The sequence below is a fragment of the Streptomyces sp. NPDC055013 genome, from assembly GCF_053608645.1.
In genome coordinates, this window is record NZ_JBSGVW010000021.1 from 54,903 (window position 1) to 110,550 (window position 55,648).

Here is a 55,648-nt window from a genome sequence, read left to right on the forward strand (position 1 = left end):
ATCCGTTCGAGTCGAACCCCTCGAAAGAGTTACGCGCAGTCAATTCTGCGCTGCGTGATCAAGAACCTCAGGCGAGCCGTCCTCGCGGCCGCCCTCTTCGTCGTGCCCCTCGCGGCCCCCACGCCCGCCCACGCACAGCACCGCCCCGCCGAGACGTACACGCTCCCGATGGCGGCCTCGGTCGACCTCGTCCCGCTCGCCGCAGAGGTGCGGGACGGCTATCAGCGCACGAGCTTCAAGCACTGGAACGCCGGCCAGAACCCCACCGACGGCTGCAACACCCGAGCGGAAGTGCTGCTCGCCGAAGCGGTCGACCAGCCTCAGATCCTCCCCGGCTGCAAGCTCTCCGGCGGTCGCTGGTGGTCGTACTACGACGCGAGGTGGCTCACCTCGGCCTCCGCCCTGGACGTCGACCACATGGTGCCGCTCGCCGAGGCCTGGGACTCCGGGGCGTCCCAATGGAGCGCCGAGCGGCGTGAGGCGTACGCCAACGACCTGGCCGTCAGCCCTTCCCTCGTCGCCGTCTCCGCGGCCTCGAACCGCAGCAAGTCCGACCAGGACCCGGCCGAATGGCTGCCGCCGGCCGTCGAGGTCACATGCCGCTACACCTCGGAGTGGATCGCGACCAAGCTCCGCTGGGGCCTGACCGCCGACGCCGCCGAACTCGAAGCACTCACCCAACACGCAGAAGCGTGCCCCGGCACGACGGTGACCTACGAGCCCGTGCCGTAGAACTGCGGCCCCGCCCCGACAACGGGGCGGGGCCGGCCATCGCACTCATCGCGGCGCTCAACGCACCGGAAACCCGCAGGAGTAGCCCTGCTCCTCGAGCCACGGGAGGATCCGGCGCAGGGCCTCGACGGTCTGGGAACGGTCGCCGCCCGCGTCGTGGAAGAGGATCGTCGGCCCGTTGGGCAGCTCTCGCTCGACGGTGGCGACCATGGCGTCCGTGCCCGGCCGTTCGAAGTCCTTGCTGTCCACGTTCCAGCCCAGCGGGCGCATGCCCTTGGAGGCGGCGAGCTTGCGGCTGTAGGGGGTGAAGGCACCGCCGGGCGCCCGGTAGTACGCCGGCCGTACGCCCCCGGACGCCTTGGTGATCATGCGTTCGGCATCGAGGATCTGCTGCGACTGGTAGGTCTCGGACTGCCTGTCCATGGTGGTGTCGTGCGACACCGAGTGGTTGCACAGCAGGTGCCCGGCCGCGACCACCTTCTTCACGAGGTCCGGGTGTGCCTGCGCCTGCGTCCCCACCATGCAGAACGTGGCCTTCACCCCGTACTCCCGCAGCACGTCCAGCACTTGGGGGGTCCACACGGGGTCGGGGCCGTCGTCGATGGTGATGTTGACGCCGCGCGCCCCCTTGTCCGAGGCGTGCACGATGGTCTCCGCGACCGCCTTGACGTCACTGCCCGGCTTGGCGGACGCGGACGCCTTCGGTGACGCGGCCCCCACGGCATCGGCCTGCGCGGTCCACAGCGAGGCACCGGTGGCGAGCACCGTCACCCCGAGCGCCGCCCCGACCAGCTTGCCGTACCAGCCCCGCCCGCCGCTGTGCCGTGCCATGTCCGCCCCGCTTTCGCGCAATTCCTCGCCGATGCCCGGTCACCTTGTGACCACATGGCAGGACGAGAGGCGGCGGCCGGGGGATGCGTCCGTTACCGATCACGGACAATCTCGGGGGAGTTCGCGGACAACCCGCCGAGCTGGGGCCGCGGCGACGGCGAGTCGGACAGGCCCTGCGGCTCAGCCTTCACTTCGCGGGCGCGCCGACCAGGTCGTCCAGTTCGGCGGCGAAGAGCAGCCCGGGGTCGAATCCCATACCGGAGAACTGGCCGGCGAGTTCCAGGGACAGGACGCCGTGCAGCCGGCTCCAGAAGGTCAGGGCCCGGTGGAGGACCGCGGGCGGGGCGGGATGGCCGCCCGCCCAGTCCCGGTGGCCTTCCAGATGCGCGTCGAACGGCGTCGCCGGAGCGTCCGAGGGCACATCCGAGGGCGCCTCCGAAGGCAGCGCGGCACAGGCGTCCAGGAGGGTCGCCATGATCTCGGAGGAGATCGCGGTGGTGTCGTCGGGAGCGTGGTAGCCCGGGACGGGCGTGCCGTAGATGAGGAAGTAACGCTGGGGGTCCTCCAGGGCCCATCCCCGCAAGGCGTGCGCCAGCCCGGTCAGGTCGGCGCCGGCCTCCGAGGCCGCGCGGAAGGTGTCGGCGAGGCTTCGGTAGGCGTCTCGCACGAGCTCGGTGATCAGCTCGTCACGGCCGCTGAAGTACCGGTACAGCGCGGGTCCGCTCATCCCCATCTGCTTGGCGATCGCGTTGAGGGAGAGCGCGGTCGCGCCGGCCGTGGCGATCTGTTCCCACGCGCGCTGCTTGATCTCGGTACGCACCTGGGCGCGGTAGCGCTCGCGCGGGGTCGTCGTGCCCTGTTCCGCCACTGACCTGCCACCTTTCCGCACCGCTGCGCTGTACTCGCAACGTCTAGTTAGAGGTTATCACTGAAGCTATTGACTCTCCGCGGCGCGATGAGTTAGAACTTATAACGAACACGAAAGCACGTAACCGGATCGGGAAAGCAGTGGAGGTCACCATGGACGCCGAAGGTCTCGTCGAGGTCGTTCTGCCGGGCAAGGTCGAGCCCGAGGGGCTGCGGATCCGGCACGGAGCCGTCCCCTCGGCGGGCCCGGGCCAGGTCGTGATCCGGATGGAGGCGACCGGCGTCTCCTTCGCCGAGCAGCAGATGCGGCGTGGCCGCTACTACGACCAGCCGGCCTTCCCGTTCGTGCCCGGCTACGACCTCGTGGGCACGGTGCTGACGACCGGCGAGGGGGTCGGGCCGGACCTGGCCGGCACCCGGGTCGCCGCGCTGGTCAAGGTCGGCGGCTGGGCCAGCCATGTGGTCGTCGACGCCGCGGACGTGGTGCCCGTGCCGGACGGGATCGCCGCGGCGGAGGCGGAGACCCTCGTCGTCAACGGCATCACCGCCTGGCAGATGCTGCACCGCAAGGCCCGAGTCCGTGCGGGACACACCGTCGTGGTGCACGGCGCCAACGGTGGCGTCGGATCGGTCCTGGTCCAGCTCGCCCAGGCCGCCGGCGCCCGGGTGATCGGCACGGCGTCCGCCCGCCACCACGACGCCCTGCGGGAGCGGGGAGTCGCCCCCGTCGACTACCGCGCCGACGACTTCGCCGCACAGATCCGCGCACTCGCACCGCACGGGGTGGACGCCGTCTTCGACCACGTGGGCGGCAGCGGCATCGTCGACTCCTGGCGCCTCCTCGCCCCCGGCGGCACGCTCGTTTCGTACGGCAGCGCCTCCACCCGGGACGACGAGGGCTCCAAGCAGCTGCCCGTCCTCAAGCTGCTCGGCCGGGTGTGGCTGTGGAACGCCCTGCCCAACCGCCGCCGCGCGTACTTCTTCAACGTCTGGGCCGGCCGGGCCCTGGCCAAGAACCGGTTCCGGTCCCGCCTGCGCGCCGACCTCACCCAGGTCTTCGCCGCACTCCAGCGCGGCGAGGTCAGCGCCCAGATCGCCGCGCAGCTGCCCCTGGCCCGCGTCGCCGACGCCCTTCGGCTGGCCGAGTCCGGCACCGTCGCCGGGAAGGTCGTCCTGAACCCGTAGCAGGCCTCCGAGTGCCCGGCCCCTTCACACCGACCGACCGAACCAGCGAGAGGAACCCCATGTTCAGCAACAGCCCGTCCAACGCCCCCGTTCAGCAGCCGCGTCGGCACCGGGGCGTCATGGCCGCGGTCACCGTCGCACTCGCCGTCACCGGCGTCCTCGCCGGCACCGTCCCGGCCGCCCAGGCGACCCCGCACAGCCCCACGTCCCAGTGCGGCGGTCGCGGCGTCGACAAGGACGCCGTCATCCGCTACGAGTCCGACGTCTTCATCAAGGCGTCCCTGAGCACCATCTGGAAGCTCCAGACCGACGTCGAACGCTGGCCGTCCTGGCAGGCCCCCGTCCTCACCGCCGAACGTCTCGACCACGGCCGCCTGAAGGCCGGTTCGCAGTTCCGCTGGACGACTCCCGCGCCCGCAACCCCCACGACCCCCGCCACCACACTCGACATCACCTCCACCGTCCAGGAACTCCAGCGCGACAAGTGCATCCTGTGGAGCGGGCCCGCGATCGGCGAGGGACTGCGCATCGACGAGGGCGTCCACCTGTGGACCTTCAAGAAGGTCAAGGGCGGCGTACGCGTCCACACCGAGGAGACCTGGACCGGCGACCAGGTCGAGGCGGATGTGCCCACCGCCACCGAGGCCCTCGGCTGGGGCCTCGAAGCGTGGCTGCGCGACCTCAAGGCCGCCGCCGAAGGGTGACGTGCGTGACGCACGGCAAACAGGCCCAGGTCTCCGACCCGGGCCTCAAGCCGTGTCTCGGCGCAGGGCGCTCTTGCCCTGCCACTCGGACCACGAGAGGTTCCACGCGCCGAAGCCGTTCCCGGGCGCGACCTCACCCTTGGTGTCTTCGCCGGTGATCTCGAACGGGTCGCCCGGCCGCACCTGCCCGTAGAACCAGGCCGCGTTCGCGTCGCTCATTCCTATGCACCCGGAACTCCGGTTGGAGTTGCCGAAGTGGCGGGCGTTCCACGGGGCGGCGTGCGCGTACATGCCCGACCAGGTCAGCCGCATCGAGTGGTCGACCATCTTGTCGTAGGCGTCGCCGAGGCCCACCGTCTCGGAGTTCATGTTGATCGTGCCCTCCTTGGCCATGAGCACGGCGGTTCCGCGCCAGGAGCGCTTGTCTCCGCCGGGCGTGCCGCCGGAGACCGGTATGCGGCGGACCGTCTCGCCGTCGCGTACGAGGGTGAGTTGATGGCGGTCGAGGTCGACCTCGACGATCTGCCGGGCGCCGATGGTGAAGGTGGTCGTGTAGTCGCGTACGAACCAGCCGCCGTCCGCGCCCGAGTCGGTGCCGTTCAGCTCGGCGTTCAGCGTGACCTTGGTTCCGGGCCTCCAGTACGTCCTGGGCCGCCAGTCCACCCGGTCCCCGCCCGACCAGTCGCGTATCCAGCCCCAGGAGCCCTCGGTGCCGTTCGAGGTGGTGACCTTGAGCTGCTTCTCGACCGCGGCCTTGTTCCTGACCGGACGGTCGAAGACCAGGGCGATCGGCTGGGCGATGCCGACGGTGGCACCGGCGCCCGGTCGCCAGTCGACCTTGTTGACCTTGTCCGCCTCAGCCGTGGTGAAGGCGGCCTTGGTGCTCCTGGCGGTTCCGCCCTCGGTCCGGGTCGCCGCCGTCACCTCGTACGACGCGCCGGGCACGGCTTTGCGGTCGGAGACCCACGACCGGCCGTCGGCGGCGACCTTGCCGGCGAGCCGGTGGCCCTCGGCGTCGGTGACGGTCACCGAGGTGAGTCTGCCGCCCGAGGCCGTGACCCGCACGGGCTCGCCCGCCGGGACCCGTTCTCCAGCGGGCGTGACGGTGACCGTGGCAGGGCGGTCGTCGGCGCTCGGCTTCACCTTGCCGTCCGGGGCGGTGGGGGAGCCGCTCGACGAGCAGGCGGCGAGCGGCGTCAGCAGGGCGGCCATGGCGGCGGCCACGACGGCGGCCCGGACGCGGACATGGGCGAGTACACGGGTGCGCGACAACGGGACCTCCGGGAAGGACGGGAAAAGGGTGGGTGAGTCGGCGATGTCGTGACTGTAGAGCCGGAAAACCCGAGGTCAGCCGCTATGGAGCTATGTGACGGCGGCTGGTGAGGAACCGTCATGGTCCGGTCACATTCGCCGGACGGAGCGGTCATGGGCCGCTGTGAACCTCCTGAGTGTCCCCGCGACAGGCCCGGGGAGAAGGAGAGGTTCAGACTGTGTCAGCGCTGCTCGTGCCGCCCAGCCGCGTGCCCCGGGCACGGAACCGGGACGTGGCCCTGCGAACCATCACCGCGGAGACCTACCGCGCCTTCCTCGCCTCCCCCGACGGCACGGCCCTCGGCGCCGGTTTCCTGCAATGCCCGTCCTGGGCCGACGTCAAGGAGGGCTGGCGCTCCCAACTGCTCGGCTGGGGGCCCGATCCGGAGGCAGGCCAACTGACGGGTGTGGCCCTGGTGTTGCTGCGGCAGTTCCCCGGCACCCGCAAGTACTTCGCCTACCTCCCGGAAGGGCCCGTCGCCGACTGGAGCGACCCCGACGTCGACCGCTGGCTCGGTCCGCTGCTGGAACACCTGCGCCGCGCGGGCGCCTTCGCCGTACGCATCGGCCCGTCGCCCGCCTACCGGCGCTGGGACGCCGCCCTGCTCAAGCCGCTCACCGGCCCCGGACGGCGCCTCGGCGACGTCCTCGCCAGCGAGGTCGACCCGCTCGGCACCGCCGTGGCCGAGCGGCTGCGGGCCCGGGGCTGGCGCCGCTGCGGCGGTGACGGAACCGGAGGGGAGGGGACCGGAGGGGACGGGGACGCCCAGCCCCGCCACGTCTTCCACGTGCCGCTCGCCGGACGAACCCCCGAGGACCTGTGGTCCGGGCTCAACCAGGAGTGGCGGCGCAATGTCCGCCGATCCCAGAAGGAGGGCGTGGAGGTGGTGGTGGGCGGCGCGGCGGAACTCCCCGAGTTCTACCGCCTGCTCGGCATCACCGAGCGACGCGACGGGTTCCGGCTCGGCCGCTCGCTCGCCTACTACGAGCGTCAGTACGCGGCGCTCAACGCCGAGGAACCGGGCCGGATGAAGCTGTACCTCGCCCGTCACCGCGGCGAGATCCTCGCCGCCCACACGATGATCACGGTGGGCCGCCGTGCCTGGTACCAGACCGGCGCCTCGGCCGACCACCGCCGCGAGGTCCGCCCCTCCAACGCCCTGCAGTGGCGGATGCTGCAGGACGCCCACGCGCTCGGCGCCGACGTGTACGACATGCGCGGGGTACCCTCCACACTCGATCCAGACGAACGTGCGTACGGACTGCTGCGGTGGAAGCTCGGCACCGGGGGACAGGTCGTCGAGACGTTGGGGGAATGGGAGAGACCCTTGGGCGGCAGCGCCAACCACACGCTCTACCGCGCCTTCCAGGCGTACCTGAACCGCCGATGAAGCAGACGACGCCGGTCGGCACGGGGAGTGCGGAGGCGACGAAGGCGGCGGCCTCTCCGGCTTCCTCCGCGGCCCGCGGCAGCGCCGTCATGGCCGCCGGATCCATCGTCTCCCGGGCCACCGGTTTCGCCCGCTCCGCCGTGGTCGCGGCGGCGCTCGGCACCATCGGGCCGGTCGCCGACGGCTACGCGGTCGGCAACGCCCTGCCCACCATCGTCTACATGCTGCTCCTCGGCGGCGCCCTGAACGCCGTCTTCGTGCCCGAGCTGGTCAAGGCCGCCAAGGAGCACGCCGACGGGGGCGCCGCGTACACCGACCGGCTCGTCACCGTCTGCGTGATCGCCCTGCTGGCGATCACCGCGACCGCGGTATGGGCGGCCCCCGCGATCATCGACGCGTACACCGACTACACCGGCGAACAGGCGGCCATGACCACCGCGTTCGCCCGCTACTGCCTGCCCCAGATCTTCTTCCTCGGACTGTTCACCCTGCTCGGACAGGTGCTCAACGCGCGCGGCCGGTTCGGCGCGATGATGTGGGCGCCGGTCCTCAACAACCTCGTCGTCATGACCGTGTTCGGCCTGTATCTGGCGCTGTCCCTGGGCGGCGGGGACACCCTCACCGCGACCGAGACCGCCGTCCTCGGCTGGGGCACGACCGCCGGCATAGCCGTCCAGGCACTCGCTCTCCTCCCGGCACTGCGCGCCGCCCGCTTCCGCTGGCGGCCCCGCTTCGACTGGCGCGGCAGCGGACTGACCCGCCCCCTGCGCGCGGCCGGCTGGCTGGTGCTGCTGGTCCTGGCCAACCAGGCCGCCTACTGGGTCACCACCCGGCTGGCCACCACCGCGGGCCTCGACGGCGGTCCCGGGTACGGCGCGTACAACAACGGCTATGCCCTGTGGGTCGTACCGCACGGCATCATCACGGTGTCCGTGGTGACCGCGCTGATGCCCCGGATGAGCGCGGCCGCCGCCGACGGGGACACCGCCGCCCTGCGGCGCGACGTCTCGCACGCCCTGCGCGTCAGCGCCTCGGCCGTCGTACCCGCCGCCTGCGCGCTGTTCGCCCTCGCCCAGCCGGTCATGGCCCTCGTCTTCGGGTACGGCAGGACCAGCGCCGCCGACACGGCCGCCATGGCCGGGATCCTGATGGCCTTCGCGCCGGGACTCGTCGCCCTGTCCGGCCAGTACGTCCTGTCCCGCACTTTCTACGCGCTCTCCGACACCCGTACGCCCTTCCTGCTCAACCTCGTGATCGTCGCCCTCAACGCGGGACTGTCCATGGCCGCCGCACACCTGCTGCCGGCCCGCTGGGCCGTGACGGGCATGGCGGCGGCGTACTCGCTGGCGCTGTGCGCGGGCTGGGCGGTGACCGCCCGGGTGCTGAGCCGTCGGCTCGCCGTGGCCCGTCCTCTGCGCTCGTCCGCAGCCGGCGCTCACGTAAGGCTGCTGCTCGCCGCCGTGCCCGCCACCGCGCTGGGCCACTTCGCGGCCCTGGGAACCGCACCGGCGGGGCCGGTGGTCTCCACGGGTGCCGGCGCGACCGCCGTCGTCCTCACCTTCGCCCTGCTCGCCCGTCCGCTGCGGCTCGCCGAACTGGAAGCGCTGCTCTCCGGTGCACGCCGCAGAGTCACCCGAACCCGACACCGTCCCTGACCATCATCGAGGGAGAACCGCCGATGCCCCGCGTGCTCCTCATCGAGGACGACCCCTCCGTACGCGAAGGAGTCGAACTCGGTCTGCGCCGCCGCGGCCACGAGGTACGGGCGGCCGCGACCGGCGAGGCAGGCCTGGCCGCGATGGCCGAGTTCCGCCCCGATCTGCTGCTGCTGGACCTGATGCTGCCCGGCATGAACGGCGTACAGGTCTGCCGCCGGGTCCGTGACCGCAGCCAGCTGCCGATCATCATGCTCACCGCGCGCGGTGACGACTTCGACGTGGTCATCGGCCTGGAAGCCGGCGCCGACGACTACATCGTCAAGCCGGCCCGCACCGAGGTGATCGAGGCCCGGATCCGTGCGGTACTGCGTCGCCTGGACGACGCCGGCGCGGGCCGCCCGGCCATCGAGTTCTACGGCGAACTCGCCATCGACCGGGTCGGACTGACGGTCACCAAAGCCGGCCGGCCGCTCGCGCTCGCCCCCTCGGAGCTCAAGCTCCTGCTGCACCTCGCCGCCGCCCCCGAGCAGGTGTTCAGCAGGCAGCAACTGCTGGAGCACGTCTGGGATCACAGCTACCACGCCGACGCCCGGCTGGTCGACGCGTGCGTCGCACGGCTGCGCGGCAAGATCGAGGACGAGGTCGGCAGCCCCCGCTACGTCCAGACACTGCGGGGCTTCGGCTACCGCTTCGGGCCGCTGTGACCGCCCGCCCTCACCGGTCCCGGTTCAGGGCGTTCGGGCTGCGTACGCGGCTCATGCTCGCCTTCCTGCTGGTCGCCGCCGTCAGCGCCGGCACCACGGCCGCGCTGACCTACCGTGAGGCGCGCACCGCGCTGCTGAAGACCGCCCAGGACACGGCGGTCTCGTCCTTCCGTGACCAGGTGCAGCTGACCGGCTTCGCGCTGCCCGTGCGGGAGGAGGACGGCGGCCTGCAGGAAGTCCTGCGTGACATCGCCCGCAAGGGCAAGCCGCACCCCTGGGTGGTGTTCGCCGAATACGGTTCGGTCCGCGCCTCCTCGGGCGAGAACCCCGTCTCCACCGTCATCACACCCGAACTGCGCCGTGCCGCGCGGGCCAACCCCCACGGCAGCTTCGAGCGGGTCGTCAAGGACGGCGTCCCGTACCTGACCATCGCCATGCCCATGGTCTTCAAGACCAGCCCCGACAGCGTGCTGCCCAGCGGACTCGTCCTCTACGCCGTCATGCGGATGACCGACGAACAGGTCAACGTCGACGCCCTCCTCATGGCCGGCCGGGACGGTGCCCTGCCCGGCCTCGCCATCGCGCTGATACCCGGCCTGATCGCCGCCCGCAGCGTGCTGCGCCCGGTGCGGGAACTGAGCCAGGCGGCCCGGAGCATGGGCAGCGGCAGACTCGACACCCGGATCGCCGTGCGCGGCAGCGACGAACTGGCCGACCTGGCACGCACCTTCAACGAGTCGGCCGCCCAACTGGAGCGATCGGTGCGGGAACTGCGTGAGGCCGAGGCCCGCGCCCGCCGCTTCGCCTCCGACGTCTCGCACGAACTGCGCACCCCCCTCGCCGGAATGCTCGCCGTCACCGAGGTCCTCGACGAGGACGCGGACCACCTGGACGCCGACACCGCCCGTGCTGTCCGGCTGGTCAGCGCGGAGACCGGAAAGCTGGCCGTGCTCGTCGAGGACCTGATGGAGATCTCCCGCTTCGACGCCCGCGCGGCCGAGCTGAACGCCGACGAGGTCGACGTGGCCGAGGCCATCCGGAAAACCCTCCACAACCGGCACTGGACCGAGACCGACGGCCGGGTCCGCACCGAACTCCCGGACGGCATCCGCGCCCGCCTCGACCCGCGCCGCTTCGACCTCGTGATCGCCAACCTCGTGGGCAACGCTTTGCGGCACGGCAGCGCGCCGGTCACGGTACGCCTGCGCACCGAGACCCGCTCCCCGGCCACCCCCGTCCTGCTGATCACGGAGGTCGCGGACAACGGCCCCGGCATCCGGCCCGCCGTGCTCCCGCACATCTTCGACCGCTTCTACAAGGCCGACGCCGCCCGCACCCGCTCGGCGGGCAGCGGCCTGGGACTGGCGATCACCTCGGAGAACGTGAAGCTGCACGGCGGAACGATCCGCGCGGGGAACCGGCCCGGGGGCGGTGCCGTCTTCACCGTCGAGATACCGCTCCACGCGGAGGAGGCCGGCGGATGAGGCGTGCGCGGACGCGCCGGCACGCGGCAGCCGTCGCCCTCGCCTTCGCGGCGACCGCACCGCTGCTCGGCGGCTGCGGGATCAAGGAGACCGACGTCATCGAGGCGGGCGGCCCCGCCAGCTTCCAGGCCTTCCTCAACCGCGACTACGACATGCTGCTCTTCTTCCGGTCCCCCGACGGAGCGCTGACCCCCGTCATCCGGACGACCGGGCCTTCGGCCGAGGACCAGAACCTCAGCGAAGCGGCAGGCCCGGTGCCCACGGAGAAGGTCGTCCTGGCGTTGCTCGGCGGCCCGCGGGACGAGGACCGCGCCGCAGGCCTGAGCACCTCCCTCCCGGCCACCCGCCCCGGCGCGACCGTCGAGGTCGAAGCCTCCCCGGGCGGCAGGGTCACGACCCGCCTGCCCATCGCCCTGAAGGACCTGTCCGGCCCTGCGCTACGTCAGCTGATCTGCACGATCGCCTACAGCCAGGACGCCGACGGCAAGGTCGCCGTGCAGCTCACCGGGCAGGACGGGGTGTCGAGGTCCGGCACGTGCGGACTCGCCCCCGGCGGCACGAGTGCTCGTGAGGCCCGCCGCTGACGGAGGGCCCCACGTCGTCGTCACCTTGTCCCGGGTTCAGAAACGGCTGACCATCCCCGGGAGACCCCGAGGCGTCGGCAGCGGGAGCGGGTTGTCGCCCGCGCGCTCGCGTGCTTCCGGAGCGGCCTTGCAGGTCACGTCCTTCGCCGGCAGCTTTCCGGTGGTCAGGTAGGCCGTGGCCGGCTTGTCGGCACACGACTTGGAGCCGTAGATGCCGTGTCCGACACCTCCGAGGACCGTGACCATCTTCGAGCCCTTCATGACCCGTCGCAGGCCCTGCCCACTGGCCAACGGGGTCTGGGAATCCCACTCGTTCTGGAGGATCAGCGCGCCGACCTTGTTGTCGATCGTGGTGGCGGGCTCGGAGCCGTTCTTCTCCCAGAAGGCGCACGGCTTGATGTTGGAGACGAAGTCGCCGTACAGCGGGTACTTGGCCTTGTCCCGGATCGCGTCGGCGCGGTACTGCTCGGGATCGCGCGGCCAGTTGCGGGTGTCGGCGCAGACGACGGACCAGAAGCCGGCGTCGCCGTTGTCCTCGGGCACGGCGCGGGCGAAGGAAGGCGGCTGCGGCGAGAGCCTCTTGCCCGCCTCGCCACCGGAGGTGGGCCGGCCCTCGGCGGCCTTCTTCAGCTCGACGACCGACTCGGCGGCGTCACGGACACTGAAGAACGTGGCCCGGCTGCCGGAGCGGATGTCGTCACCGGTCAGCTTGGTGCCGTCGAGGTCGATCGGCTTCCGGTCGGCCTGGGCGACGAGGTCGTAGAAGGTCTTGCGGACCGCCTCGGGCGTCTTCCCCAGCTTGTACGTGGAGTTCCGCTCGGCGGTCCACTCGGTCCACCGGGTGAAGGCGGGCTCGGTGCCCTCCGCCCAGATCTGGATCATGCCGCGCCAAACCCTGGCCGGGTCGACGGCGCTGTCCAGCACGAAACGGTCGGAGCGCTTGGGGAACATCTGCGTGTAGACCGCGCCGAGGTAGGTCCCGTACGAGTACCCCAGGTAGGAGATCTTCTTCTCGCGGAGCACGGCCCGGATCACGTCCATGTCCCGCGCGGTGTTGCGGGTGGTGATGTGCCGCAGCTTGTCGCCCTGCTTGGCGTCGCACTTCTCGGCGACGGTCCGGGCCCACTTCACGTCCTTGGCGAACGTCGCGGCCCTGTACGGCCGTTCCGAGTTCGCCTGCTCGGGCGTCAGGCCGCAGCTGACGGGGGAGCTCTGGCCGATTCCTCGCGGGTCGAATCCCACGAGGTCGTACTTGGCCTTCACACTCTTCGGCAGCTCACTCGCCATGTACTGCGGCATGTCGACGCCCGGACCGCCGGGTCCGCCCGGGTTGAGCAGGAGCACACCCCGGCGCTCCTGCTTGGTGCTCGTCTTCAGCCTCGATATCGCGAGGTCGAGCTTCTTGCCGCTGGGGCGGTTGTAGTCGAGCGGCACCTTGATGGTGGCGCACTGGAAGGCCGCCGGCATCTCTCTGTCACAGCGGTGCCAGGCGGGCTTCTGCTGAAGGTACTGGCTCATGGGGTTCGCCGCGGTGGAGGGGGCGGACGCGGCGGATGCCGTGGCCGGCGCGAGCGCGGGAACCAGGGCGGCGACGGTACTGGCCGCCAGAAAGCAGGCTATTCGGCTGTTTCGCACGTGGGGGAGGTCCTTGCCGTTGGGGTGTACGGGTCGGACCAACCCTTTCGGCTGAGGGAGTTGGGGCGAATCCATCAAGGAGACAAGGTTCCTCAGACCGTGGATGGACAAAGAGCACGACGGATGGTCCCCGAGTCGGACAACCAAGAATCGCTCCGCGGCATCCAGCTCAATCGCCCTTGTGCCGCCCTACGGTCATCCCGGGATGCCCTGTTCGCATACACGGCGGGCGAACTCGCGAAGCTTGATGTTGCCCTCCTGCGAGGAGCGGCGCAGCACGTCGAAGGCTTCCTCTTCGGTGATTTCGTGGGCACCCATGAGGATGCGGCAGCAAACCGGTCGTCTCGCTGTCCTCGGTGAAGGCGCCGGGCTTGCGGGAGCAGAAGTTCAGCGCGCCGAATTCCTCGTCGTCGGTGAACAACAGAAAACCCATCATGCTGCCCACGCCGAGCGCACGGGCCTGAGGCGCGACGACAGGCCGGCGCCGGTGCAGCGCGGTGAGATCGGAGTTGCGGAAGACCCGCTCGCCCTGAGAGCCGTAAGCGGCGGCGCCGAAGCACGGCCCCTCACCGAGTCGCTGCTGCAGCAGATCGCCGTCGGTGACCGCTGCTCCTCAGGCCTGGACCACCCTCACGCCCAGCTTTCCACAAGAACCTGGGCTCGACTGTGCCGTGCGTGCGTCCCTGTCCGGCACCGGGTCTCGCGCCTCTCGCGCCTTCTGTGTGGCGTCGATCTCGGCGATCAGGGCCTCGATTCGCCTGTGGATCTCGTCGCGGATGGGGCGGACGGCCTCGACGCCCTTGCCATCGTCGCGACCGCCGTTGATCCTGCTGATCTTCGGCCTGGCCCGCACCGACCGCCTCCGCCACACCCCCGTCGCGGTCGCCTCCTACATCGGCGCCGCGTACTGGTTCACCTCGTCCACGTGCTCCGCCAACCCGGCCGTGACCAACGGCCGCGCCTTCACCGACACCTTCGACGGCATGCAACTCATCGGCGCCGTGGCCGGCTTGGCGCTGGCCGCCCTCATCTTCATGCCCGCACGGAAAAGCCGCGGAGTGACGCGCGCGTCGTAGGCCATGGTGATCGGTCGTGGTCGTGGTCGGGGAGGCCCGCCGCGAACGGCGGGTCGCTAGCCCGCCGAGTCGATGGAGGGCCGCTGTGCCCTGCGTCGTCCGGATCGACCGGTGGCGCGCCCCTGGGCGGCGCGGTCGCGGCGGCCTCGGGACGAGGGAGTCGCGGAAGACGCGGCGCGCCGGGGGCGTTCCGCGACGGGCGCGGTGATGACGACGGGAACACCGGACGGCGCCTGGGCGCCGGTGATGCGGCTCAGTTCCGCCTCACCCGAACGTACCGCGGTGATGTGAGGGGTGATGGCGGCTGCAGCCATCAGCCGGTTCATGCTGCGGCGCTGGTCGGGGGTCACCAGGGTGACGACGCTGCCGGACTCTCCGGCGCGGGCGGTACGGCCGCCGCGATGCAGGTAGTCCTTGTGGTCGGTGGGGGGATCGACGTTGACGACCAGGTCGAGATTGTCGACGTGGATCCCGCGCGCCGCGACGTTGGTCGCCACCAGTACCGACACGTGCCCGGTCTTGAACTGGGCGAGGGTCCGTGTGCGCTGCGGCTGGGACTTGCCGCCGTGCAGGGCCGCGGCGCGGACGCCGCTCTTCAGCAGGTGCTTGGTGAGCCGGTCGACGGCGTGCTTGGTGTCCAGGAACATGATCACCCGGCCGTCCCGTGCCGCGATCTCGGTGGTCGTCCGGTGCTTGTCCGCTTCGTGCACGTGGAGTATGTGGTGTTCCATCGTGGTGACCGCACCCGCGGACGGGTCGACGGAGTGGACCACCGGGTCGGTCAGGTAGCGGCGGACGAGCAGGTCGACGTTGCGGTCCAGGGTGGCCGAGAAGAGCATGCGCTGCCCTTCGGGGCGCACCTGGTCGAGCAGGGCGGTGACCTGCGGCATGAAGCCCATGTCGGCCATCTGGTCGGCCTCGTCGAGGACGGTGATGGCGACGTCGTCCAGCCGGCAGTCGCCACGGCCGATGAGGTCCTTGAGCCGCCCCGGCGTCGCGACGACGACCTCCGCGCCGGCGCGCAGCGCACTGGCCTGCCTGCCGATGGACACTCCGCCGACCACAGTGGCCAGCCGCAGCCGCAGAGAGCGGGCGTACGGCGTGAGCGCGTCGGTGACCTGCTGGGCCAGCTCGCGGGTGGGCACGAGGACCAGGGCCAGCGGCTGCCGCGGCTCGGCGCGCCGACCCGCTGTCCGAGCCAGCATGGCCAGGCCGAAGGCGAGGGTCTTGCCCGACCCGGTACGGCCGCGGCCGAGCACGTCCCGCCCGGCGAGAGAGTTCGGAAGGGTCGCCCCCTGGATGGGGAACGGTACGGTCACACCCTCGTGACCGAGCGCGGCCAGCAAAGGCGCCGGCAGGGCGAGGTCGGCGAACGACTCGACGGCGGGCAGCGCGGGCGTGACCGTCACCGGCAGCGCGAACTCGCCCTGGGGTGAGGTCTGCCGGCGATCGTTGCCCTTGGAACGCCGGGGAGCCCCCGAGCGCCTGGCGGCGGTACCCCGGGAGCGGTCATTGGTACGGGTCGTGCGGGCGGTGCGTGCGCGGTTCAAGCGGAACCTTTCCTCGATGTGAGCACGTAGGCACGTAGCAAGGAATTTCCGCAGCAAAATGAACTGCGCAGGGAATCGCGAGAACGAGCCGGAGGCGATGGGCGCCGAGTCGTATCGACGGGGAATACGTCACCCTTCGGTGATGTGGTGGGGCCTTCCCGTCGCGCGCCCTGAAATGCAGCGAGCTGGGGCCCGCACCCCAAGGTGCGGGCCCCAGCTGCGAAGTATGCGTTGCTGCCGGTGTCAGGCGGGAACGATGTTCTCCGCCGTCGGGCCCTTCTGGCCCTGAGCGATGTCGAAGGACACCTTCTGGCCTTCCTGCAGCTCGCGGAAGCCCTGGGTGGCGATGTTCGAGTAGTGGGCGAAGACGTCGGGGCCGCCGCCGTCCTGCTCGATGAAGCCGAAGCCCTTTTCCGAGTTGAACCACTTCACGGTGCCAGTAGCCATGTCATATCTCCTTCGGGGACGATGTTCGGAATTCGCCTTGTGCGGATCCCGCGTCGCCGTGCTGATCAACCCGTCGGAAAATGAACCCTCTGGCAACCACACCTGCAACTTGGATCGACGTTAGCATGACGCGATCGGACCCGAGCGACCACTGGTTCCGCCCGGGTCGGCGGCCGGGGAATACTCGCGGTGCGCCGCAGCTATTTCTCACATCGCGGGTACAGATATTGGTCCGCGCGGATGTGGTGCTCCTGCCGAACGCTTCCGGCCACAGCGCCGTGACCTCCGTCGATGAGCCATGCGCCACTGCCGTCGTCGTCAACGGGTGGGACAGCGGAGAACGCGCCGTGACCCGACGATGGCGATGAAGGTCACATCGGCCCGGAGCCGCTCCTAGTCGGCGCGTGCGGCGGTCCAGGTGATGTGAGGGGGCTCGACGCGTGCGCACAAGGGCCCGCCCTGCGCGTCGGTCAGGCCGAGGCGTCCGACGAGCAGCCCGTCGCGTGCGGCGGCGGCGAGTACGTCGGCGGGGATGACGTCGAGCATGAGCTTGGCCCGGCGGAACATAGTGAAGGTGCCCGATTCGTCGACCGTGCCCCACGACAGGTAGATGAACCTTCGGCCCAGACGGTCCTGCACGTAGGGGCCTTTGATCTCGATGCCGGTCGGCGAGGCGCTCGTGGCGCACTCCAGGGTCCACGTCGCGGACGGCGCATCGCCGGGCTGGGGATCGAGGAGTTCGGCCGGACGGTCGCGGCGTTGCACGGCGACGTGGATGTTGACGTAGGCGGGGACCGCGCCGTCAACACTCGGGGGGCGGGTGAGGCCGGGCAGGTCGACGGCGTCGATGCGGATGCGCATGGCCGCCATCATCTCGCCCTCGTCCGCGCGGGGGGCCACCGAGCTCGCATGGAGGTGGACCCGGGCAGCTGTTACCTCGTCACCTTGTCGGCGTCACCTTGTCGGCGTCGCCTCTGGCGGCGGAGCGCGGGCCCGGAGCCGCCCTCGACGTCGAGGAAGACCGCGGATGCCCTGGCAGGGCAAGACTGCTGTGCCCCAACCGCCGCACGCGCGCCCGCCCCGTCCAACGACGACGGAACACGTCCGGCTGCCGGACCGGCTGCGACTCCTGCTCATGAACATCTCGTTGCGGGCCGCCCTCACCACCGTCCGACGTGCTGATACTGACCGGGCGATCGACAAGCGGGGGCAAGGGTGGACTGGACATGGGCGGGTGGGCCGGCCGCCGGTCTGCTGATCGCCTGCGTGACGGCCCCGGTCGGCGTGTCCGGGGCCGTGTTCCTCCTACCGGTGCAACTGAGCGTCTTCGGCGTGCCCAACCCGGCCATCACGCCGACCAACCTGCTGTTCAACGTCGTCGCCGGCCCGGGCGCCCTGTGGCGCTACCGCCGCGACGGCGCCCTGCGCGGCGACCTCGCCCGGCGCCTCGTGCTGGGCACGCTGCCCGGCGTGGTCCTCGGCGCCGTCCTCCGCGTCTTCGCTCTCCCCGGCCCCGAGGTCTTCCGGCTCCTGATCGCCGCCCTGCTGCTGCCCCTCGGCCTGTGGCTGAGCCTGCGCGCCCTGACGCAGACACACCACCGTCCGTCGCCCGCACGCGAGTTGACCCCCCGCACACTCACCGGCCTCGCCCTGGCAGTCGGCGTGGTCGGCGGTATCTACGGCATCGGCGGCGGCTCCCTGCTCGGCCCGATCCTCGTCGGACGCGGTCTGCCCGTCGCACGCGTCGCCCCCGCCGCGCTCGCCGCCACCTTCGCCACCTCCCTCGTCGGCGCCGCCACCTTCGCACTGCTGTCGCTCGTCAGCTCCGGAGACATCGCCCCCGACTGGTGGCTCGGCCTCGCCTGCGGCGCCGGCGGACTGATCGGCGGTTACCTCGGCGCCCGCCTCCAACCCCACCTGCCCGAACGGGCCCTGCGCCTCCTGCTCGGCGCCCTCGCCGCGGCCCTCGGCGCCCTGTACGCCGCCCAGACCCTGAGCTGAGCAGGTTCGCCCCCGCAGAGCTGTCACAAAACGGGGAGGCTGTCTTGTCCTCACTGCGGACACTCCCTGTTTGGAGGAACGCATGAGCGCTCAGCACGCACACCTGCCCCCGGGCGTCGAGGTGATCACGACCCTGTCGGAGGCGGCGGACCGGATACCGGCCGGCGCCGAGGCAAGGACGATCCGGGTCACTCTGGCCCCCGGTGACCCGGGCGCCCCGCCGCACCGGCACCCCGGACCGCTCTTCGGCTACGTGACCGAGGGCGAGATCCTCTTCGAACTGGAGGGACAGGCGCCCCGGGTACTGAAGGCCGGTGACGCCCTCTTCGAGCCCGGAGGCGACGTGATCCACTACCAGGGCGCCAACAACCTCCCCGACGCACAATCACAGCTGGTGGTCACCATGCTCGCGCCGCCCGGCGCCCCGGTCCTCACCGTCGTCAGCCAGGAGGAACTGGCAGAGCGGCGGCACCTACGGGTCACCCGGCCGTGATGACCACCGGCCACGTCGTCCGAGGTTCCCCCGCGGAAGGCACGTGGTAGCGTCCGTATACAAGCTGTATACGATTGCTGGGGGGTTGCCGTGACGTCCGGTCGGGAGAAGGCGTACGCGTATCTCAAGGAGACGGTGCTGACCGATCCCGGGATGCAAGGTGCCTTCCTGTCGGAGCAGGAGCTCGCGGACCGTATCGGCGTCTCCCGCACTCCGATCAGGGAAGCGCTGCTGCAGCTCGCCGCCGAGGACCTGGTCGAGCTGGTGCCCAAGCGGGGTGCCCGGGTGTCGCCCCTGACGGGGCGGGAGATCCGCGAGCTGATGGAGCTGCGGGGCATCGTCGAGCGGTACGCCGCCCAGCAGCTCGTCTCCGGTGGCGGAGCGCCGGTGGCGGAGCTGCGGTCCCTGCTGGAGCGGCAGCGTGAGCTCACCGGTGCCGAGCAGGCCCGGGAGTTCATCGCCGTGGACCACCGTTTCCACGCCGTCCTGGTCTCCGCCGTCGGCAACGCCCTCCTCGACCGGCACTACGAGGGCCTGCGCAGCCGCCAGGTCCGTGCCGGAGTGGTCGCCCTGTTCAACCAGCAGGGCCGTCAGGAAGCGGTGCTGGAGGAGCACGAGGCGATCCTGGACGCCCTGGAAGCCGGTGACGCGCAGGCCGCGTGGGCGGCCATCGACCACCATCTGGAGTCGACGCTCAAGGTGCTGCTCGCGGGCTAGGTCGTGTCCGGGTAGGTGATCACCAGCATGGTGACCCCGGCCGGGGACGTCCACGGGCCGTGCGGCATCCCGGGCGGGCGGCAGGCGTACATCCCGGCGGTGAAGGTCCGGTCGAGCGTCAGGTCGTGCAGCGCTCCCTCGACGAGGTAGACCTCCTCCCAGAAGCCGTGGCGGGTCACACCGTCCGCCGAGGTGTCGGTGCCCGGCGCCCAGCGGACGAGCGCCGTACGGGATCCCCGCTCGGGGTCGTCGGCCAGCACGCGCTCCTCGATGCCCGGGCCTGCGCCCGCCGGGGTCCGCCACGGTCCGTCGGGGAGGTGGAACTCCAGCTCGGGCTTGGTCATCGCCACACCTCCGGGCGCCGGTTCGCGAGGACGGAGGTCCGCTGCCGGACCGCCACGACCTCGTCGACGTCCAGGTCGGCCACCAGCAGCCCGGGCTCGGCGCCCAGGGCGTGCCGTACGGTCCCGTCGGGTCCGACGACGAGACTGTGCCCGATGCCCGTCGGGGCGGAACCCGGGCCGGTGCCCGCGCCGGGGTCGGCCTGGTCCACGGCGGCGAGCCACACGGTCGCGTCCAGCGCACGGGCCCGCGCCAGCAGCTCCCACTGCTCGAGCTTGCCCGGCCCCGCGCCCCAGGAGGCGGCCAGCAGGGTGGCGACGGCTCCGGCGTCGGCGTGCGCCCGGAACAGCTCCGGGAAACGGATGTCGTAGCAGGTGGCCAGGCCCAGCCGTACGCCGTCCACGTCGATGACCGTCGTGGCCGAACCCGCGGCGACGGTGTCGGACTCGCGGAAGCCGAAGGCGTCGTAGAGATGGATCTTGTCGTACGACGCCTCCACCCCGGGCCCGGTGGCGAGCAGGGTGTTGGCCACCCGGCCCCCGGTGGCCGGGGTGAACATGCCGGCCACGACGACCGTGCCGGTGGTGCGGGCGATCCGCCGCACCCCGTCGGCCCACGGTCCGTCCAGGGGCTCGGCGAGCGGTGCCAGGGGGGTGCCGAAGCAGGCCATCGACGCCTCGGGGAAGACGACGACGCGGGCTCCGGCGTCTGCCGCGCGCCGGGTCCACTCCTCGATGAGCAGGAGGTTCTTCTCGGGGTCGGGGCCGGTGGTGAGCTGGCTCAGGGCGATCCGCACGGTCTGGTCCTCCTCAGAAACGGGTGGCATCGGCCGTCTGCGGCGCCTTGGGCGCGGCGAGGGCGGCGTCCTCGTCGACGGCGGCCTCGGGGTCGCGCCCCAGCCAGACGCCGACGAGGGAGACGGCCGAGGCGAGGGCGATGTACACGGCCAGCGGCGCCCAGGTGCCGTAGGCGCTCAGCAGGGTGGTGAACAGCAGCGGGGCGACGGCGCCGCCGATGATCCCGGCCAGGGTGTAGGCCAGGGACGAGCCGGTGGAGCGCAGCCGGGGCTCGAACTGTTCCGTGATGAAGGCGGCCTGCGGGCCGTACAGGCAACAGTGGATCACCAGGCCGACCACCACGCCCGTGGCGAGCGGCACCCACGTGCCGCCGCCGATCATCGGGAAGAACACGAACGGCCACACTCCGGCGGCCACCGCGGCACCGCCGTACAGCAGACGGCGGTTGATCCGGTCGGACAGGGCGCCGGCCAGCGGCATCAGGAAGACCTGGATCGAGGAGCCGATGAGCACGGCCGCGAGGGCGGAGCCGCGCGACATGCCGAGTTCGTTGGTGGCGTACGTGAGGACGAAGACGGTGAACATGGCGTACAGCACGTCGGGGCCGACGCGGCACAGGATGGCGGCCAGCAGGGCGCGGGGCTGGGTGGTGAACACCTCGCGGATCGGTGCCTCCGGCCGGGAGTGCTCGGCCTCCATCGCCTTGAACACGGGCGTCTCCTCGAGCTTCGCCCGGATCCACAGCCCGAACGCGACGAGGACGCCGGAGAACAGGAACGCCACACGCCAGCCCCACGACTCGAACTGCGCCTCGGTCAGCAGCGCGCCGAGGGCGGCCAGGACGCCGTTGGCCAGCAGGTTTCCGGCGGGCGGGCCGACCTGGGCGGCGGAGGCGTAGAAGCCACGGCGGCGCGGGTCCCCGAACTCGCTGGACAGCAGTACGGCACCGCCCCACTCGCCGCCGACGCCGACGCCCTGCGCGAAGCGCAGCACGACCAGGGCGATCGGGGCGGCCACGCCGGCCGTCGAGTACGCGGGCAGGACGCCGATCAGGAACGTCGCCGCGCCTATGAGGACCAGCGTGGCGATCAGCACCTTCTTGCGGCCGATCACATCACCGAGGCGGCCGAAGACGAACCCGCCCAGCGGGCGCGACACGTAGCCGACCGCGTAGGTGGAGAAGGCCAGGAGCGTGCCGGTGAGCGGGTCCTCCGAGGGGAAGAACAGGTCGCCGAAGACCAGGGCGGCCGCGGCGGAGTAGACGGCGAAGTCGTACCACTCCAGCGCGGTGCCGGTGAGGCTCGCGACGAAGGCCCGGCGGACGCCGGAGTGCCGATCGGACGCCTCGGCGGCGTCCTTCGTGTCGTCCTTCGGGGTGTCGGGCATGGTTCCCATCCTTGCTCGGGGACGTCGGGGGACATCGACCTTCCGGCATACTTCTTGTATACAGGTCGTATGCGCAACCCCCTGCGCGAGAACTTCACCGCGGACCCGATCTGCGGACCCGTTCTGCGGACCCGATCTCTGGGAGTGCCCTCATGGCCCTGCTGACCTTCGAACTGCCCGACGGATCGACGCGCGAGGTCGACGTCGTCCAGGTCCTCAACGCCGGGTATGCCGGACGCAGCCAGGAGGACGTGGCCGCGCACGTCGCGGAGCTCGCCGAGCTGGGCGTGCCCGGCCCGTCCGTCACGCCCGCCCTCTACCCCGTCTCCCCCTACCTCGCCCAGCAGACCGACCGGGTCCACGCGCAGCACGCGCACACCTCCGGCGAGGCGGAGTGGGCGCTCGTCGTGGCGGACGGCGGCGAGCTGCTGCTGACCGCCGCCTGCGACCACACCGACCGCGACCTGGAGGTGCACGGCGTGGCCTGGAGCAAGAACGCCGGCCCCGACGTCCTCGCCCGCCGCGCCTGGCGCCTGGCCGACGTGGAGTCCCGCCTCGACGCACTCACCCTGCGCGCCTGGGTCACCCACGACGGCACCTCGACGGAGATCCAGCACGGCACCCTCGCCGAACTCCTCACCCCCGCCTACTGGATCGACGTCCTGCGCTCACGCGGCGCGCTCACACCCGGCACCGTCCTGATCTCCGGCACCATCCCCATGACCCCCGGCGTCGACCAGTTCGCCGACGGCTGGAGCGTGGAACTGTCCGACCCCGCCACCGCAGACACCATCCGCCTCGACTACGACGTCCAGCCGATGCCCGCACCCATCGGCTGACGGGACGGCCCGGCGGCGAGGCGGCAGGCCGTCACTCCGAGGCCGGCCGGCCCTTCCTGACGTGCAGCACATGGCCGTCCAGGGGCAGTGGTGACCGGTCCACCAGGGCGAGGCCCGCGTCGGCGAAGAGCCTGGCGTAGTGGTCGGCCTGCCGTTCGCGCCCGCCGACGTTGCACATCATGTGGAGATCCCAGGCGGTGGCCAACGAGACCGAGCCGTCGGCGGGCAGTACGCGTTCGACGACGAGCAGATCGGCGTGATCGGGCATCGCGCGGGCGCAGTGGCGCAGGATCTCGCGGCAGCGCTCGTCGTCCCAGTCGTGCAGGACGCGGGACAGGACGTAGACGTCGCCGCCCGCCGGCACGTCCGCGAAGTCGCCGGCCACGAAAGCGCATCGCGAGCCGAGGCCGGCCTCCTCGAGTCGGCGGCGGGCGGCTTCCACAGCGTGTGGACGCTCCAGCAGGACCCCGTTCAGACTCGGGTGCGCGGCGAGGACGCGGCCGAGCAGTTCCCCGTTGCCACCCGCGACGTCGACCACCGTGGCCCCGGCCGGCGCCACCGCTGCGGCAGTGAGCGCCGGATGCGTGGGGACCGGGTCGAACATGGCGGATCCGGCGGCCATGGACTGGTCGAAGAGTTCCGCGAGTTGGGGGTCGCGGGCGAAATGGTCGAAGTGGTTCTCGCCGAAGAGGTGCTCGAAGGCGACCTGTCCCGTGCGCACCGTGTGCCCGAGTCCGGCGAAGGACTCGTAGAACGGGCCGCCGTACATCAGCGCCAGCGCCCGCATCGACCCCGGGACCCCGGCCCGCAGCAGTGCGCCCAGCTCGGTGAGCCGGAAGCCGTCGCGGCCCTCCGTCACCGCGCCCAGCATCGTGAGATAGCGCAGCAGCGTCGCCAGGTTCCGCGGCCTCGCGCCGACCTCCCGCGCCAGTTCCTCGACGCCGGCCCCTCGCTCGACATCCATGGCGTCGGGTACCCGGAGCTGGGTGAAGGTGCTCAGTGCCTGTGTCGTCCACGCCCCGGTCAGCAGCCGCAGGAGCGTTTCGGCGGGCTGCCGGGCGCGATGCTCGTCGAGGTGGGCGGCGAGCAGGTCGCGGTGGTCGCCGGGGACGTACAGCTCCACGCGCCGGTACCCGACCTTGGCTTCGGCGGGTGCGCCGAAGTAGAGGACCGTGCCGTTCTCGTGCGGGTTGTAGCCGCCGCCGTCCGGGCTGGCTCCGTGGCGCGCGAAGGTCGCGCACAGGCCGCGCAGCACCAGCGGATCGGGCGCTACGACCTCGAAGGCGACGTGTGCCTCGTGCTGCCGCTCCCGCTCGGCCACCGCGATCGCGTCGAGCCCCGATCCCGTCGGCACGGTCAGCGCGAGCACCTCGACCGTACGGTGCGCCCCGTCCGCCCCGACCACTGAGGGGCGCAGGATGCCGACGTCCAGCTCAGCCGCCTGGCGCCGGTGTCGCACGGCCAGTCGCCCGCGTACGACGACACTCGGCTGCGGTGGCAGGACCGCGACGAGCCCGCAGTCGGTGAGCATGGCGCGCAACTCCGCCTCGTCCGACGGGAAGACAAGCAGCGCGGCATGGGAGAAGTGGCAGTGCTCCACAAGAGTCCGCAGCTCCGGACCGTCGAGCCCGGGGAACAGGAGAGGGAGCAGGGTGGCGGTGTCCTGCTCCTTGACGAAGTCGACCGTCGCGAGCAGGCGGGACGTGTCGCCCGACAACGTCGTGATCATTGCGGGGGTCCTCACTCAGATCTGGGATGACGCGGTACAGGAAGAAACAAGGCGGAAGGACGGACCTCATACGCCGACGTAGTGCTCGGCGAACCAGTCCTGGTGGCTGCGCGAACTGCGCAGCGAAGCGATGCGGGAGCGCCGCAGGGAGTTGTGGAACAGGGACGGCCCGTCCGAGCCGGACGGGCCGTGCAGCAACCGGATCATCCAGTGCGAGAACTCCTGCGCACGCCAGATGTACGCCAGGCACCGCGCGGAGTAGGTGTCGAGCCCCTCTGAGCGGCCGTGGACGAGGTCGTCGACCAGGGCGCCGGCGAGGATCTCCGCCTCCAGGACCGCGAGGTTGGCGCCCTTCGCCGCGGAAGGGCTGATGACGCCGGCGGCATCGCCGACCAGGAACAGCGAACCCTGACGCAGTGGTTCGAGCACGTCGGACTCCAGGTCGACGACGGCTCGCTGCACGACGCGGCCGCGGTGCAGGGGGCCGTACTCAGTCCCCCGCATCCGTAGATCCAGCTCGTCCCAGATCCGGTCCTCGGACCAGGAATCGGCCGGGGTGCCGCGCTCCCACTGCACGTAGTAGCGGGTGATCTCGCTCGTGCGCGCCATGTGCCCGGCGAAACCTCGCTCGTGCACCGCGTACCCGACGGCGTCCAGACTGGGCGGCGCCTCGGCGAGCAGTCCGAGCCAGGTCACGCCGTGGTCGCAGTGGTGGCGGCGCACCGAGTCGGGCGGCAGCGATCGCCGTGCCGCGCCGTGCCGTCCGTCGCACCCGGCCACGTACCGCGCTCGCCATCGGCCGGGCCGCCCGTCCGCCTCCCGTACGGTCACCGAGGGCCGATCGGTGCCGGTGTCGAGGACGGCCACCGCCTCGGTGGTGAAGTCGACCCGCCCACCGGAGGCCAGAAATCTCGTCAACAGGTCGGTGACCAGCTGCTGTTGGGGATAGACGGTGTGCCGTTCACCGCGCCCGAGCCCGCTGTAGTCCAGCCGGAACCTGCCGTCCACGGTACGGAACTCGCACGTGCTGTGCGCCTGTCCGTGCCGGTGCAGCCCCTCGGCCAGCCCGTGCCGCTCCAGGATCCGTACGGTGTTCGCCGCCAGGAACCCGGCGCGCGCCCGGGTCTGGATGTGCGCGCGCTCGGCACGCTCCAGGATGACGCAGTCGATCCCGCTGTCCTGAAGGAGATTGCCGAGCACGAGCCCGGCCGGTCCGGCGCCGAGGACGACCACGTCGGTTGCTCTCCGCGTCTGTCTTTCTGTCACGAGACGGGATAGTACGTCCGGTGAAGTGGCTTACTGGGCGGAAAATCACCTGAACGAGGAGAGCCGTAGCAGTGAGGTGGGGCGCGCGGGGCACAGTGGCGCGCCGCCCCGGTGGCCGTGCGCGGCCACCGGACGGTCCCGGATGATGCAGACCTGTCAGCCGGTCAGTTGGGCCCGTCCGGGCCCCGGGAGAAGGCCGTGTCGCCGGCCGTCGCCACGATCGCGTCCTTGACGAGCAGCACGCGCGGCGGGGTGTCCTGCGCAATGTCCCCCGGGTCGTCCAGTGCGGGGGTGCGCCATGCCTCCGCTCCGGTACGGCTGTCGAGTGCCAGCAGGCGGCCGAAGCGGTTGGAGAAGTAGACCCGCTTGTACGGCGCTGACACCACGGGCGCGGACAGACTCTCCATGTCCGTGGCCTTCTGCCAGAGTTGTTTGCCGCTGTCCGCCGACACCGCGGTGACCGACCCGTCGGCCCGGACGAAGTAGACGACGCCGTCCACCAGGGTGGCCGCGCCGGTCAGCGGACGTGCCAGCGGTGTCCGTCTGACCTGCCCGGTTTCCGGGTCCACGCGCAGCAGCGCGTTGTACGGCCGTTCGTAGCCGGACTCGTACACGTCCTTCGCGGTCCGAGGCGCGAGGAACAGAGGGCGCCCGCGGACAGCGCCGAGCGCTTCCGCCTTCCTGGGCAGCGTGGCGGTTTCGGTCATGCCGCCGGGTTCGAGCCTCATCAGGTCGACCGGGGTCTGGCCGGGCTCGGTGCCGGCCTCGCACAGGGCGTAAGGGACGCCTCCCAGCGCCGAGGGAGCGCAGTACTGGTCCAGCGAGGGCGCCTGCCACAGTTCCTTGCCGGAGGGCCCGTACGCGATGAACGACGAGGAGTCGGGGGACAGGGTCAGCAGTCCGCCGTTGTACAGGACCGGGTCCGCGGCCTTGTCGATGTCGCGCTGCCAACGCCGCTGCCCGGTACCGGCGTCGAGGGCCACCACGCGCCTGATCGTGTCGTCCGGATCCTCGTACACGTAGACCAGCCCGTCGCGCACGCCGATCGGCTGCACCCCCTGAGGCCGGGTGCCGAACCGCCAGAGGGTGCGGCCGGAGGCCGGGTCGATCCTGGCGACCGTGAAGCCCGTACCGCCGCAGAACAGGGCGTTCCCGTTCGCCACGCATCCGGGGCGCTGGTAGTCGAGGGGGACGCCCTTCACGTCGTCCCGCAGGGCCGTACGCCACGGCTTCCAGCCGTTGGGCAGGGACGCGGCACGGGTGGTGGTCGTGGCGGAGGCGTCGGCGGCGGTGGTCGTGCCCTGGCCCGCCACGAAGACACCCGCCCCGATGCTCAGCCCCATGACGGCCAGTGCCGCGACGAGGCCGGTGAGCAGCATCCGGGATCGGCGGCCCTTGCCGGCGCCGGTTCCCACCGAGGTGGTGGCCGCGCTCCGGGGAGTGGGTCGGGGCCGCGGTGAGGCGAACTCCCTTGCCTTCAAGGGCGCGGTGGCGTCGGACTCCGGCAGCGCCTGGAGCATGCGATGCAGATCCGCCAGTTCCGGCCGTGCGGCCGGGTCCTTGTCGAGGCAGCGCTCGACAATGCGCAGGAGCGCTTCGGGCACCCCTTCGAGGTCCGGGGCCTCGTGCATCACCTGATAGCCGGTCATGTAGGGGCTGTCGGCGTCGAACGGCCCCGTACCGACGGCCGCGAACACCATCAGTGACCCCAGCGAGAACACGTCCGAGGCCGAGGTGACGTCCCGGGGCGAGGCGAGCTGTTCCGGCGACATGAAGGGCGGAGTGCCGATCACCCGCCCGGTCACCGTGAGGCTCTGGTTGTCGGCGGCACGCGATATACCGAAGTCGATGACGCGCGGCCCGTCGTCGGTCATCAGGACGTTGGCCGGTTTGAGGTCCCGGTGCACCAGGCCCGCCCGGTGGATGTCGCGCAGCGCCTCGGTGAGCCCCAGCCCCAGCGCGCGCAACTCCCGTTGGCTCAGCGGGCCGTCCTTCTTCACGACTTCGGCGAGGTTGAGTCCCGGCACGTACAGCGTCGCCATCCACGGCCGGTCGGCATCCGGGTCGGCGTCCACGACCGGTGCGGTGAAGGCGCCGCTGACTCTGCGCGCTGCCGCGATCTCCTGCCGGAAGCGCGTTCGGAACTCCTCCTCCTCGGCGTACGACCCGTGCACGAGCTTGACCGCGACCTGGCGTCCTGACGCGGAAACTCCCAGATAGACGACCCCCATGCCGCCTGCCCCGAGCCGACCGAGCAGGGCATACCCGCCTATGGACTCCGGGTCCCCGCTGCTCAGGGGCGTCATCGCCGATCATCCTTCCGCGCGCCTGCCTACCTCACGGGGATCAGCGTAGGGCCTGCCGCCGCGGAGGCGGAGGGGCGCCCTGCCACGGCGCGGTGTCCCTGTGTCACTTCACCAAGCGGTACTTCAGGTGGGTGGCGAGGGGCGTGGCGACCACCCGCACCGGCTCGAGGGTCCGCCGCCCGGCGCCCAGGCCCTCGAAGAGCCGCAGCCCCGCACCGAGAAGCGCGGGCACCACGTGCAGTTGCAGTTCGTCGACGAGCCCCGCGCCGAGGTACTGCTGCACGGTGCTCGCCCCGCCCGCGATGTCGACGTTCCTGTCCCCGGCGGCGGCCTTCGCCCGGTCGAGGGCGCTGTGGATGCCGTCGGTGACGAAGGTGAAGGTGGTGCCGCCCTCTCTGACCAGGGTGGGCCGGGGGCGGTGGGTGAGCACGAAGACCGGGGCCTTGAAGGGTGGGTCGGCGCCCCAGAACTCCTCACCCGTGTCGTACATCATCCGGCCCATGACCACCGCTCCGGTGGCGTCGAACCACTCGCGCATCAGCTCGGAGTCGCGGTTCTCCACCCCGCCGGTCATGCCCTGGCGCTGCCGCCAGCTCGCCAGGTCGTGGATCCATGCGAAGAGCGGCTCGGCGCCGTCGCCTCCAGGGTTGTCGAGGGTGACGTCGGTGCCGGCGATGAAGCCGTCGAGGGAGATGGCCAGGTCCGCGGTTACGGTCACGACGAGTGCTCCTGAAGTCCTGGGATGTGCTGCCTTCACTCTCACGTCGATCGGGAACGGCCACATTCGACACTCCCGGAGAGACATCGTGGGCGCGATCGCTCCCGCCATGGTGGTGCCGCACATGAGACCGGCTGCGGGCTCTTCACTTGCGGGCGTGCAGGAAGGCGGGGATGTCGTCACGCGTCGGGTAGTCCGGCAGGGGCGCCGGCCTGTCCTGAAGGAATGCGGTGATGACGGCCGCGGCTCGGTCGTCGTTGTCGTCCAGCCCGTTCCACATGTGGTGCCCGACTCCGGGCATGTACTGCGTGCGCCGGACGGCGGGGTCATCGGCAAGGACGGCTGTCGCCCATTGACGGACCTGGGAGGAGCACTCGGCGATCATCAGCATCGCGGGGACCTGGGAGCGCTTCAGCTGTGGGGCGATGGAGGGTGAGTCCTTGGTCGTCCGCTGGACGCGGAGACTGGCGGCGGGGCTGAAGGAGAAGTTCCGTGCCGTGTCCTCGGTCGGGATGCGGTGCGCGTCGCGCGCGCAGTAGGCGGATGCGGTGTCGCTGCCGAGGTCGGCGGCGGTGAACGCGTTGTCCCCTTCGGCCTGTCCGACCAGACCCGTGTCGGGGGTGAGCAGCCCGAGCCGCATGAGGCCGAATGCGACGGCGTACCGGGGGACATGCGTCGACCGCGGTCCGGTCATCGCCGGAGCGAGGCCGCGCGCCGAGGGTCGGCCCTTGTGCCCGGCGATCCGTGCGGTCGGGCCGTCCATCGGGCCGGGCTCGGCGATGATCGCCCGGTGCAGGCGTGCGGCGACACGCGGGTGCGCCAGGGCCCGGGTGAGCACGACCCCGCCCGAGGAGAATCCGAGCATGTCGACCTTGCCCCTGCCCAGGCGGTCGATGAAGGCACCGAGGTCACGCACCGACCTCGAGATCGTGTACTGGCCCATGGGCAGCAGGTCGCTCCGTCCGCCGCCGGCCTGCTCGTAGGCGTAGACGTCGTGGCCCTGTCGCGCCAGGCGTTGCAGGAACCGGTGGTCGAGCACCGAAATGCCGCGGACCGGCCCGCCGTTGAGGTACACCAACGGAACGGGGTGTCGGGCGCCGGTCGTCGCGGGCGGATAGTGATACACCGCGACCCGGCTGCCGGTGGCCAGGCTCCAGTGCTGCGTGGCCACGAACGGCAGAGCGGGCGGGCGCTGCCGTGCCGTGGGCACGGTCGGGACGCAGACCGACGCGGTCAACGCCGCCGCGACGACCACCGGCAGGAACGGGGCGAGCCGCGCCGCCCGGGTGCGACGCCGGCCGCGCCACAGTGCGGCGGCAGTCCCGATACCGAGGGCCGTCAGCCATGCGGCGAGCCCCGAGCCGGCCCCGTCCGTGAGGACGATCGCGACGAGAAAGGCGACGACCAGCGTCGCGACGGCGGCCAGGGTCAGCAGTAAGCGTCCGGTGAGGCGAGCAAGACGTATGGCGGGCGTGGGCACAGAGGACCTCCGTGGTCGGCGTGGTTCCGCAGCGCGTGACGCAGTTTCAGAACACTGTTTCAAAACGACGTTATCAAACAAGGTAGGCTTCGTGGCATGGGTAGGCCGAGAACGAACGACGCGACCGTCAAAGCGCGCCTCGTGGAGTGCGCGACCGAGCTGCTCGCCACCCGCCCGCAGGAGTCGGTCACCGTCCGCGCCGTGGCCACGGCCGCCGAGACCTCGACGGCGGCGGTGTACTCCCTGTTCGGCGACAAGAAAGGGCTGATCGGAGCGGTACGCGACAGATCCGTCGCCAGCCTCTTCCAGGCGGTGACGGTGGTGCCGACCTCCGAGGACCCCCTTGCCGACATCTACGCACTGGCCGCCGCGTACCGGCGCTGGGGACGCGAACACCACCACCTCTACTCGGTGTTGTTCGGCGGAGTGCAATCCTTCGAGCCGTCAGGGGCGGTCGGTACCAGTGACCCCGTCCGCCCGCTCATCGCGGCGATCGATCGAGCCGTGACGGAGTCCGTCCTGGACGGCGAAGCGACGACGATCGCTGTCTCGCTCTGGGTGACCCTGCACGGGCTGGTGACACTCGAACTCGCAGGCGCCTTCGACGCCCCGACCGCAGAGACCGCCTTCCGGTCGACGATCCACGCCACGCTGCGCGGCTGGACGACTCCCGAGGTGTTCCGCAGCCTTCGCGACGGCGAACCCGCCTCCTGAAGAGAGGGCTGGTCGTCCAACTCCACGGCGCTGCCGAGCCGTTCGGAGGCCCACACATGCGGCTCCGCGCGCGCGACAACCGGAGGACAGCGGGCCGAGAGGCGGGGCACACTGCCGAAGTGACTGATCAAGATCGGACCGAGCCGGCCCGTGCTTTCCGCATCAAGCCCACCCTGAGTGGGGAGCTCGTCGTCCTGCGGCCGGTCACTGTGGATGACGTGCCCGCGTTGCTGCCCATGTTCCGGGACGCCGAGGGGGCGCGTCTGACCGGCAGTCACGGCGACGAGGAGCCCGACGAGGCGCGCATCCGGGCGTGGTACGACTCGCGAGGTGACCAGGACGATCGGCTGGACCTCGCGGTGGTTGAGCGGGCGACGGGGAACGTCGTCGGAGAAGTGGTGCTCAACGAGTGGGACCCGGACAACGAAAGCTGCGGCTTCCGAATCTCCCTGGTGCCGGGCGCCCTTGGGCGCGGCCTGGGAACAGAGGCGACCCGGCTGATCGTCGGACACGGCTTCGAGGAGCCCGGCCTGGGTCTGCACCGCATCTCGCTGGAGGTCTACGCCTTCAACCCGCGCGCTCGCCGCGTCTACGAGAAGGTCGGCTTCGTCACCGAGGGCGTACTGCGGGACGCTCTGCTGTGGGAGGGCGAGCGGGTTGACGCCACGGTGATGTCCATTCTCAGGCCGGAGTGGCTCCGCCACCGGGGGCGGGGTGGGGCGGTTGGGCGGGGGGCGTCATAGGCGGGCCTTGTCGCCTCAGCGCTCGTCGCCGCTCTCTGCGGCGTTCCCGTCCGGGGCTGTCGACTCGGCGGCTTCGCCGTACATGCTGACGCGCAGGCGCTCCTTGGCCGCGTCGAGCCGCTGGGAGTAGTCGGGTATGAAGATCTCGCTCAGCGTCGTGTCCAGCGTTCCCGAGATCGCGTGGAGCGGCGACCAGACGGCTCGGTCGCGCACGATCCCCTCAAGGTCGTCGGACTGGAACATCACTTGATGGAGCCAGTCCGACAGCACGAGCGCCTGATCGTGCGTGAGCTTGATGGTGATCGCCTCATCCTCCACGAGGGTCAACCTAGCTCCCCCGGTCGAGCGTGTCCGGGCCCAGGCGGACGGAGGCGCGCTCTCAGCTTCAGGGCCTGAGTCGGCCCTGTTGAGGGTCAGGGCAGACCAGCCCCATGGAGTCCGCGAGAGCGGCCGCGTAGCCGGCAACCTCCTCAGCCATGCTCCACCGCATCGGGAAGTAGACGAGCGGGCCGCACGCCGCTCCGGGCGGTCGCCACCCCGCTGTTACTCACTTTCGGGTGATGACCCGATCCCTTCAGGGGCAGCGCACCGCGGCGGGGCGACGTCACACCCCAACGCCCGCAAGGTCTCCCGGCCTGTCAGCGCGTCAATACTCGTCCATAGAAGGCATACATGGATGTTGCATCCGAGAGTCATAGAAATATGGACAACAGGTAACAGACGTGATGCCTTCTCCAGAAGTTCTCCACGACGTGGACAAGGTGTGCGTGCGGCCAGCCGGCCGCCAACCCACACCGCACCGACTCCCGGCAGCCCGTAACGGCCTGTTGGGAAGGTGCCCGCACCATGGGAGACCCCTTGTCCGCTTCCGCTTCTGTCAGCGCCCGCCGTCTCGCCGCCGCCGCGCTCGCCGCCGGCGCTCTGGTCTCGGTCGTCACGCTGCCGGCCGCCGCCTCCGACCACGCCCGTCCCGAGCGGCCGAAGGTGAAGATCTCGGACGTCCAGTACGACTCCCCGGGCCGTGACGACCGCAGCAACCGCTCCCTGAACCGGGAGTGGGTCGAAATCACCAACACCACCCGCCGCACGGTCAACCTCGACGGCTGGACCCTCGAGGACGAGGACGGCCGCACCTACACCTTCGACCACTACCGCCTGGAAGGCCGCGCCACGGTCCGCATCCACACCGGCATCGGCCGCGACACCGACAGCGACCTCTACCAGGACCGCCGCCACTACGTCTGGGACAACCGCTCCGACACCGCCACCCTCCGCAACGACCGCGGACGCTTCATCGACAACAAGTCCTGGGGCTACGACCGCCACCACGGGGGTCACCACAACGGTCACCACGGCGGTCACCACGGCGGCTACCACCACCACCGCTGACCCCAACACGCCGTGCGTGACCTGAACACGTTCCCCACGCACCGCTAAGCCCTTGGCGCGCCCGCCCTCCCCCGAGGCCGGGCGCGCCTCAGCGTTCGGCTGCGGCGAGGCTTGAGCCGATGCCTACGACCGACCGGAGCTGCCGCCGTCCGGCGCGGCTGATGTGAGTCGTGGATGCCCGGCGTCCCGCCCGCTTCGAGAAGGCCCAACGCGCCAAGCAGGCCCCCTTCCTGACGCGCTGAGTGATGGATCACAGAAAATGTGCGGCCTACGCAGGCAACTGTGCCCGTAAGTGCCGTTTGTGCGCACGCTGTGAACGCTTCTCCGGCGGAGGCGCGAGAAACCACCTGCGGTCTTGATCAGGCAGGTCATACGATCGCCGCGGCGTCGCCCCGCGTGAGCAGTCCGCAAGCCCGACGCCCAGCGCACCCTTTCGCCACCCGACCAGGGGTCCCTTGTGAAGATTCGCCGTGTTCTCGCGACCGCCGTCGCCGCCGCCGTGACGGCCCCGGTCGTTCTCCTCTCGACCGCACCCGCCTTCGCCGACGAGAAGCCGGCCGCGCAGACGCAGAAGGCGAAGCCGACGCTCGACGAGCTCGAGCAGGCCGTCGACCTCGCGCAGAAGGAGTACGACGCCGCTGTCATCGCGGTGAACGACGCCATCAAGTTCCTGGAGGAGGGCCTGGAGGCGGAGACGTACCCGACCAAGGCCGCGGTCATCGAGACCAAGAAGGCCGCTGAGGAAGCCGCCAAGGCCAAGACCGAGGCCGACCAGGCCGTCGTGGATGCCCAGGCCAAGCTGGACGCCGCCACCACCGACGAGGAGAAGGCCGCAGCGCAGACGGTGCTGGACGAGGCCGAGAAGGCCGCCCAGGACGCCGCGGCGGCCAAGACGGCCGCGGACACCAAGGCCGCCGCGGCGCGGACCGCCCACGACGACGCCCGCGTCGCCCAGGTCCGGAAGATCGGCCTACTGCAGAAGACGAGGGACGAGGCCAAGAAGAAGCTGGACGACGCGAAGAAGGCGCTCGCGGACGCCGAGGCCGAGGAGGGTGACGGGGAGGAGGAGCCGGGCGGCGAGTGCGTCCCCGAGCCCGAGCTCACCGCTGTCGTCGGCGGGCTGCCGGACAAGGTCGTCGGCGGAACCACGGAGAACTTCACGCTGCGCGTCACCAACGGCACCGACAAGACGATGGACGAGGTGTACCCGTACGCGGCCGTCCACGCCTTCGACGACAAGGGCTTCAAGGAACTCGACTCCTACCTCGACCTGGAGTGGTCCACCGCCGCGGACCCGAACTGGCGCGACTTCGGCCTGTTCGACGGATCGAATGTCGGCTCCCTCAAGGCGAAGGCCTCGGTCGACGTCAAGCTGCGGCTGAAGGTCGACGCGGACATCCCGGCCGGGCAGGGCGCCGTCTTCGTCGCGGCCGACTACGTCAACGCCGACGGCTCCTGCGGCGGTTACCCGGACCTCGACGACCACGAGTTCCAGATCCTGGCCAAGGCCGACCCGGGCAAGACCGACGAGACCGAGGGCAGGACCGACAACACCACCGAGCAGGGCGGCTCCTCCACCACTCCGGTGAACGGAACCGGCGGCAGCGGCAGCGGCTCGCTCGCCGAGACCGGCTCGAGCGACGTTCTGCCGAAGGTCGCCCTGGCCGGCGGCGCGGCGCTCGTGCTCGGCGCCGGCGCGGTGGCCGCCGCCCGTCGCCGCAAGGCGGGCGTCAACGCCTGACCGGCAGGGTGAGACGCGACCGGGCCCGTTCCCCCGAGGGGAGTCGGGCCCGGCTCATGTGCGGCGGCGACCGCGTCGCCCCCGGTCATGTCCGCGACGCCCGTGCTACCGCGCACCTCGGTCGGTCGTGTCGCGGGGCGACGGTCCGCGGGAGGTGAGCGGGGTTTCGGACTCGACGCGGGTGAGCTTTTCGGGGTTGCGGACGTAGTAGAGGCCGGTGACCTGTGCGTTCTCCACCCGGAAGGCCAGCACACCGTCGATCTCGCCGTCCAGGCGCAGAATGAGTCCGGGGTTGCCGTTGACCATCGTGAACTCACCGGTGAGGGTGCCGCCGGCCTTGTTGAGGCTGCCGGCCATGTAACGGAGCGCCTTGTCGGCGCCGACGACCGGCTGCAGGGCCGCCAGCTTGAGGCCGCCGCCGTCGCTGACGAAGACAACGTCCGGGGCGAGTACGTCGAGCAGCCCCTGCAGGTCCCCGGTCGCGAGCGCGCGCTGGAACGACTTCGACGCCTCCCGGGCTTCCTCCGGGGAAGCCGGTGTGCGCGGTCGGTGCGCGTCGACGTGTCGGCGGGCCCGGTGGGCGATCTGACGTGCGGCGGCCGGCGTCTTGTCGATCGCGGCCGCGATGTCGTCGTAGCCGAAGTCGAAGACCTCGCGCAGTACGAACACGGCGCGTTCGGTCGGTGAGAGGGCTTCGAGGATGAACATGAGTGCCAGCGACAGGTTCTCGGACAGCTCGACGTCCTCGGCCACGTCCGGCGCGGTGAGCAGAGGCTCGGGCAGCCAGGGGCCGACGTAGGCCTCCTTGCGCCGTTTGAGGGTGCGGAGCCGGTTGAGCGCTTGCCGGGTCGTGATCCGTACCAGGTAGGCGCGCTGGTCCCGCACCTGCGCGAGGTCGACCTTGACCCACCGCAGCCAGGCCTCCTGGAGGACGTCCTCGGCGTCCGCCGCCGATCCGAGCATCTCGTAGGCGACGGTGAACAGCAGGTCGCGGTGGGCGACGAAGGCCTCGGTCGCGGGGTCGTTGACGCGGTCGTTCATGTCGTGCGCTTCGCTCTCTCGTGGTCGGCCCCATGGGCTCGAAGCAGGCCGTGGAACAGCCGTGGAACATGTACCCGGTCCGGTGGCGGGGTCGCCGGCAGCGGCCTCCCTCTGATCGGGCCGTGCGGGGCGGGCCCGCTGGTGGGGGAACGGCGTCCCGGCGCGCGGGCACGGCCTGCGTCCACGTGGTCGCGGCGGCGTGTCCCGGTCACTCCGGCCGGGTCCTTCGTGGGCCGGACGGTGCAGTCCGGCCCGAGGAGGTCTGGACGGCTAGGCCGCGCGTCGGGTGCCGGACGGCGTCGTGGGGTGCTCCGGCTGAGGCGATTCCGGGCGGTCGGTGCTGTCGCCGCGGGATGCGCGGGAGCCGGCCTTGCGGGCCCCGGACACCAGCTTGTTGAGGGTGAACCGGCAGGCGATCTCCTTGACGCCGGCACCGGGTCCCCCGCTGATGCTGAGCGCGTTCACCTTGTCGTTCGGGTACGAGAACTGGGTGACGCCCTCCTTTCGGCCGAGGCTGAGGCACTGTCCGGCGAAGAACATGCGCACGGGGGCGGTCTTCTTCCCCGCGATCCGGCGCAGGATCGTGTCGGCGGCGGCCGGGCCCAGCTGTACGGCGGCCTGGCAGCTCATCCGGAACGGGTGGTCCGGCATCACCCCCGCGTCCCCGGCGGCGACGATGCGCTCGTCGTCCACGCTGGTCAGCGTCGTGTCGGTGAGCAGGCGACCTTCGGCGTCGGTGCGCAGCCCGCTGCGGGCGGCCAGGTCCGGGACACGGAATCCCGCGGTCCAGATCGTCACCGCGCCGGGCAGGACGCGGCCGTCTTCGAGCCGTACGGCGTCCTGGGTCACTTCCGTCACCTGCGCGCCGGGACCGTCGAGGACGGTCACACCCAGCTTGGCCAGCCGGCGGGCGACCGGGCGGCGAACCCGGGCATGCAGGGAGGGGCCGAGCACGGTGCCGCAGACCAGAGTGACCTGGCGGCCCGCCTCCGCCAGCTCGGCGGCGGTCTCCAAGCCGGTCGGGCCGGCCCCGACCACGGTCACCGGGGCCGACGCGGGCGTCGCTGCCAGTGCCGTCCGCAGTCGTTGTGCCCCTTCCAGGTCCGACACCCAATGAGCGAACTCCGCCGCTCCGGGGACGCCTGGATCGGCGGCGCCGCTGCCCACCGCGTAGACGAGGTAGTCGTACTCCACAGTGCCACCGCCCGCGAGTGACACCTGGCGGTCGGTGGCGTTGATCCGGGTCGCGGTGTCGACCACCAGCCGGACGTTTCCGCCGAGGACCTTGCCGAAGCTCTCGATCGCGTCGTCGGAGCCGGTCACGAGCTGGTGCAGGCGGATCCGCTCGACGAAGTCGGGACGCGGATTGACCACTGTCACCGACACGCCATCGCGCCGAGCCAGAGTGTTGGCCGCCGTCACGCCCCCGTACCCGCCGCCGACCACGAGCACCTTCACGTTCCCGTTCATCATGTCTCCCTCGCGTTGTGGTTTCGGCATGGAGACACCGGTGGCGCGGGCGGTGTGACAGCCCGCGGATGAGACGTGGCACACATCGGTTGGCGGCGGAAACCCGGCCCCTTCCGAGGCGAGTGGCGTGACGCGCAGCGGCACCGGGGCCATGCCCCGGTGAGTACGACCTGGCGTCCCCGGCGGGGACACGGGTCACCTGGTTCCGGCGGCGCCCGTCGCGACGAGTCCCAGCAGGTCGTCGTGAATCTCGCCGAAACGGGCCCGCACCGCCTCCGCGGCCTGGGCGACATCGCGTGCGGCGGGGTCGCGAGGCCGTTCGAGCAGCAGGTGGACGGTGTCGGCCAGGGCGGTTTCCGGATCGTCGATGCTGAGCGGGTCTGCGGCATCGGCGTTGTTCATGACGGTGACGAACCCGACCAGCACGGCGTGCAGGGCGTACATCTGCCGGGACAGCGGGAGATCGTCGCGTACGATCCCGTGGCCGCGAAGGATCGTCAGGACCGCGGTGCCCAGCGCGCTCGTGGTGGCCTCGGCGAAGCGCTCCCGGTCGGCGGGGCGGTGGAGCAGCTGCCGCATGGCGCTGTCGTCGCTCTGGAGCCACCGCAGCCACGGGTTGCCCAGGGTCGTGCGGACCAGCAGCGGCGCCAGACGGCGGGGCAGGACGGACTGCGGGTTCTGGGCGAGCTGGTCGTTGATGGTCTCGATCCAGGCCAGCACCTCGCGCGCGGCCAGCCCCACGAACAGGTCTTCCTTGGTTGCCCAGTACAGGTAGACCGTGCCCTTGCCCACGCCCGCGGCCGCGGCGATCTCGGCGATGGTCACCTTGCGGACGCCGTGTTCGAGGACCAGCTCGCGCGCGCTGTCGAGGATTCTGGCCGCCTTGGCGGAGTCCTGTTCGATCAGCCGGCTCACCGTCGTGGTTCCTCCCGTTCGCTCTACGGCAGCATGATGTCACGCAGGTTCACGGAGGTTCACGGGGATTCACGCTGGTTCGCTGAGGTGAGGCGATCGTGCGGTGGGCGCACGGCCGGGTCACTCCAGGGCGAGGTCGACCGTCTTCATCCGGGAAGCCCTGCTGCGGTGCTCGGCCTCCGAGAGGAGCGTTCTGCCGAGCGTCGTCCCCACCACATGGTCGAAGACGAACCGGATTCCGTATTCGGTGCGGTCGGCCGGGACGAAGAGCTTGCGCATGGCCATGCCGGAGCCCTGGTGGAAGTCGATGAAGGGGCGGAGTTTCGCCTCCCACTCCCGCAGCGCCCGCTCCACGTCCGCGGGATACCGCTCCAGCATCGTGCCCAGCATGTCGGCGCCGGCCAGGCCGCTGGAGGCTCCCATCCCGGAGTAGAGGGTCAGGCACCACGCCGAGTCGCCGACGAGCACCACCCTGCCCTGGTGCCATGTGTCGATCCGCACCTGCTCGGCGGTGTCGAACAGGTGGTCCGGCGCCTGCTCGAACTGGTCGAGCAGCCAGCCGAGCGTCGGGCCCGTGGGCTCAGGTCCGAACACCTCCCGCAACCGGTCGATGGCGGGCCGGCCGAACTCGCCGTCCGCATCGTCGGTCCGGTAGTTGAACAGCACTGTCGGCGGCCGGTCGGCGAAGGCGAACACCCATGCCGACCGGCCCAGCTCGGACATGATGATTCCGTCCGTGCCCCGGAAACCGGGGACCGGGCCGGGCAGAGCGCACGCCGCGAGCATGTAGCCGAGGCGGTGAATGCGGCCTTCGTCGGGCCCGAACGCCAGCCGGCGCACGGTCGAGCGCAGCCCGTCGGCTCCGACCACGAGGCCGAATCGTTCTGTGGTCACCGCCCCCGCGGCCCGGTCCTCGATGTCGACCTGCACGCTCTCCGCGTCCTGGCGTAGCGCGACCGGTACGGACGAGTACCGGATCTCCACGTCCTCGGGCAGGGCGTCGAACGCGGCCTGCTCGACGTCGCCGCGCACGACCGGGCGCGACTCGCCCGCCACGGCCTCGGCGAAGCCCATGCCGCGCCGCCGCCGGCCCGCGCGATCGACGTTGTAGTAGGCGATGTCCGTCGAGAAGCGGTCGGGCACCTCGATGCCCAGGCGCTCTGCCGCGGTGATCCCGGTGCCGAAGAGGGTGAGGAAGTACCCACCGCGGCGACGTTCGGCCGCCTTCTCCAGCACGACGACGTCCCAGCCTGCCTTGTGCAACCGCAGCGCGGAGGCGGTTCCGCTGACGCCGAGTCCGACTACAAGAGCCCGCTGTCGCGGGGTGGCGTTCGTGTTCATGCCCCCAGCCTATACTCACTGACCAGATTGGTCATCTGGTCAGTCCCGCGATCTCGACCACCCTGAACGGAGTTCCCGCCATGCCAACCGTTTTCGTCCACGGCTTCCCTGAGACACCGGAAGTCTGGGAGCCGCTGCTCGTCGAGCTCGAACGCATCGCACCTGCTTGCCCCGCCCCGGTCCGCCTGTCCCCGCCCGGTTTCGGGGCGCCCTTGCCGACGGGGTTCGGTGCGACCGTCGGCGACTACCGGGACTGGCTCATCGGTGAACTGGAGCGTTTCGCCGAGCCCGTCGACCTGGTCGGGCACGACTGGGGCGGTGCGCACGTCCTCAACGCGGTGACGGCCCGCCCGGACCTCGTACGCAGCTGGGTCAGCGATGTGATCGGCCTGTTCGACCCGGACTACGTGTGGCACGAGTTCGCCCTCAGCCAACAGGCGCCCGAGAGCACGGGACCGGACCCTGCCGTCCCGCTGGGCCCGGACCTCGCGACGCGGGTCGCGATGCTCGTGAGGTTCGGCATGACCGAGCCGGTGGCGAAGCGAGTCGCCGCAGGCCAGAACGAGGCGATGGGGCGGGCCGCGCACGCGCTCTACCGATCGGCCGCCCAACCGGTGATGGCCGAACTCGGCCGGAACCTCGAACGCGCGGCCCAGCGACCGGGCCTCGCCCTCCTCGCCACCGAGGACCTCTTGACCGGCACCGACGAACAGCGCCGCCGCACGGCGCGCCTGGCCGGCGCCGAGACCGCGACGCTCCACGGGCTCGGCCACTGGTGGATGACACAGGACCCTGGGCGGGGGGCCCGGGTGCTCACGGATTTCTGGGATTCGCTGGACGGCTGACGAGCCGAGCGATCAGAGCGGGGGCTGGGGACGGAGACCTGCACCGGACTGGCTGGACGACGAGGGCCCGTACTTGTACGGGTGTTCACTCGCCCTGCTCGGCGACGCGCAGCGGGACCAGAGGTCGGTTCATTCAGTCGGCGCGGGTTGGCACCCGGGAGTGCCGTGCCCCAAGCCATCACCCAGGTCCTGTCCTCCCAGGTGAACGTCTCGGAGACGCGGACGGGCTTGTACTCGGCACGCAAGGTGATCCGCGGTGTCGCTCATGCCAACCCTCCCGCTAGGCCAGGGGACTTCGCCTCAGGCTGCCGTGCACCCCACACGGGGTGAGCAAGCCGCTGCGGCCGTGCCAGAACAGAAGAGCCGGCCCCGCCGATCGGTCTTCCGGGACGAATCCGGCACGCGATAGTGGACACAGCGGACAGCAATAAGGGCCCGGTGGTGCCGTCGCTGACCGTGGCTGTCCGCCCTTACGGGCACGCCTGGAGCACGCCAGAGAGGTCTGGGGGACTGGCGGGAGGCGGACCGCTTCGACATACATGGGCGTGCCTGGGTCTGGGGTCCTTTTGGTTGGGGGGGGCGTTGTGGGTGCCAACCTGAGCGGCGGCAGTCGTAGGCCAGTGCGTTCGAGGCCGGAACGGCGTCGAACGTCTCGCCCACGCCACCCTTGCCGAGGGCAGGGTTCGGTTCCTGTGCCGCCGCGGTAGCCGGCCGAAGCTGATTCCGCCGAGCAAGGGGAGGCGGGCCGAGCCACCGCCAGGCTGGAGACGAGGGTGCGTCGCCACCCGGCGCCCCCCGGGAACGGCGGAGGAGGACCCCTGTGCTGTGGTCTCCCGAAACATCACTTAGTCTTCGCTCACTTGCCACGAACGGCCCACGGTTCGCACACACCGGACGCACGGGTGGCACCTGCTTGCGCTCACTTTCGTTCCGGGGGGTTCGACACCGTGCGTCTGCGCACTCTTCCGGCCGCCGCAGCCCTGGCGGCCCTGTTCGGCTCGGTGGTGATCGCCACACCGGCGTCCGCCGACTCCAGCACGTCCATACCGGTCGACGGCGCGGCCGACACCGTGGTGGATGGCGTTCACCAGCGGGTCTTCATCAGCGACAGGTACCACAACCAGATCGTCGTCACCGACTTCACCGGCAAGGTCGTCACCAAACTCACCGGCCTCTCCCAGGTCCGCGACCTGGAACTGAGCCCGGACTCCGGCACGCTGTACGCCGCGCTCTACGGCGCCGACAAGATCGTCGCCATCGACACCGGGCAGCTCACGCAGACCGCCGAGTACCCCACGGGCGACAAGACGATCCCCTCCCGACTCGCCTACGCCGACGGCAAACTGTGGTTCGGCTACGGCGACCAGTGGGACTCCGGGCTCGGCGAAGTCGACCTCACCGCCGAGACGCCGGAGGTGACCCTCGACCTGGCGGCCGGCCACGACTTCGCGAGCCCGCCGATGGTCTACGCCGACCCCGACAACCCGGGCACGCTGCTCGCCCTCGACGGAGGTATCAGCTCCGGCCCGATCGTCGTGTACGACATCTCCTCCGGCACCCCGGCGATCCGCGTTTCCGCCGAGAAGGGCGGCTTCTACAACGACGCCGCCCTCACCCCGGACGGCCAGAACGTCGTCGTCGCCGGCCCCGGGAACCGGGCGCTCACCGAGTACCGCCTCTCCGACCTGTCCGAGGTGCGCACCTTCGCGACCGTTTCGGAACCGGAGACGGTCAGCGTCGCCCCGGACGGCACGGTCGCGGCCACCGTCCTCGACACCGACGACGTCGGCGACACCTATGTCTTCAGCAGCGACCCCGCCCGGCCGACCAGCATCCGCAACCTGTCGCACAACTGGATGCCGTGGGGCGGGCACTCCACCAGCTGGTCGGCCGACGGCTCGCAACTGTTCGTGCTGACCGGGTCAGGCGACTCCACTCAGTTCCACACCGTGGACGCGCCCCGCAAGTACGCCTCCACCCTGACGGTCGACGCCCCCTCGACGGCCACCCGGGCCAAGTCCCTCACAGTCAAGGGCAAGCTCACCGCGAACCTGGCGCTGCCCGCGGGCACCCCGCTACAGGTCACCCGCACCGACCTGGACTCGCCGAACGGCAAGTCCCTGGGCACCAAGTACCTGGGCGCGGGCGGCGCGTACTCCTTCAAGGACACCCCGCCGGCCGGCGGCAAGGTGAAATACACGGTGACGTACGCGGGTGACACCACGCACACCAAGGCGACGGCCTCGGACACCGTCGCCGTCTCGCGCGCCACGCCCACGCTGACGCTGAACAACAACGGCAAGGTCTACGACTACGGCAAGTCCGTCGCGTTCACGGCGCACCTCGGCACGACCTACAAGAACCGCAAGGTCGAGATCTGGGCCAACCCGTACGGCGCCGACAAGCCCGACACCCTGGTGAAGTCCGGCACGGTCAACTCCAGCGGCAACATCTCCGTCACCCTCACCCTGAAGCGGAAGACCAAGCTCACGGCGAAGTTCGCGGGCGACGCGCGCTACGCGCCGAGGACGACGACGTGCACGGTCGGTGCGCGGGTGAAGGTCTCCACGGCGCTCGGCGGCCACTACAAGACCAAGTACACGTGGAACCACACGTACTACCACTTCAAGCAGTCCAAGGACCCGGTCATCACGACCACGATGACGCCGTACCCGGGCCGCAAGCAACTGCTACAGATCCAGATCTACGCCGACGGCGTCTGGCAGACCACGGCCAAGGAGTACTTCACACTCGACTCCGCGGGCAAGTCCGTCGTCACGCTCACGGGCACCCCGCCCACCGGCCACCGTTTCCGGGTCCGCGACTCGTACATCAGTGGCTCGGGCGACAGCGTGAACACGACGACGTACGGGACCTGGAAGTACTTCACCTTCACGAGATGAGACCCTGCGTCTCTACCGACGACAAGGCCCAGGTCTTCGACCTGGGCCTTGAACGTGGAGTGGGGGACGAGAATCGAACTCGCGCTTTCAGCTTGGGTAGCTGCGGGCATTTGGAGCCGGTGCGCGTGCTGACCTGGGCGAACAGGGAGGCATGACGCCCTTTGGGCTCGACTGTCTTCACCGTGGTTCCCCGCGTTCCCCGCCCTGACTGGTGCGCTTGTGGTCCGCAGTGGTGCGATGTTCAGCGGGTCGCGCCACTGAGCGGACCTACCACTTCCGCCACTTGTCCGTGAGCTGATAGCGCCCCAGCCCGTGGCGGGCCGTCACCGCTACTACATCGACGCCGCGCTCGGTGAGCGACTCGTCGATGTAGTCGCACAGATCCTCACGCTCGTCGGTCTCGAAGGCGCTGCCATTGCGAGCTTCGTCCACCGCGTTGAGGGCCAGAACGACGCGTTCCACCACAGCGAAGACTTGCTCGTCGCTGGCCTTGCCAAGTCCGGGAAGCTCACCCTCGAATTTGTCGAGGACTGCGTCAGTCGCCGTGAGCAGTTCCTCGGGGAACAGGCCTGCCATGCAGGCGCAGTCGGGATCCAACGTGCCGGCGGCAAGCTCCTCGGCTTCCTCAGCTATGCCGTGACGCCAGCTCGTAGTCGGTCTCTCAGCCATGGGCGGGACCGTACAGGTCGGTACTGACAGCGGCGGCTGAACACCCGCGGGCGGTCAGCGGCCTCCGCACCAGGCGCACGCTTTCCAACTGTGGTGGTGGGCTCAGGCACCGCGTACAGGGGCGTTCACCTGCGTTCATGGGCGGCTGGCCAGTGAGCAGGAGTGGGCTTCTGGCCCCGGCTGAACGACCGTGAACGGGGCTGAATGAGACGGAAACTGCGACGGGCGTCGGGCGGGTCGTCCGGCGGGGCCGGGGCTGATGATGACCTGGCGCATGCCGTTTCCGGCCGAGTCCGGCTCAGGCCTTCTGCGTGGCGTCGATCTCGGCGATCAGGGCCTCGATGCGCTTGTGGATCTCGTCGCGGATGGGGCGGACGGCCTCGACGCCCTTGCCCGCGGGGTCCTCCAGGGCCCAGTCGAGGTACTTCTTGCCGGGGAAGATCGGGCAGGCGTCGCCGCAGCCCATGGTGATGACGTAGTCGGAGGCCTGGACGGCCTCGGTGGTGAGAATCTTCGGCGTGGCCGCGGAGATGTCGATGCCGACCTCCTGCATGGCCTCGACCGCGGCCGGGTTGACCTGGTCGCCGGGGATGGAGCCGGCGGAGCGGACCTCGATCCGGTCGCCCGCGAGGTGGCTGAGGAATCCGGCGGCCATCTGGGAGCGCCCGGCGTTGTGGACGCAGACGAACAGCACGGAGGCGAGCGGGCTGGAGGACATCGGTTCTTCCTTCGTAAATGGATCAAGCAGGTTGTGCAGGGGGTGGGTTCAGGTGCTCGGCAGGGAGGCCAGCAGTTCGGTGATGTGGGCGTCGATCTCGTCGCGGATGCCGCGGACGATGGCGATCGGGACAGCCTCGGGGTCGGTGACCGGCCAGTCCAGGTAACGACGGCCCGGCAGCACGGGGCAGGCGTCCCCACAGCCCATGGTGATGACGATGTCGGCGGCCTGCACGACCTCGTCGGTCAGCGGCTTGGGGAACGCGTCCGCAAGGTCCACACCGGCCTCGGTGAGCGCCTGGGCAACGACCGGTTCGACCTCGGCCGCGGGGTCTGTGCCTGCGGAGGAGACGACCACGTGTCCGCCCGCACGGTGGGCGAGGAGAGCGGCGGCCATCTGGGAGCGGCCGGCGTTGTGGCTGCACACGAACAGCACCCGGGGCAGACCGCACCCCGGTGCGCCCTCGATGTGTGCGAGGGCGTCCAGGCGCTCGGTGGCCAGGTGCTCGGCCAGCACCACAAGGTGAGTACGGACCCGGGCGTGCTCGGCCAGCCGCTCGTAGGAGTCGATGACCAGGCGCTGGATCGTCTCGGCGGAGAAGCGTCCGCGGTAGCGCAGCGCGAGGCGGGCTATGCCGGACGCAAGGCGGTCATCAGGCAGGACGGGGGGCGGGGATGCGGTCATGGGAACCCCCTTCGGGGCATGGGTCCCCACCGGTGTGGGGATACGGGTCCCAAAGATCAGCCCAGGCTGGTATCAGCCCGGAGTGATGTGAGATTATCAGCCCATGCTGACGTCAGTCGACACTGATCTGTTGCGGGTTCTCGCCGACCCGCTCCGCCTCCAGATCGTCACCCTGCTTGCCAAGGAGACGCTCTGCACCACGCACCTGATCGAGGAGACGGGGGCCAGACAGACCAACCTCTCCAACCACCTGAAGGTGCTGCGCGAGGCCGGGGTCGTGGAGACCGAGCCGTGCGGCCGGTTCACCTACTACCGGCTCAAGCCCGACGTCATCGCCTCTCTCGCGGGCCGGTTCGCCGACCTGGCGGAGACCGCGCGCACCACCGCCGAAAACAACGTCAAGCGGTCCTGCCCCTGATCCCCGCCCCTGCGGCGACCTGCACCGAGGAGTCCAGTTGACCGCCACCGAGGCAGCCGAGCACGACAGCGCCGCGAAATCCCCGATAGCCCCGGACGCGGTCGGGACCGACCCGCAGCCCGCCCCAGGCGCCACCCCGCCCCAAACACCGCCGCTGCTTGCGCGGGCCGCGGCCGAACTGGTCGGTACCGCGGCACTCGTGGCGGTGGTGGTCGGCTCCGGCATCCAGGCCACCGAGCTGACCAAGGACGTCGGGCTGCAATTGCTCGCAAACTCCACGGCTACGGTCTTCGGCCTGGGTGTGCTGATCCTGCTGCTCGGCCCGGTGTCCGGCGCGCACTTCAACCCCGCCGTCACCCTCGCCGAGTGGTGGACCGCCCGCCGCGGCGGCCCCGGCGTGACGTTGCGTGAAGCGGCCGTCTACGTCCCCACCCAGATCGTCGGTGCCATCGCGGGCGCGATCCTGGCCGACGCGATGTTCGGCGAACCGCTGGTCAAGTGGTCCACCCACGACCGCTCGGCCGGACACCTGCTCCTGGGCGAGGTCATCGCGACGGCCGGGTTGATCCTGCTGATCTTCGGCCTGGCCCGCACCGACCGTCTCCGCTTCGCCCCCGTCGCGGTCGCCTCGTACATCGGCGCCGCGTACTGGTTCACCTCGTCCACGTCCTTCGCCAACCCGGCGGTGACGATCGGCCGCGCCTTCACCGACACCTTCGCCGGCATCGCCCCGGGCTCGGTCGCGGGCTTCATCGGCATGCAGCTCGTCGGCGCTGTGGTCGGCTTGGCGCTCGTTGCCCTAATCTTCCTTCCCGGCCGGACAGCCGCCGAGTGACGCGTACGTCGCAGCGGCTGGCGGCAAATCCTTCATGCTCGCGACGAGGTGACGACATGGACTCGGGTCTGATCGCACCAGTCGTCTTCGCCGCCGCCCTGGCGATCGGCACCGCGGTTACCGAACTCCGGTCTCCTGGCTCCGCCCGCGTCACTTGGGGCCTCGTCCGTGACCGGACTGCGGTCGCCGCAGGTGCTGTAGTGATGGTGGTCGTCACTGTGACGGGCGGGAGTTGGTCGGGCCTGGCCTGGGGCGTGCTGGCCGGGGCGCTGACCGGGCACCTCGTTCATCGGGCACGCCCCCGCGACCAGTAGCCCTGGGCTGCGGTCGCCTTCGGATGGATGAACGCTGCGGGGCCCGCTGTCCCGAACAGCAACCACCACCGGCATGGCGGTACTGATGTACGCGCCGCGCGGCAATGGGGCCACCCCGACACGGCGAGCGTGGCGGCCTACGGCTATGGCGATCAGGCTGCGGTTGGCGCGGCCTTGACCAGCAGCTGCCCCATCGCCGCGAGGACCGTCGGCTCGACTCGGTAGTACACCCAGGTGCCGCGCCGCTCGGAGGTGAGCAGCCCGGCTTCCTTGAGCTTCTTCAGGTGGTGGGAGACGGTCGGCTGGGAGACGCCCACGTCGGAGATGTCGCACACGCATGCCTCGCCACCCTCGTGCGAGGCCACAGCCGAGAAGAGCCGCAGCCGCACCGGGTCGCCGAGCGCCTTGAACATCCGCGCGGCCGTTTCGGCCTCCTCCGCGGTGAAAGGGCGCTCGGTGACCGGTGGGCAGCACGGCGCCACAGCCTCGCCGGGGGCGGGTTCCAGCAGCGGTAGCACCTTCGTATTCGACATGCATCTATGTTGACACATGTCGAACTAACGATGCGAGGGTCGGGCGGGTCTCGGGTCCTGGAGTGGTGGCGCGTCCCGAGCGCCGCCACGCCTGCCGGCTACATGTCGATCTTCAAATTCGATGAATGTCTATGTTGACGCTCATCGATACAGGTGTAATGCTTGGCAGCGCAAGAGATCGACGGATGTCGAAACAAAGGGGAATCTCGTGAACGCGCTCACCACCGACAAGCTGCCCGTCGTGGTCATCGGCGCCGGTCCCATCGGCCTGGCAGCCGCTGCACATCTCGTCGAGCGCGGCATCGAACCCCTGGTCCTGGAGACCGGCCCGACAGCTGGCAGCGCTGTGCGCGAGTGGGCGCACGTTCGGCTGTTCTCGACCTGGGGCGAACTCGTCGACCCGGCCGCCGAGAAGCTCCTGGCCCCGACCGGCTGGATCTGCCCCGACGCCTTCACCTACCCGACCGGCGGCGACTGGGCCGAGCGCTACCTCCAGCCGCTCGCCGACGTCCTCGGTGACAAGGTCCGCTACGGCGCCACAGTGACCGGCGTCGCCCGCGCCGGCCGCGACCGCATCGTCGACTCCGGCCGTGACGAGCAGCCGTTCACCGTGCACATCCAGTCCGCCGACGGGGGCGAGGAGCGGATCACCGCCCGCGCGGTCATCGACGCCTCCGGCACCTGGTCCGTCCCGAGCCCGATGGGCGCCGACGGCCTTCCCGCCCTCGGCGAGAAGAAGACCGCCGACCGCATCACCTACCGCGTCCCCAACCTGAGCGACCCGGCTGTTCGCGCACGGTACGCGGGTAAGCGGACCGCCGTCGTCGGTTCGGGCGCCTCCGCCTTCACCGCCCTCGCCCTCCTCGCTGACCTCGCGAAGGAGAACGACGGCACGCACGCGGTGTGGATTCTGCGCCGCGGAATCAGCGACAACACCTACGGCGGCGGCGAGGCCGACCAGCTCCCCGCCCGCGGCGCACTCGGCCTGCGCGCCAAGGCCGCCGTCGAAGCCGGCCACGCGAGCGCGGTAACCGGCTTCCGTTCACAAGCTGTGGAACGCGACGGCGAGCGGCTCGTCATCGTCGCGGAGGACGGCCGCCGCCTCGACCCGGTCGACGAAGTCATCGTCCTGACCGGCTTCCGCCCCGACCTGTCCTTCCTCTCAGAGCTCCGACTCGGCCTCGACGAGCGCCTCCAGGCCCCGACCGCGCTCGCCCCGCTCATCGACCCCAACGTCCACTCCTGCGGCACGGTCTACCCGCACGGAGTCAACGAGCTTTCCCAACCGGAACAGGGCGTCTACCTGGTCGGCATGAAGTCCTACGGCCGCGCCCCGACGTTCCTCGCCATGACCGGCTACGAGCAGGTCCGCTCCATCACCGCCGCCATCGCAGGCGACCAGGAGGCCGCCGAGCGCGTCGAACTCACCCTCCCGGAAACGGGCGTGTGCGGCGGCGCGGGCCTGTTCGACGAGCCGGAAAACGCCGAGGAGTCCGGCGGCGGATGCTGTGCCGCCCCCACCACCCTTCAGATCGGCGTCGCTGCCCCGGCATCCGCTGGCGGCTGCTGACCCCACACCTGGACAAGGAGGATCGACATGTCCCGCGTACAGCTGGCCCTGCGCGTCCCGGATCTCGACGCGTCCATCGCCTTCTACAGCCGACTCTTCGGCACCGAGCCCGCCAAACTCCGCGACGGCTACGCCAACTTCGCCATCACCGAACCCCCGCTCAAGCTCGTTCTGATCGAAGGCACCCCGGACGAAGACACCCGCCTGGACCACCTCGGAGTCGAGGTGGAGTCGACGGAGGCTGTTCACGCAGCCACCGCCCGCCTGAGTGAGGCCGGCCTCGCGACGACCGAGGAGAACGACACCACCTGCTGCTACGCCCTCCAGGACAAAGTCTGGGTCCACGGCCCCGGCCAGGAGCCCTGGGAGGTGTACGTGGTCAAGGCTGACGCCGACTCCCTGGCCAAACAGCTGGACAGCACCTGCTGCACCTCGGCCTCGGCCGACACCGACTCAAAGGAACCGGTCGCTGCGGGCGGCTGCTGCTGATCCGGCGTGGACCGACCTTCACACCAGCGAGGCCGTGACCGGCACGGGGGACCGGTCACGGCCTCGCGCCGTGCTTCTCTGCGGCGCGGCTGGGCGGACTCGCGCTCTCAGCTTGGGAAGCTTGGGTCTTTGCAGGTCGGTTGTCGGGCTGACCTGCGGCGAAGCAGGGGTGCGACTTGACGAGAGGACCTCCGGTTCCCCGCCATTCCCCGTGGTTCCCCGTACGACCTGGCACGGTTCTGGCACGACCTCTTCGTCCCGAACTACTGACCAAAGGGGTGGCCCTTCAACGCCGCGTATGCTCGCTCGACCTCGCCCAGGTACTGCTCAACGCGGAATCGAGCCTCCTCGATGGGCCTGCCATCGAGGCCCGGGTACATCAGGTCGGACCAGATGACCGTCTCGCCCCGGAGCCGGATCCGGATGGTCAGCCCGTCCGGCCCTGTCTCGGGCTGCTCCTGGGTTGCCACATCCACCATGCACGGCATATCCGTCGGATAGAGCGGTCCGCCTGGCCGCAGCAGTCGGCGTGGGTCGAGGCCGGCCATTCTGCTATCGCTGCGCGCAACGACGTCGAGGCCATCGACGAAGAGGTACGTGTGAACGGCAGCACACGCTGGCGGCCCAGGACACGCGCTGATGAGAAGCGTGTTCACCGCATCATCGCTTTGCCCGTCGGGCACAGTGGCCCTCACCTCGCGCGGGGACCTACGTGGCATCTGCCTGATGTGACGTCATGGGCCGATGCTAGCGGCTGGCCTCGAGAAGGCAGCCAACGCGAAGATCACAAAGGCACTGGAGGAGCGCGACGTGGACCAGTCGCAATCGAACCTGCGCACATGGCTCCGGAGGCCGCTTGGGTCCCGGGGAACACCACAGGTCACAGCTCTGCACGCGGCAGATAGTGCGGGCCGAGTCCACGGATATGCCACGGGTGGCTGAGCACCGCTTTAGAAGTTCGATCTGGACTCTGGCATCCTGCGTCAGTGAGAATGGGGCGCTTTCTGGGCGCTGATAGCCACCCTGAACGGCAAAGCCACGCAGGCGAGTTGCCAGCGCCTGGCCGAGGAGCTGAGCCGCCGCTCCCTCCCCGACATCATCGGTTTCGCGGAACGACATGCAGAGGCTCTGTACCGCCTGGACCAAGAGAAGTTCGGGATGCTTCCCGTCGTCGACATGACGGACCGGAACGGCGAGTGCTTCCCGCAGTCTGGCGACGGGTTCCTGTACGCCCGTTGCGCCGTCGTCGCCGCAGGACAAGCCGTATGGGAAGGCGTCTTCTTCGACGTCGACAAGTTCGCCCCGTATACCTCCACCGAGTGTGACGGGGAGTGGTTGCTGTATGTGCCGGATCAGGCATACGAACTCGCTACCGGGAAGGAGTGGGACCGCTCAACCCGGTACTGCTTCGAGAGCTACTCCAACAGGGATGGATGGCCGAACCTGGGGAGGTGAGGTGGACTACTGCTTGATGGGGGTCTCGTAGATCGGTCCTCCTGGCGCCGGGGCGTTTTCAGTGCCAGTGCGTCGACGGACGCGCGAGAAGGTCGGCCAGAGAGGCCGAAGAGACAAGGCGTCGTCTAGATATCACCATGCATGAGGTGCATGATATTGAACGCAAATTGCTGCGATATCAGAGAAAATGAAGGACCCCGGCGCGAGTGCATAGAGCCCGCTTAAGGCTATCTCTTAGTCCAGCCTTATCGGCTCAGGGAACTTCGCATCATCGCACTAGGGCTGCGCGATGACCTAACTGCCGGATGGGTTGAATCGGTCGTGGAGCTTGTGCACGCCGACACCTACCGTGACTACATGGAGATGGCTGAAGGGTTGCTCGAAAAGGGCTATAAGGACGCGGCAGCAATCATCACGGGGACGTCCCTCGAAGTGCACGTGCGCGCCCTCTGCGCGAAAACGGCGTGATCACCACGGTGGCAGGCAAGCCGAAGAAGGCCGACACCCTGAACGCCGACCTCAAGAAGGTCGACGTCTATGACGGGCTGCAGCAGAAAGAGGTCACTGCCTGGATGGACCTCCGGAACAAGGCGGCGCTTGGCAACTACTCCGGCGCGTCCGAGCCACGCGTTCCATGACTGCGCGGGTACGAAGAAGCACCGGGGCACGCCGTACCTGACGTACCACACCAGCGATACCCACAACAAGAGCCTGAAGAAGCTCCTGTCGGACCATCCGCGTGCCTGGTGGTACGCGCACCGCACCTGACAGGCTGCTGACCCCCCTCACAGGATCCACCTAGGAGTGCGCTGTGGAGCGTCGACATCTTCTGGCCGTGCCGGCCACTCTGGCCGCTCTGGCCTTCGCAGTCGGCTGCTCGTCCGCTGGTGACGAGGCCAAGTCCTCAAGTCCCTCGCCCCCCTCGGCCTCGGCAATGTCCGACGGGGCCCGCGAGGCTGTCGTGGAATACGTGAACGCCCTCAACTCCCGCAGTGCCGACGGTCTGATCGAAGTCGGCGGCGTGAAGGACGAGGAGTGGTCGAGGCGCGAGGCCGGGCAGATCCTCGCGGACAGGGGTGGACGGGGCTGGAAGATCAAGGACGTGCAAGTCGAGCACGACATGGGTCCGGACACCGGCTCCGCCCGCCTCATGGCCGAGGACAAGGCAGGCAAATCCCTGAGGGACACCTTCACCGTGACTCGGGACAAGGGCACCTGGCGCGTTGTGGTCTTCACGCAGCAACCCGCCGAGTCCGGCAAGGAATCCGCCGCGACCGACAAGCCGAGCTCCTGACCGCTCTGTTGGATGGTCTGCACCCGGCCCCCGGAGTGCCGACCGTCCCAACCGCTCAGGCCTCGCCGGTGGCGACACCGAAGCGAATCCAGATGCCCTTCGACGGTCAGGGACACGGCGTCGTGGTGGACGGTCCTGGTGTGACCGGAAGCGTCGCTGGCTGTCGAAGGCCACGCTGAGCCCTCGGGGGCTGGCGTGGGGCTTGAAGTCGTATGCAGGCTGGGAGTTCGGTGCCATTGCGGCGGGCGACAGGCACGAAGAGCGCTGGCCGGATCGTCCATGTGACGCGGATGCGGTCCCGAGTGCTCGACACCATGCAGGGCTCGGACGCAGGAGGGCCCCGTCGCGTCTCGGTGCGGCCTTCGGACAGCCAATCCCATGCCTCGTCCGAGGCTTCGGAAACTTCGTCGGTGAGAAGGGCGCCCCCTTCCGGCGCACCTCGTTCGGTCGGAAGTGGCGCCGGGCTCGCGCGGGCGTCGGTCTCACTCCGACGAAGAGCGGCAGCGCGAGGTGGCCTCAGGGCTCGACGACCTGGTGCGCGCGGAGCGTGCGAAGCACCACAAGGACAACCCTGCGCGCCACAGTGAGGAGGCCGCCGAAGGCTAATGGTGCGGTTGCGGTGCGCACCCCGCCCACCGGTCTGGACAACAAAGAACCCCCGGGTCTCTGGCCTGGGGGTTTTGCATGGAGCGGGTGACGAGAATCGAACTCGCGCTCTCAGCTTGGGAAGCTGATGTTCTACCATTAAACTACACCCGCGTAAGACGCCCGCCGGGAAGATCCGAGAGGATCCGGAGGCGGTGTCCGAACGCCTGGTCACTGTACCTCATCACCGGCCCCCGGCGCTGACGCCGCGGGGCCTGAGTGGGTTTCAGGGGGTGGGATCCGGGTGCAGGGGGCCGGAGTTGGGGCGTACGGTGGAGCAGCGTGAGAGGGGCCGGGCGGGGTCGGAGTGCCGCCTGGAGGGTCGTCCCTTTGATCCCGTAATGTGGCCTCTCGTCGTCAGGCAGGCAGCAGCCAGACGCGGCTCTTGGGGAAGGGACTCTTGGACTTGATGGAGCGCACCGTCGTCCGTTGTGCAGATGGGCACGTGTTCAGCACCGCTTCGTTCCCGATGCAGCAGGCCGATCGCCTCGGCCCCGGCCGGCTCCTCCGGTGTCCCCGGTGTGCCCGGCTTCGGAGTGTGGTGCCGGTGACGCTGGAGAAGCGGTAGCGGAGCGGTAGTAGGCAGAAGTAGCCGTAACAGGAGTATCAGCAGTCACAGCAGATGCAGCGCCAGGCGCGCGGCGGCGCGATTGTGGCCGTTCCGCGCGCCTTGCGTATCCTCGGGGCGTGCTTCTCTCAGACAAGGACATCCGGGCCGAGATCGACGCCGGGCGGGTGCGGATCGATCCCTACGACCAGACCATGGTGCAGCCGTCCAGCATCGACGTACGGCTGGACCGGTACTTCCGGGTGTTCGAGAACCACCGGTACCCGCACATCGACCCCTCCATCGAGCAGGCGGATCTCACGCGGCTCGTGGAGCCGGAGGGGGATGAGCCGTTCATCCTGCATCCCGGGGAGTTCGTGCTCGCCTCGACGTACGAGGTCATCTCGCTGCCCGACGATCTTGCGTCGCGGCTCGAGGGGAAGAGCTCGCTGGGGCGGCTCGGGCTCGTCACCCACTCCACCGCCGGGTTCATCGACCCGGGGTTCAGCGGGCACGTCACCCTTGAGCTGTCCAACCTCGCCACGCTCCCCATCAAACTCTGGCCGGGCATGAAGATCGGGCAGCTGTGCATGTTCCGGCTCAGCTCGCCCGCCGAGTTCCCGTACGGGAGCGAGCGGTACGGGTCCCGGTACCAGGGGCAGCGCGGTCCGACCGCCTCCCGGTCCTTCCAGAACTTCCATCGGACTCAGGTGTGAGCGGCGGGATGAGCGAAGAGCGGGCACGCGAGAATCTGACCTACGAGCTGTTCGGCACCGCCGTCCGTGAGCTCGCCCAGACCATCGCCGACGACGGCTACGAGCCGGACATCGTGCTCAGCATCGCCCGTGGTGGGGTCTTCGTCGCCGGTGGGCTCGCCTACGCCCTCGACTGCAAGAACCTTCATCTGGTGAATGTCGAGTTCTACACGGGGGTGGGGACCACGCTCGAGATGCCCGTCATGCTGGCGCCCGTCCCCAACGCGATCGACTTCACCGACAAGAAGGTCCTGATCGCCGACGACGTCGCCGACACCGGCAAGACGCTGAAGCTCGTGCACGACTTCTGCGTCGAGCACGTCGCCGAGGTGCGGTCCGCGGTCATCTATGAGAAGTCCCACTCCCTCGTGAAGTGCGAGTACGTGTGGAAGCGCACCGACGAGTGGATCAACTTCCCGTGGAGCGTCGAACCCCCCGTAGTCCGGCGGGCCGGGCAGGTGCTCGACGCCTGAAGGCGTGAGGAGAGACGAGAAGGGCCCCCGGCACGGCTGCCGGGGGCCCTTCTCGTACGTGCTCAGCCGACCGCGGGTCCTAGAACGTGCCCAGCTTCACGATCGACAGCAGTGCGACCAGCTGGATCGCGCTCGCGCCCAGGGCCTTCGGCCAGGGGAGGTCGTGGGACTTGGAGACCATCAGGGTGAGGAGGGCGCCGGCTGCGATCCAGGTGGCCCAGCCGAGGGCCTGGACGAAGGTGGCGTCGCCGCCGGCGAACATGGCGAAGACCAGGCGGGGGGCGTCCGTGAGGGACATGATCAGCATGGAGAGGCCGACCGTGGGCTGCCAGGCGCCGTCGCCGCCGAGCTGGCGGGCCAGGGTGTGGGTGACCACGCCCAGGACGAAGGCCGACAGGACCATCGCGACGGCGGTCGTCAGGACGATGGGGACCGCGTTCGAGAGGGTCGCGTTGATCGCGTCCTTCCGCGCGCCGTCGAAGCCGAAGACGGCCAGCAGGCCATAGAGGAAGCTCACGACGAGGGCGGTGCCCCACATCGAGTAGTCCCGCATCTGCAGGAAGGTCTGCGAGGGCGACAGGACGATGCCGCGCAGCAGCTGCTTCCAGTGCAGGCGGGGGCCGACCGGGGCGGCCGGGGCCGCGCCCGCCCGGTAGGTGCCGCCCTGGTTGTAGGGGTCGTCGTCGACCGAGAACGCCTGGGTGTGGCCCGGGTTGTTCGCCGCGTACGGGTCCGGGGCGCCGCCGCCCGGCCCGTGCGGGTAGCCGCCGTCGCCGAAGTACTCCGGCTCGCCGTGGCCGCCCTGGCCACCGGCACCGTAACCGCCGTAGCCGCCACCGCCGTTCGCCTGCGGCCAGCCGCCTGCGCCGCCGCCCGGGCCGCCGTGCGGCTGCTGCGGCGGCGGGGGATAGCCG

The 55,648-nt window shown here is 70.3% G+C and carries 54 protein-coding genes, 1 tRNA gene and 4 pseudogenes (1 of these 59 running past the window's edge); 30 read left to right on the plus strand and 29 right to left on the minus strand.

What is annotated here, in order from left to right; genetic code table 11:
* Window positions 1–54 precede the first annotated feature (54 nt).
* On the plus strand, window positions 55–732 hold the full coding sequence (locus ACWGDB_RS24485; RefSeq protein ID WP_453824351.1) for an HNH endonuclease family protein: 678 nt from the start codon (window positions 55–57) through the stop codon (window positions 730–732).
* A gap of 57 nt (window positions 733–789) precedes the next feature.
* Here the strand turns inward: ACWGDB_RS24485 and ACWGDB_RS24490 are convergent, their stop codons facing one another.
* The gene (locus ACWGDB_RS24490) at window positions 790–1,563 is read right to left on the minus strand and encodes a polysaccharide deacetylase family protein (RefSeq protein WP_453824352.1); all 774 of its coding nucleotides are present in this window, start codon (window positions 1,561–1,563) and stop codon (window positions 790–792) included.
* A 187-nt stretch (window positions 1,564–1,750) separates the two neighbouring features.
* Window positions 1,751–2,431, minus strand: a complete 681-nt coding sequence (locus tag ACWGDB_RS24495) for a TetR/AcrR family transcriptional regulator (RefSeq protein WP_453824353.1) — start codon at window positions 2,429–2,431, stop codon at window positions 1,751–1,753.
* A 152-nt stretch (window positions 2,432–2,583) separates the two neighbouring features.
* Here ACWGDB_RS24495 and ACWGDB_RS24500 point away from each other — a divergent pair, with 152 nt between their 5' ends.
* Both ACWGDB_RS24500 and ACWGDB_RS24505 read left to right on the plus strand, forming a co-directional pair.
* Window positions 2,584–3,615 (plus strand): medium chain dehydrogenase/reductase family protein, encoded by a 1,032-nt coding sequence (locus ACWGDB_RS24500; RefSeq protein WP_453824354.1) that lies wholly within the window; start codon window positions 2,584–2,586, stop codon window positions 3,613–3,615.
* Window positions 3,616–3,674: 59 nt separating this feature from the next.
* Window positions 3,675–4,319 (plus strand): SRPBCC family protein, encoded by a 645-nt coding sequence (locus ACWGDB_RS24505; protein ID WP_453824355.1) that lies wholly within the window; start codon window positions 3,675–3,677, stop codon window positions 4,317–4,319.
* Window positions 4,320–4,364: 45 nt separating this feature from the next.
* Here ACWGDB_RS24505 and ACWGDB_RS24510 read toward each other — a convergent pair whose 3' ends face one another.
* Window positions 4,365–5,531: an Ig-like domain-containing protein gene (locus ACWGDB_RS24510; RefSeq protein ID WP_453824432.1), complete on the minus strand. Its 1,167-nt coding sequence runs from the start codon at window positions 5,529–5,531 to the stop codon at window positions 4,365–4,367.
* A 278-nt stretch (window positions 5,532–5,809) separates the two neighbouring features.
* Between ACWGDB_RS24510 and ACWGDB_RS24515 the strand changes: the two genes are divergently transcribed.
* The 5 genes from ACWGDB_RS24515 to ACWGDB_RS24535 are packed head-to-tail and all read left to right on the plus strand — an operon-like array spanning window position 5,810 to window position 11,451.
* The gene (locus ACWGDB_RS24515; protein WP_453824356.1) at window positions 5,810–7,021 is read left to right on the plus strand and encodes a lipid II:glycine glycyltransferase FemX; all 1,212 of its coding nucleotides are present in this window, start codon (window positions 5,810–5,812) and stop codon (window positions 7,019–7,021) included.
* On the plus strand, window positions 7,018–8,676 hold the full coding sequence (gene murJ / locus ACWGDB_RS24520) for a murein biosynthesis integral membrane protein MurJ (RefSeq protein ID WP_453824357.1): 1,659 nt from the start codon (window positions 7,018–7,020) through the stop codon (window positions 8,674–8,676). Before ACWGDB_RS24515 ends, murJ begins: the two co-directional genes overlap by 4 nt.
* Before the next feature lie 23 nt (window positions 8,677–8,699).
* Window positions 8,700–9,383, plus strand: a complete 684-nt coding sequence (locus tag ACWGDB_RS24525; RefSeq protein ID WP_451180650.1) for a response regulator — start codon at window positions 8,700–8,702, stop codon at window positions 9,381–9,383.
* A gap of 53 nt (window positions 9,384–9,436) precedes the next feature.
* Window positions 9,437–10,867 carry an ATP-binding protein gene (locus ACWGDB_RS24530; protein WP_453824433.1) on the plus strand — a complete coding sequence of 477 codons (1,431 nt, stop codon included), beginning with the start codon at window positions 9,437–9,439 and terminating at the stop codon, window positions 10,865–10,867.
* Window positions 10,864–11,451, plus strand: coding sequence for a hypothetical protein (locus tag ACWGDB_RS24535; protein WP_453824358.1), 588 nt, complete (start codon window positions 10,864–10,866; stop codon window positions 11,449–11,451). Before ACWGDB_RS24530 ends, ACWGDB_RS24535 begins: the two co-directional genes overlap by 4 nt.
* A gap of 36 nt (window positions 11,452–11,487) precedes the next feature.
* Here ACWGDB_RS24535 and ACWGDB_RS24540 read toward each other — a convergent pair whose 3' ends face one another.
* The 3 genes and pseudogenes from ACWGDB_RS24540 to ACWGDB_RS24550 all read right to left on the minus strand — a co-directional run.
* Window positions 11,488–13,086 (minus strand): alpha/beta hydrolase, encoded by a 1,599-nt coding sequence (locus ACWGDB_RS24540; protein ID WP_453824359.1) that lies wholly within the window; start codon window positions 13,084–13,086, stop codon window positions 11,488–11,490.
* Between the two features lie 195 nt (window positions 13,087–13,281).
* Window positions 13,282–13,690 (minus strand): annotated as a pseudogene (locus ACWGDB_RS24545) (GAF and ANTAR domain-containing protein); the annotation flags it as partial.
* Window positions 13,691–13,804: 114 nt separating this feature from the next.
* Window positions 13,805–13,891, minus strand: a pseudogene (locus tag ACWGDB_RS24550) (phosphotyrosine protein phosphatase); the annotation flags it as partial.
* 16 nt (window positions 13,892–13,907) lie between these two features.
* Between ACWGDB_RS24550 and ACWGDB_RS24555 the strand changes: the two are divergent.
* Window positions 13,908–14,162 (plus strand): annotated as a pseudogene (locus ACWGDB_RS24555) (aquaporin family protein); the annotation flags it as partial.
* Between the two features lie 56 nt (window positions 14,163–14,218).
* Here the strand turns inward: ACWGDB_RS24555 and ACWGDB_RS24560 are convergent.
* The 3 genes from ACWGDB_RS24560 to ACWGDB_RS24570 form a co-directional block, all read right to left on the minus strand.
* Entirely contained in the window at window positions 14,219–15,712 is a 1,494-nt protein-coding gene (locus ACWGDB_RS24560; protein ID WP_453824360.1) for a DEAD/DEAH box helicase, read from the minus strand.
* Between the two features lie 243 nt (window positions 15,713–15,955).
* A complete protein-coding gene (locus tag ACWGDB_RS24565; protein WP_149830319.1) occupies window positions 15,956–16,159 on the minus strand; it encodes a cold-shock protein in 204 nt (67 codons plus the stop codon).
* A 393-nt stretch (window positions 16,160–16,552) separates the two neighbouring features.
* Window positions 16,553–17,032 carry a DUF5990 family protein gene (locus tag ACWGDB_RS24570; protein ID WP_453824434.1) on the minus strand — a complete coding sequence of 160 codons (480 nt, stop codon included), beginning with the start codon at window positions 17,030–17,032 and terminating at the stop codon, window positions 16,553–16,555.
* Window positions 17,033–17,374: 342 nt separating this feature from the next.
* On the opposite strand from ACWGDB_RS24570, the gene ACWGDB_RS24575 reads away from it, so the two are divergent.
* The 3 genes from ACWGDB_RS24575 (at window position 17,375) to ACWGDB_RS24585 (ending at window position 19,370) form a co-directional block, all read left to right on the plus strand.
* On the plus strand, window positions 17,375–18,160 hold the full coding sequence (locus ACWGDB_RS24575; protein ID WP_453824361.1) for a sulfite exporter TauE/SafE family protein: 786 nt from the start codon (window positions 17,375–17,377) through the stop codon (window positions 18,158–18,160).
* Between the two features lie 82 nt (window positions 18,161–18,242).
* Entirely contained in the window at window positions 18,243–18,653 is a 411-nt protein-coding gene (locus tag ACWGDB_RS24580; protein WP_453824362.1) for a cupin domain-containing protein, read from the plus strand.
* Between the two features lie 90 nt (window positions 18,654–18,743).
* Window positions 18,744–19,370 (plus strand): GntR family transcriptional regulator, encoded by a 627-nt coding sequence (locus ACWGDB_RS24585; RefSeq protein WP_453824363.1) that lies wholly within the window; start codon window positions 18,744–18,746, stop codon window positions 19,368–19,370.
* Here the strand turns inward: ACWGDB_RS24585 and ACWGDB_RS24590 are convergent.
* The 3 genes from ACWGDB_RS24590 to ACWGDB_RS24600 are packed head-to-tail and all read right to left on the minus strand — an operon-like array spanning window position 19,367 to window position 21,895.
* The gene (locus ACWGDB_RS24590; protein WP_453824364.1) at window positions 19,367–19,714 is read right to left on the minus strand and encodes a cupin domain-containing protein; all 348 of its coding nucleotides are present in this window, start codon (window positions 19,712–19,714) and stop codon (window positions 19,367–19,369) included. The genes ACWGDB_RS24585 and ACWGDB_RS24590 overlap by 4 nt on opposite strands.
* Window positions 19,711–20,508 carry a carbon-nitrogen hydrolase family protein gene (locus ACWGDB_RS24595; RefSeq protein WP_453824435.1) on the minus strand — a complete coding sequence of 266 codons (798 nt, stop codon included), beginning with the start codon at window positions 20,506–20,508 and terminating at the stop codon, window positions 19,711–19,713. Before ACWGDB_RS24595 ends, ACWGDB_RS24590 begins: the two co-directional genes overlap by 4 nt.
* Before the next feature lie 13 nt (window positions 20,509–20,521).
* Window positions 20,522–21,895, minus strand: coding sequence for an MFS transporter (locus tag ACWGDB_RS24600; protein WP_453824365.1), 1,374 nt, complete (start codon window positions 21,893–21,895; stop codon window positions 20,522–20,524).
* 152 nt (window positions 21,896–22,047) lie between these two features.
* Between ACWGDB_RS24600 and ACWGDB_RS24605 the strand changes: the two genes are divergently transcribed.
* Window positions 22,048–22,734, plus strand: coding sequence for a DUF2848 domain-containing protein (locus ACWGDB_RS24605; protein ID WP_453824366.1), 687 nt, complete (start codon window positions 22,048–22,050; stop codon window positions 22,732–22,734).
* Between the two features lie 31 nt (window positions 22,735–22,765).
* On the opposite strand, the gene ACWGDB_RS24610 is transcribed toward ACWGDB_RS24605, so the two are convergent.
* The 5 genes from ACWGDB_RS24610 to ACWGDB_RS24630 all read right to left on the minus strand — a co-directional run bounded on the left by ACWGDB_RS24610 (window position 22,766) and on the right by ACWGDB_RS24630 (window position 30,233).
* Window positions 22,766–24,463 (minus strand): methyltransferase, encoded by a 1,698-nt coding sequence (locus ACWGDB_RS24610; protein ID WP_453824367.1) that lies wholly within the window; start codon window positions 24,461–24,463, stop codon window positions 22,766–22,768.
* 66 nt (window positions 24,464–24,529) lie between these two features.
* A complete protein-coding gene (locus ACWGDB_RS24615; RefSeq protein ID WP_453824368.1) occupies window positions 24,530–25,729 on the minus strand; it encodes a 4-hydroxybenzoate 3-monooxygenase in 1,200 nt (399 codons plus the stop codon).
* 164 nt (window positions 25,730–25,893) lie between these two features.
* Entirely contained in the window at window positions 25,894–28,035 is a 2,142-nt protein-coding gene (locus tag ACWGDB_RS24620) for a protein kinase domain-containing protein (RefSeq protein ID WP_453824369.1), read from the minus strand.
* Window positions 28,036–28,138: 103 nt separating this feature from the next.
* Window positions 28,139–28,753, minus strand: coding sequence for a dihydrofolate reductase family protein (locus tag ACWGDB_RS24625; RefSeq protein ID WP_453824370.1), 615 nt, complete (start codon window positions 28,751–28,753; stop codon window positions 28,139–28,141).
* 145 nt (window positions 28,754–28,898) lie between these two features.
* Window positions 28,899–30,233 carry an alpha/beta fold hydrolase gene (locus ACWGDB_RS24630; protein WP_453824371.1) on the minus strand — a complete coding sequence of 445 codons (1,335 nt, stop codon included), beginning with the start codon at window positions 30,231–30,233 and terminating at the stop codon, window positions 28,899–28,901.
* A 96-nt stretch (window positions 30,234–30,329) separates the two neighbouring features.
* Between ACWGDB_RS24630 and ACWGDB_RS24635 the strand changes: the two genes are divergently transcribed.
* Both ACWGDB_RS24635 and ACWGDB_RS24640 read left to right on the plus strand, forming a co-directional pair.
* A complete protein-coding gene (locus ACWGDB_RS24635; protein WP_451172938.1) occupies window positions 30,330–30,947 on the plus strand; it encodes a TetR-like C-terminal domain-containing protein in 618 nt (205 codons plus the stop codon).
* 173 nt (window positions 30,948–31,120) lie between these two features.
* Entirely contained in the window at window positions 31,121–31,690 is a 570-nt protein-coding gene (locus tag ACWGDB_RS24640; protein WP_453824436.1) for a GNAT family N-acetyltransferase, read from the plus strand.
* A 15-nt stretch (window positions 31,691–31,705) separates the two neighbouring features.
* Here the strand turns inward: ACWGDB_RS24640 and ACWGDB_RS24645 are convergent, their stop codons facing one another.
* Entirely contained in the window at window positions 31,706–32,008 is a 303-nt protein-coding gene (locus tag ACWGDB_RS24645; RefSeq protein ID WP_453824437.1) for a hypothetical protein, read from the minus strand.
* 528 nt (window positions 32,009–32,536) lie between these two features.
* Between ACWGDB_RS24645 and ACWGDB_RS24650 the strand changes: the two genes are divergently transcribed.
* On the plus strand, window positions 32,537–33,079 hold the full coding sequence (locus ACWGDB_RS24650; RefSeq protein ID WP_453824372.1) for a lamin tail domain-containing protein: 543 nt from the start codon (window positions 32,537–32,539) through the stop codon (window positions 33,077–33,079).
* 457 nt (window positions 33,080–33,536) lie between these two features.
* Entirely contained in the window at window positions 33,537–34,820 is a 1,284-nt protein-coding gene (locus ACWGDB_RS24655; protein WP_453824373.1) for a peptidase, read from the plus strand.
* A gap of 105 nt (window positions 34,821–34,925) precedes the next feature.
* Here the strand turns inward: ACWGDB_RS24655 and ACWGDB_RS24660 are convergent, their stop codons facing one another.
* The 4 genes from ACWGDB_RS24660 to ACWGDB_RS24675 form a co-directional block, all read right to left on the minus strand.
* Window positions 34,926–35,861 (minus strand): RNA polymerase sigma-70 factor, encoded by a 936-nt coding sequence (locus tag ACWGDB_RS24660; RefSeq protein ID WP_453824374.1) that lies wholly within the window; start codon window positions 35,859–35,861, stop codon window positions 34,926–34,928.
* 270 nt (window positions 35,862–36,131) lie between these two features.
* Window positions 36,132–37,331, minus strand: a complete 1,200-nt coding sequence (locus tag ACWGDB_RS24665; RefSeq protein ID WP_453824438.1) for an NAD(P)/FAD-dependent oxidoreductase — start codon at window positions 37,329–37,331, stop codon at window positions 36,132–36,134.
* A gap of 195 nt (window positions 37,332–37,526) precedes the next feature.
* Window positions 37,527–38,246, minus strand: a complete 720-nt coding sequence (locus ACWGDB_RS24670; RefSeq protein ID WP_453824375.1) for a TetR/AcrR family transcriptional regulator — start codon at window positions 38,244–38,246, stop codon at window positions 37,527–37,529.
* Between the two features lie 120 nt (window positions 38,247–38,366).
* Window positions 38,367–39,587, minus strand: a complete 1,221-nt coding sequence (locus ACWGDB_RS24675) for an FAD-dependent monooxygenase (protein WP_453824376.1) — start codon at window positions 39,585–39,587, stop codon at window positions 38,367–38,369.
* 80 nt (window positions 39,588–39,667) lie between these two features.
* Here ACWGDB_RS24675 and ACWGDB_RS24680 point away from each other — a divergent pair, with 80 nt between their 5' ends.
* Both ACWGDB_RS24680 and ACWGDB_RS24685 read left to right on the plus strand, forming a co-directional pair.
* Window positions 39,668–40,432, plus strand: coding sequence for an alpha/beta fold hydrolase (locus ACWGDB_RS24680; protein WP_453824377.1), 765 nt, complete (start codon window positions 39,668–39,670; stop codon window positions 40,430–40,432).
* A gap of 947 nt (window positions 40,433–41,379) precedes the next feature.
* Window positions 41,380–43,335: an Ig-like domain repeat protein gene (locus tag ACWGDB_RS24685; protein WP_453824378.1), complete on the plus strand. Its 1,956-nt coding sequence runs from the start codon at window positions 41,380–41,382 to the stop codon at window positions 43,333–43,335.
* Between the two features lie 267 nt (window positions 43,336–43,602).
* Here ACWGDB_RS24685 and ACWGDB_RS24690 read toward each other — a convergent pair whose 3' ends face one another.
* The 3 genes from ACWGDB_RS24690 to ACWGDB_RS24700 all read right to left on the minus strand — a co-directional run bounded on the left by ACWGDB_RS24690 (window position 43,603) and on the right by ACWGDB_RS24700 (window position 45,406).
* Complete coding sequence (locus ACWGDB_RS24690) at window positions 43,603–44,004, minus strand: hypothetical protein (RefSeq protein ID WP_453824379.1); 402 nt, start codon at window positions 44,002–44,004, stop codon at window positions 43,603–43,605.
* Window positions 44,005–44,302: 298 nt separating this feature from the next.
* Entirely contained in the window at window positions 44,303–44,722 is a 420-nt protein-coding gene (locus ACWGDB_RS24695) for an arsenate reductase ArsC (protein WP_453824380.1), read from the minus strand.
* 48 nt (window positions 44,723–44,770) lie between these two features.
* The gene (locus ACWGDB_RS24700) at window positions 44,771–45,406 is read right to left on the minus strand and encodes an arsenate reductase ArsC (protein WP_453824381.1); all 636 of its coding nucleotides are present in this window, start codon (window positions 45,404–45,406) and stop codon (window positions 44,771–44,773) included.
* A 103-nt stretch (window positions 45,407–45,509) separates the two neighbouring features.
* On the opposite strand from ACWGDB_RS24700, the gene ACWGDB_RS24705 reads away from it, so the two are divergent.
* Genes ACWGDB_RS24705 through ACWGDB_RS24715 form a run of 3 tightly spaced genes read left to right on the plus strand, consistent with a single transcriptional unit; the run spans window position 45,510 to window position 46,973 of the window.
* Window positions 45,510–45,824 (plus strand): ArsR/SmtB family transcription factor, encoded by a 315-nt coding sequence (locus ACWGDB_RS24705; RefSeq protein ID WP_126903876.1) that lies wholly within the window; start codon window positions 45,510–45,512, stop codon window positions 45,822–45,824.
* Between the two features lie 37 nt (window positions 45,825–45,861).
* Window positions 45,862–46,659 (plus strand): aquaporin, encoded by a 798-nt coding sequence (locus tag ACWGDB_RS24710; protein WP_453824382.1) that lies wholly within the window; start codon window positions 45,862–45,864, stop codon window positions 46,657–46,659.
* A gap of 56 nt (window positions 46,660–46,715) precedes the next feature.
* Complete coding sequence (locus ACWGDB_RS24715) at window positions 46,716–46,973, plus strand: hypothetical protein (protein ID WP_453824383.1); 258 nt, start codon at window positions 46,716–46,718, stop codon at window positions 46,971–46,973.
* Between the two features lie 152 nt (window positions 46,974–47,125).
* Here the strand turns inward: ACWGDB_RS24715 and ACWGDB_RS24720 are convergent, their stop codons facing one another.
* A complete protein-coding gene (locus ACWGDB_RS24720) occupies window positions 47,126–47,506 on the minus strand; it encodes an ArsR/SmtB family transcription factor (protein WP_453824384.1) in 381 nt (126 codons plus the stop codon).
* A 208-nt stretch (window positions 47,507–47,714) separates the two neighbouring features.
* Between ACWGDB_RS24720 and ACWGDB_RS24725 the strand changes: the two genes are divergently transcribed.
* Both ACWGDB_RS24725 and ACWGDB_RS24730 read left to right on the plus strand, forming a co-directional pair.
* Window positions 47,715–49,076, plus strand: a complete 1,362-nt coding sequence (locus ACWGDB_RS24725; protein WP_453824385.1) for an NAD(P)-binding domain-containing protein — start codon at window positions 47,715–47,717, stop codon at window positions 49,074–49,076.
* Between the two features lie 27 nt (window positions 49,077–49,103).
* Window positions 49,104–49,565 (plus strand): ArsI/CadI family heavy metal resistance metalloenzyme, encoded by a 462-nt coding sequence (locus ACWGDB_RS24730; RefSeq protein ID WP_453824386.1) that lies wholly within the window; start codon window positions 49,104–49,106, stop codon window positions 49,563–49,565.
* A 263-nt stretch (window positions 49,566–49,828) separates the two neighbouring features.
* On the opposite strand, the gene ACWGDB_RS24735 is transcribed toward ACWGDB_RS24730, so the two are convergent.
* Complete coding sequence (locus ACWGDB_RS24735; RefSeq protein WP_453824387.1) at window positions 49,829–50,248, minus strand: hypothetical protein; 420 nt, start codon at window positions 50,246–50,248, stop codon at window positions 49,829–49,831.
* Between the two features lie 328 nt (window positions 50,249–50,576).
* Between ACWGDB_RS24735 and ACWGDB_RS24740 the strand changes: the two genes are divergently transcribed.
* The 4 genes and pseudogenes from ACWGDB_RS24740 to ACWGDB_RS24755 form a co-directional block, all read left to right on the plus strand.
* A complete protein-coding gene (locus ACWGDB_RS24740) occupies window positions 50,577–51,020 on the plus strand; it encodes a DUF4240 domain-containing protein (protein WP_453824439.1) in 444 nt (147 codons plus the stop codon).
* A 464-nt stretch (window positions 51,021–51,484) separates the two neighbouring features.
* Complete coding sequence (locus ACWGDB_RS24745; protein WP_453824388.1) at window positions 51,485–51,658, plus strand: hypothetical protein; 174 nt, start codon at window positions 51,485–51,487, stop codon at window positions 51,656–51,658.
* A 296-nt stretch (window positions 51,659–51,954) separates the two neighbouring features.
* Window positions 51,955–52,314: a hypothetical protein gene (locus ACWGDB_RS24750; RefSeq protein WP_453824389.1), complete on the plus strand. Its 360-nt coding sequence runs from the start codon at window positions 51,955–51,957 to the stop codon at window positions 52,312–52,314.
* Window positions 52,315–52,717: 403 nt separating this feature from the next.
* A pseudogene (locus tag ACWGDB_RS24755) lies at window positions 52,718–52,920 on the plus strand (tyrosine-type recombinase/integrase); the annotation flags it as partial.
* 79 nt (window positions 52,921–52,999) lie between these two features.
* On the opposite strand, the gene ACWGDB_RS24760 reads toward ACWGDB_RS24755, so the two are convergent.
* Window positions 53,000–53,073, minus strand: a tRNA-Gly gene (locus tag ACWGDB_RS24760).
* A gap of 573 nt (window positions 53,074–53,646) precedes the next feature.
* On the opposite strand from ACWGDB_RS24760, the gene dcd reads away from it, so the two are divergent.
* A complete protein-coding gene (dcd, locus tag ACWGDB_RS24765) occupies window positions 53,647–54,222 on the plus strand; it encodes a dCTP deaminase (protein ID WP_328880338.1) in 576 nt (191 codons plus the stop codon).
* Window positions 54,223–54,230: 8 nt separating this feature from the next.
* The gene (locus tag ACWGDB_RS24770) at window positions 54,231–54,734 is read left to right on the plus strand and encodes a phosphoribosyltransferase (RefSeq protein WP_453824390.1); all 504 of its coding nucleotides are present in this window, start codon (window positions 54,231–54,233) and stop codon (window positions 54,732–54,734) included.
* Window positions 54,735–54,813: 79 nt separating this feature from the next.
* On the opposite strand, the gene ACWGDB_RS24775 is transcribed toward ACWGDB_RS24770, so the two are convergent.
* Window positions 54,814–55,648: the 3' portion of a Yip1 family protein gene (locus ACWGDB_RS24775; protein ID WP_453824391.1), read on the minus strand. It continues 104 nt past the right edge of the window; the window shows 835 of its 939 coding nt (coding positions 105–939); its start codon lies off the right edge, out of view; it ends in the stop codon at window positions 54,814–54,816.

Coding starts and splice junctions, on each gene's coding strand:
- ACWGDB_RS24490 (WP_453824352.1), bottom strand. CDS start 1,563: ATGGCACGGCACAGCGGCGGGCGGGGCTGGTACGGCAAGCTGGTCGGG.
- ACWGDB_RS24500 (WP_453824354.1), top strand. CDS start 2,584: ATGGACGCCGAAGGTCTCGTCGAGGTCGTTCTGCCGGGCAAGGTCGAG.
- ACWGDB_RS24505 (WP_453824355.1), top strand. CDS start 3,675: ATGTTCAGCAACAGCCCGTCCAACGCCCCCGTTCAGCAGCCGCGTCGG.
- ACWGDB_RS24510 (WP_453824432.1), bottom strand. CDS start 5,531: ATGGCCGCCCTGCTGACGCCGCTCGCCGCCTGCTCGTCGAGCGGCTCC.
- murJ (WP_453824357.1), top strand. CDS start 7,018: ATGAAGCAGACGACGCCGGTCGGCACGGGGAGTGCGGAGGCGACGAAG.
- ACWGDB_RS24525 (WP_451180650.1), top strand. CDS start 8,700: ATGCCCCGCGTGCTCCTCATCGAGGACGACCCCTCCGTACGCGAAGGA.
- ACWGDB_RS24530 (WP_453824433.1), top strand. CDS start 9,437: ATGCTCGCCTTCCTGCTGGTCGCCGCCGTCAGCGCCGGCACCACGGCC.
- ACWGDB_RS24535 (WP_453824358.1), top strand. CDS start 10,864: ATGAGGCGTGCGCGGACGCGCCGGCACGCGGCAGCCGTCGCCCTCGCC.
- ACWGDB_RS24565 (WP_149830319.1), bottom strand. CDS start 16,159: ATGGCTACTGGCACCGTGAAGTGGTTCAACTCGGAAAAGGGCTTCGGC.
- ACWGDB_RS24570 (WP_453824434.1), bottom strand. CDS start 17,032: ATGATGGCGGCCATGCGCATCCGCATCGACGCCGTCGACCTGCCCGGC.
- ACWGDB_RS24580 (WP_453824362.1), top strand. CDS start 18,243: ATGAGCGCTCAGCACGCACACCTGCCCCCGGGCGTCGAGGTGATCACG.
- ACWGDB_RS24590 (WP_453824364.1), bottom strand. CDS start 19,714: ATGACCAAGCCCGAGCTGGAGTTCCACCTCCCCGACGGACCGTGGCGG.
- ACWGDB_RS24600 (WP_453824365.1), bottom strand. CDS start 21,895: ATGCCCGACACCCCGAAGGACGACACGAAGGACGCCGCCGAGGCGTCC.
- ACWGDB_RS24605 (WP_453824366.1), top strand. CDS start 22,048: ATGGCCCTGCTGACCTTCGAACTGCCCGACGGATCGACGCGCGAGGTC.
- ACWGDB_RS24610 (WP_453824367.1), bottom strand. CDS start 24,463: ATGATCACGACGTTGTCGGGCGACACGTCCCGCCTGCTCGCGACGGTC.
- ACWGDB_RS24620 (WP_453824369.1), bottom strand. CDS start 28,035: ATGACGCCCCTGAGCAGCGGGGACCCGGAGTCCATAGGCGGGTATGCC.
- ACWGDB_RS24635 (WP_451172938.1), top strand. CDS start 30,330: ATGGGTAGGCCGAGAACGAACGACGCGACCGTCAAAGCGCGCCTCGTG.
- ACWGDB_RS24650 (WP_453824372.1), top strand. CDS start 32,537: ATGGGAGACCCCTTGTCCGCTTCCGCTTCTGTCAGCGCCCGCCGTCTC.
- ACWGDB_RS24660 (WP_453824374.1), bottom strand. CDS start 35,861: ATGAACGACCGCGTCAACGACCCCGCGACCGAGGCCTTCGTCGCCCAC.
- ACWGDB_RS24665 (WP_453824438.1), bottom strand. CDS start 37,331: ATGAACGGGAACGTGAAGGTGCTCGTGGTCGGCGGCGGGTACGGGGGC.
- ACWGDB_RS24675 (WP_453824376.1), bottom strand. CDS start 39,587: ATGAACACGAACGCCACCCCGCGACAGCGGGCTCTTGTAGTCGGACTC.
- ACWGDB_RS24680 (WP_453824377.1), top strand. CDS start 39,668: ATGCCAACCGTTTTCGTCCACGGCTTCCCTGAGACACCGGAAGTCTGG.
- ACWGDB_RS24690 (WP_453824379.1), bottom strand. CDS start 44,004: ATGGCTGAGAGACCGACTACGAGCTGGCGTCACGGCATAGCTGAGGAA.
- ACWGDB_RS24695 (WP_453824380.1), bottom strand. CDS start 44,722: ATGTCCTCCAGCCCGCTCGCCTCCGTGCTGTTCGTCTGCGTCCACAAC.
- ACWGDB_RS24700 (WP_453824381.1), bottom strand. CDS start 45,406: ATGACCGCATCCCCGCCCCCCGTCCTGCCTGATGACCGCCTTGCGTCC.
- ACWGDB_RS24705 (WP_126903876.1), top strand. CDS start 45,510: ATGCTGACGTCAGTCGACACTGATCTGTTGCGGGTTCTCGCCGACCCG.
- ACWGDB_RS24715 (WP_453824383.1), top strand. CDS start 46,716: ATGGACTCGGGTCTGATCGCACCAGTCGTCTTCGCCGCCGCCCTGGCG.
- ACWGDB_RS24720 (WP_453824384.1), bottom strand. CDS start 47,506: ATGTCGAATACGAAGGTGCTACCGCTGCTGGAACCCGCCCCCGGCGAG.
- ACWGDB_RS24730 (WP_453824386.1), top strand. CDS start 49,104: ATGTCCCGCGTACAGCTGGCCCTGCGCGTCCCGGATCTCGACGCGTCC.
- ACWGDB_RS24750 (WP_453824389.1), top strand. CDS start 51,955: ATGTCCGACGGGGCCCGCGAGGCTGTCGTGGAATACGTGAACGCCCTC.
- ACWGDB_RS24770 (WP_453824390.1), top strand. CDS start 54,231: ATGAGCGAAGAGCGGGCACGCGAGAATCTGACCTACGAGCTGTTCGGC.